Origin of the sequence: Rhizobium tropici CIAT 899 (assembly GCF_000330885.1) — a bacterium.
Lineage (GTDB): Bacteria > Pseudomonadota > Alphaproteobacteria > Rhizobiales > Rhizobiaceae > Rhizobium > Rhizobium tropici.
The window spans coordinates 1,087,317-1,144,987 of the sequence record NC_020062.1; the positions used below are offsets into that span (position 1 = coordinate 1,087,317).

General features: G+C 58.9%; 52 protein-coding genes (2 of these 52 cut by a window edge). 23 read left to right on the forward strand and 29 right to left on the reverse strand.

The annotated features are described in order from the left end of the window. From RTCIAT899_RS27140 to RTCIAT899_RS27165, 6 genes are all read left to right on the forward strand, one after another. A protein-coding gene (locus RTCIAT899_RS27140; protein WP_015343041.1) for an ABC transporter ATP-binding protein crosses the window boundary here: on the forward strand, positions 1-130 show its final stretch. Its footprint begins 959 nt before the window's first position; the window shows 130 of its 1,089 coding nt (coding positions 960-1,089); its start codon lies beyond the left edge, outside the window; it ends in the stop codon at positions 128-130. Positions 131-159: 29 nt separating this feature from the next. Further along, entirely contained in the window at positions 160-1,458 is a 1,299-nt protein-coding gene (locus tag RTCIAT899_RS27145; RefSeq protein WP_015343042.1) for an ABC transporter substrate-binding protein, read from the forward strand. 68 nt (positions 1,459-1,526) lie between these two features. Then, complete coding sequence (locus RTCIAT899_RS27150) at positions 1,527-2,438, forward strand: ABC transporter permease (RefSeq protein ID WP_015343043.1); 912 nt, start codon at positions 1,527-1,529, stop codon at positions 2,436-2,438. 1 nt (position 2,439) lies between these two features. Continuing rightward, positions 2,440-3,261 carry an ABC transporter permease gene (locus RTCIAT899_RS27155; RefSeq protein ID WP_015343044.1) on the forward strand — a complete coding sequence of 274 codons (822 nt, stop codon included), beginning with the start codon at positions 2,440-2,442 and terminating at the stop codon, positions 3,259-3,261. Positions 3,262-3,265: 4 nt separating this feature from the next. After that, complete coding sequence (locus RTCIAT899_RS27160; protein WP_015343045.1) at positions 3,266-4,009, forward strand: aspartate/glutamate racemase family protein; 744 nt, start codon at positions 3,266-3,268, stop codon at positions 4,007-4,009. A 108-nt stretch (positions 4,010-4,117) separates the two neighbouring features. Beyond that, on the forward strand, positions 4,118-5,404 hold the full coding sequence (locus tag RTCIAT899_RS27165; RefSeq protein WP_041678198.1) for a DUF763 domain-containing protein: 1,287 nt from the start codon (positions 4,118-4,120) through the stop codon (positions 5,402-5,404). Positions 5,405-5,455: 51 nt separating this feature from the next. Here RTCIAT899_RS27165 and RTCIAT899_RS27170 read toward each other — a convergent pair whose 3' ends face one another. Further along, the gene (locus RTCIAT899_RS27170) at positions 5,456-7,792 is read right to left on the reverse strand and encodes a glucose/quinate/shikimate family membrane-bound PQQ-dependent dehydrogenase (protein ID WP_015343047.1); all 2,337 of its coding nucleotides are present in this window, start codon (positions 7,790-7,792) and stop codon (positions 5,456-5,458) included. Positions 7,793-8,148: 356 nt separating this feature from the next. On the opposite strand from RTCIAT899_RS27170, the gene RTCIAT899_RS27175 reads away from it, so the two are divergent. Continuing rightward, a complete protein-coding gene (locus RTCIAT899_RS27175; RefSeq protein ID WP_015343048.1) occupies positions 8,149-8,337 on the forward strand; it encodes a hypothetical protein in 189 nt (62 codons plus the stop codon). A gap of 114 nt (positions 8,338-8,451) precedes the next feature. On the opposite strand, the gene RTCIAT899_RS27180 is transcribed toward RTCIAT899_RS27175, so the two are convergent. The 6 genes from RTCIAT899_RS27180 to RTCIAT899_RS27205 all read right to left on the reverse strand — a co-directional run bounded on the left by RTCIAT899_RS27180 (position 8,452) and on the right by RTCIAT899_RS27205 (position 14,812). Next, positions 8,452-9,411, reverse strand: coding sequence for an acetylxylan esterase (locus RTCIAT899_RS27180; RefSeq protein WP_015343049.1), 960 nt, complete (start codon positions 9,409-9,411; stop codon positions 8,452-8,454). Between the two features lie 83 nt (positions 9,412-9,494). Continuing rightward, positions 9,495-10,052, reverse strand: a complete 558-nt coding sequence (locus tag RTCIAT899_RS27185; protein WP_041678199.1) for a GNAT family N-acetyltransferase — start codon at positions 10,050-10,052, stop codon at positions 9,495-9,497. A gap of 160 nt (positions 10,053-10,212) precedes the next feature. Further along, positions 10,213-11,172: a Csu type fimbrial protein gene (locus RTCIAT899_RS27190; protein ID WP_041678200.1), complete on the reverse strand. Its 960-nt coding sequence runs from the start codon at positions 11,170-11,172 to the stop codon at positions 10,213-10,215. Positions 11,173-11,186: 14 nt separating this feature from the next. Next, positions 11,187-13,547: a fimbria/pilus outer membrane usher protein gene (locus RTCIAT899_RS27195; RefSeq protein WP_015343052.1), complete on the reverse strand. Its 2,361-nt coding sequence runs from the start codon at positions 13,545-13,547 to the stop codon at positions 11,187-11,189. Between the two features lie 22 nt (positions 13,548-13,569). Further along, a complete protein-coding gene (locus RTCIAT899_RS27200) occupies positions 13,570-14,289 on the reverse strand; it encodes a fimbrial biogenesis chaperone (RefSeq protein ID WP_015343053.1) in 720 nt (239 codons plus the stop codon). Between the two features lie 25 nt (positions 14,290-14,314). Then, entirely contained in the window at positions 14,315-14,812 is a 498-nt protein-coding gene (locus RTCIAT899_RS27205) for a Csu type fimbrial protein (protein WP_015343054.1), read from the reverse strand. A gap of 460 nt (positions 14,813-15,272) precedes the next feature. On the opposite strand from RTCIAT899_RS27205, the gene RTCIAT899_RS27210 reads away from it, so the two are divergent. Continuing rightward, positions 15,273-15,887, forward strand: a complete 615-nt coding sequence (locus RTCIAT899_RS27210; RefSeq protein WP_015343056.1) for a hypothetical protein — start codon at positions 15,273-15,275, stop codon at positions 15,885-15,887. Positions 15,888-15,987: 100 nt separating this feature from the next. On the opposite strand, the gene RTCIAT899_RS27215 is transcribed toward RTCIAT899_RS27210, so the two are convergent. The 4 genes from RTCIAT899_RS27215 to RTCIAT899_RS27230 all read right to left on the reverse strand — a co-directional run bounded on the left by RTCIAT899_RS27215 (position 15,988) and on the right by RTCIAT899_RS27230 (position 20,582). Then, positions 15,988-16,869 (reverse strand): hypothetical protein, encoded by an 882-nt coding sequence (locus tag RTCIAT899_RS27215; RefSeq protein WP_041678201.1) that lies wholly within the window; start codon positions 16,867-16,869, stop codon positions 15,988-15,990. A gap of 273 nt (positions 16,870-17,142) precedes the next feature. After that, positions 17,143-18,375 carry a peptidase T gene (gene pepT / locus RTCIAT899_RS27220; RefSeq protein WP_015343058.1) on the reverse strand — a complete coding sequence of 411 codons (1,233 nt, stop codon included), beginning with the start codon at positions 18,373-18,375 and terminating at the stop codon, positions 17,143-17,145. A 184-nt stretch (positions 18,376-18,559) separates the two neighbouring features. Continuing rightward, positions 18,560-19,081 (reverse strand): DUF992 domain-containing protein, encoded by a 522-nt coding sequence (locus tag RTCIAT899_RS27225; RefSeq protein ID WP_015343059.1) that lies wholly within the window; start codon positions 19,079-19,081, stop codon positions 18,560-18,562. 238 nt (positions 19,082-19,319) lie between these two features. Further along, positions 19,320-20,582 carry an adenylate/guanylate cyclase domain-containing protein gene (locus tag RTCIAT899_RS27230; protein ID WP_015343060.1) on the reverse strand — a complete coding sequence of 421 codons (1,263 nt, stop codon included), beginning with the start codon at positions 20,580-20,582 and terminating at the stop codon, positions 19,320-19,322. A gap of 222 nt (positions 20,583-20,804) precedes the next feature. Here RTCIAT899_RS27230 and RTCIAT899_RS27235 point away from each other — a divergent pair, with 222 nt between their 5' ends. Further along, on the forward strand, positions 20,805-21,389 hold the full coding sequence (locus RTCIAT899_RS27235) for a nucleoside 2-deoxyribosyltransferase (protein ID WP_041678202.1): 585 nt from the start codon (positions 20,805-20,807) through the stop codon (positions 21,387-21,389). A 26-nt stretch (positions 21,390-21,415) separates the two neighbouring features. Here the strand turns inward: RTCIAT899_RS27235 and RTCIAT899_RS27240 are convergent, their stop codons facing one another. The 8 genes from RTCIAT899_RS27240 to RTCIAT899_RS27275 form a co-directional block, all read right to left on the reverse strand. Next, a complete protein-coding gene (locus RTCIAT899_RS27240; RefSeq protein WP_041678203.1) occupies positions 21,416-22,225 on the reverse strand; it encodes a phosphate/phosphite/phosphonate ABC transporter substrate-binding protein in 810 nt (269 codons plus the stop codon). Positions 22,226-22,231: 6 nt separating this feature from the next. After that, a complete protein-coding gene (locus RTCIAT899_RS27245) occupies positions 22,232-23,236 on the reverse strand; it encodes an ornithine cyclodeaminase family protein (protein WP_015343063.1) in 1,005 nt (334 codons plus the stop codon). Then, the gene (locus RTCIAT899_RS27250; protein WP_015343064.1) at positions 23,236-24,765 is read right to left on the reverse strand and encodes an HAL/PAL/TAL family ammonia-lyase; all 1,530 of its coding nucleotides are present in this window, start codon (positions 24,763-24,765) and stop codon (positions 23,236-23,238) included. The genes RTCIAT899_RS27245 and RTCIAT899_RS27250 overlap by 1 nt, the downstream gene beginning before the upstream one ends. 294 nt (positions 24,766-25,059) lie before the next feature. After that, entirely contained in the window at positions 25,060-25,806 is a 747-nt protein-coding gene (locus tag RTCIAT899_RS27255; protein ID WP_015343065.1) for an ATP-binding cassette domain-containing protein, read from the reverse strand. Next, positions 25,799-26,863 carry an ABC transporter permease subunit gene (locus RTCIAT899_RS27260; RefSeq protein WP_015343066.1) on the reverse strand — a complete coding sequence of 355 codons (1,065 nt, stop codon included), beginning with the start codon at positions 26,861-26,863 and terminating at the stop codon, positions 25,799-25,801. Before RTCIAT899_RS27260 ends, RTCIAT899_RS27255 begins: the two co-directional genes overlap by 8 nt. A 109-nt stretch (positions 26,864-26,972) precedes the next feature. After that, the gene (locus tag RTCIAT899_RS27265; RefSeq protein ID WP_015343067.1) at positions 26,973-27,962 is read right to left on the reverse strand and encodes a substrate-binding domain-containing protein; all 990 of its coding nucleotides are present in this window, start codon (positions 27,960-27,962) and stop codon (positions 26,973-26,975) included. A 227-nt stretch (positions 27,963-28,189) separates the two neighbouring features. Continuing rightward, the gene (locus RTCIAT899_RS27270; RefSeq protein WP_015343068.1) at positions 28,190-29,632 is read right to left on the reverse strand and encodes an ROK family protein; all 1,443 of its coding nucleotides are present in this window, start codon (positions 29,630-29,632) and stop codon (positions 28,190-28,192) included. Beyond that, positions 29,625-30,566: a tagatose-1,6-bisphosphate aldolase gene (locus RTCIAT899_RS27275; RefSeq protein ID WP_015343069.1), complete on the reverse strand. Its 942-nt coding sequence runs from the start codon at positions 30,564-30,566 to the stop codon at positions 29,625-29,627. Before RTCIAT899_RS27275 ends, RTCIAT899_RS27270 begins: the two co-directional genes overlap by 8 nt. A gap of 228 nt (positions 30,567-30,794) precedes the next feature. Between RTCIAT899_RS27275 and RTCIAT899_RS27280 the strand changes: the two genes are divergently transcribed. Next, the gene (locus RTCIAT899_RS27280) at positions 30,795-31,715 is read left to right on the forward strand and encodes a sugar-binding transcriptional regulator (RefSeq protein WP_015343070.1); all 921 of its coding nucleotides are present in this window, start codon (positions 30,795-30,797) and stop codon (positions 31,713-31,715) included. 80 nt (positions 31,716-31,795) lie between these two features. Here the strand turns inward: RTCIAT899_RS27280 and RTCIAT899_RS27285 are convergent, their stop codons facing one another. From RTCIAT899_RS27285 to RTCIAT899_RS33365, 4 genes are all read right to left on the reverse strand, one after another. Beyond that, complete coding sequence (locus RTCIAT899_RS27285) at positions 31,796-33,037, reverse strand: NAD(P)/FAD-dependent oxidoreductase (RefSeq protein ID WP_015343071.1); 1,242 nt, start codon at positions 33,035-33,037, stop codon at positions 31,796-31,798. Then, on the reverse strand, positions 33,034-33,351 hold the full coding sequence (locus tag RTCIAT899_RS27290) for a MocE family 2Fe-2S type ferredoxin (RefSeq protein WP_015343072.1): 318 nt from the start codon (positions 33,349-33,351) through the stop codon (positions 33,034-33,036). Before RTCIAT899_RS27290 ends, RTCIAT899_RS27285 begins: the two co-directional genes overlap by 4 nt. A gap of 355 nt (positions 33,352-33,706) precedes the next feature. Further along, a complete protein-coding gene (locus tag RTCIAT899_RS27295) occupies positions 33,707-34,741 on the reverse strand; it encodes a sterol desaturase family protein (protein WP_015343073.1) in 1,035 nt (344 codons plus the stop codon). A gap of 36 nt (positions 34,742-34,777) precedes the next feature. After that, on the reverse strand, positions 34,778-35,059 hold the full coding sequence (locus RTCIAT899_RS33365) for a hypothetical protein (RefSeq protein ID WP_135488190.1): 282 nt from the start codon (positions 35,057-35,059) through the stop codon (positions 34,778-34,780). On the opposite strand from RTCIAT899_RS33365, the gene RTCIAT899_RS27300 reads away from it, so the two are divergent. The 9 genes from RTCIAT899_RS27300 to RTCIAT899_RS27340 all read left to right on the forward strand — a co-directional run bounded on the left by RTCIAT899_RS27300 (position 35,043) and on the right by RTCIAT899_RS27340 (position 45,350). Beyond that, positions 35,043-35,876: a sugar phosphate isomerase/epimerase family protein gene (locus tag RTCIAT899_RS27300; protein ID WP_015343074.1), complete on the forward strand. Its 834-nt coding sequence runs from the start codon at positions 35,043-35,045 to the stop codon at positions 35,874-35,876. The genes RTCIAT899_RS33365 and RTCIAT899_RS27300 overlap by 17 nt on opposite strands. A gap of 51 nt (positions 35,877-35,927) precedes the next feature. Beyond that, the gene (locus RTCIAT899_RS27305) at positions 35,928-37,055 is read left to right on the forward strand and encodes an S-(hydroxymethyl)glutathione dehydrogenase/class III alcohol dehydrogenase (protein WP_015343075.1); all 1,128 of its coding nucleotides are present in this window, start codon (positions 35,928-35,930) and stop codon (positions 37,053-37,055) included. A 139-nt stretch (positions 37,056-37,194) separates the two neighbouring features. Continuing rightward, positions 37,195-37,557 carry a PsiF family protein gene (locus RTCIAT899_RS27310; protein WP_015343076.1) on the forward strand — a complete coding sequence of 121 codons (363 nt, stop codon included), beginning with the start codon at positions 37,195-37,197 and terminating at the stop codon, positions 37,555-37,557. 166 nt (positions 37,558-37,723) lie between these two features. Further along, positions 37,724-38,632: a TIGR03571 family LLM class oxidoreductase gene (locus tag RTCIAT899_RS27315; protein ID WP_015343077.1), complete on the forward strand. Its 909-nt coding sequence runs from the start codon at positions 37,724-37,726 to the stop codon at positions 38,630-38,632. Positions 38,633-38,740: 108 nt separating this feature from the next. Next, positions 38,741-40,045, forward strand: a complete 1,305-nt coding sequence (locus RTCIAT899_RS27320; RefSeq protein ID WP_015343078.1) for a hemolysin family protein — start codon at positions 38,741-38,743, stop codon at positions 40,043-40,045. A gap of 228 nt (positions 40,046-40,273) precedes the next feature. Continuing rightward, the gene (locus RTCIAT899_RS27325; RefSeq protein WP_015343079.1) at positions 40,274-41,614 is read left to right on the forward strand and encodes an MFS transporter; all 1,341 of its coding nucleotides are present in this window, start codon (positions 40,274-40,276) and stop codon (positions 41,612-41,614) included. 82 nt (positions 41,615-41,696) lie between these two features. Then, entirely contained in the window at positions 41,697-43,583 is a 1,887-nt protein-coding gene (locus RTCIAT899_RS27330; RefSeq protein WP_015343080.1) for a bifunctional sugar phosphate isomerase/epimerase/4-hydroxyphenylpyruvate dioxygenase family protein, read from the forward strand. Between the two features lie 83 nt (positions 43,584-43,666). After that, positions 43,667-44,338, forward strand: coding sequence for a TetR/AcrR family transcriptional regulator (locus RTCIAT899_RS27335; protein WP_015343081.1), 672 nt, complete (start codon positions 43,667-43,669; stop codon positions 44,336-44,338). Positions 44,339-44,480: 142 nt separating this feature from the next. Further along, on the forward strand, positions 44,481-45,350 hold the full coding sequence (locus RTCIAT899_RS27340; protein ID WP_015343082.1) for a shikimate dehydrogenase: 870 nt from the start codon (positions 44,481-44,483) through the stop codon (positions 45,348-45,350). Between the two features lie 188 nt (positions 45,351-45,538). Here RTCIAT899_RS27340 and RTCIAT899_RS27345 read toward each other — a convergent pair whose 3' ends face one another. Further along, complete coding sequence (locus RTCIAT899_RS27345) at positions 45,539-46,453, reverse strand: DMT family transporter (protein ID WP_015343083.1); 915 nt, start codon at positions 46,451-46,453, stop codon at positions 45,539-45,541. Between the two features lie 321 nt (positions 46,454-46,774). Between RTCIAT899_RS27345 and RTCIAT899_RS27350 the strand changes: the two genes are divergently transcribed. Further along, positions 46,775-48,871 (forward strand): putative bifunctional diguanylate cyclase/phosphodiesterase, encoded by a 2,097-nt coding sequence (locus RTCIAT899_RS27350; RefSeq protein ID WP_015343084.1) that lies wholly within the window; start codon positions 46,775-46,777, stop codon positions 48,869-48,871. A gap of 37 nt (positions 48,872-48,908) precedes the next feature. Here RTCIAT899_RS27350 and RTCIAT899_RS27355 read toward each other — a convergent pair whose 3' ends face one another. From RTCIAT899_RS27355 to RTCIAT899_RS27370, 4 genes are all read right to left on the reverse strand, one after another. Next, positions 48,909-49,994 carry a lactonase family protein gene (locus RTCIAT899_RS27355; protein WP_015343085.1) on the reverse strand — a complete coding sequence of 362 codons (1,086 nt, stop codon included), beginning with the start codon at positions 49,992-49,994 and terminating at the stop codon, positions 48,909-48,911. Between the two features lie 205 nt (positions 49,995-50,199). Then, positions 50,200-50,916, reverse strand: coding sequence for a FadR/GntR family transcriptional regulator (locus RTCIAT899_RS27360; protein WP_015343086.1), 717 nt, complete (start codon positions 50,914-50,916; stop codon positions 50,200-50,202). A 118-nt stretch (positions 50,917-51,034) separates the two neighbouring features. Then, entirely contained in the window at positions 51,035-51,619 is a 585-nt protein-coding gene (locus RTCIAT899_RS27365; RefSeq protein ID WP_015343087.1) for an NADPH-dependent FMN reductase, read from the reverse strand. Positions 51,620-52,038: 419 nt separating this feature from the next. Then, the gene (locus tag RTCIAT899_RS27370; RefSeq protein WP_041678204.1) at positions 52,039-53,013 is read right to left on the reverse strand and encodes an AraC family transcriptional regulator; all 975 of its coding nucleotides are present in this window, start codon (positions 53,011-53,013) and stop codon (positions 52,039-52,041) included. Positions 53,014-53,397: 384 nt separating this feature from the next. Between RTCIAT899_RS27370 and RTCIAT899_RS27375 the strand changes: the two genes are divergently transcribed. Genes RTCIAT899_RS27375 through RTCIAT899_RS27385 form a run of 3 tightly spaced genes read left to right on the forward strand, consistent with a single transcriptional unit; the run spans position 53,398 to position 57,116 of the window. Next, positions 53,398-54,894, forward strand: a complete 1,497-nt coding sequence (locus RTCIAT899_RS27375; protein ID WP_015343089.1) for a sugar ABC transporter ATP-binding protein — start codon at positions 53,398-53,400, stop codon at positions 54,892-54,894. Between the two features lie 16 nt (positions 54,895-54,910). Then, positions 54,911-55,981 (forward strand): ABC transporter permease, encoded by a 1,071-nt coding sequence (locus RTCIAT899_RS27380; RefSeq protein ID WP_015343090.1) that lies wholly within the window; start codon positions 54,911-54,913, stop codon positions 55,979-55,981. A gap of 40 nt (positions 55,982-56,021) precedes the next feature. Continuing rightward, complete coding sequence (locus RTCIAT899_RS27385) at positions 56,022-57,116, forward strand: ABC transporter substrate-binding protein (RefSeq protein WP_015343091.1); 1,095 nt, start codon at positions 56,022-56,024, stop codon at positions 57,114-57,116. A 57-nt stretch (positions 57,117-57,173) separates the two neighbouring features. Here RTCIAT899_RS27385 and RTCIAT899_RS27390 read toward each other — a convergent pair whose 3' ends face one another. Continuing rightward, positions 57,174-57,671, reverse strand: the final stretch of a protein-coding gene (locus RTCIAT899_RS27390; protein ID WP_015343092.1) for a LacI family DNA-binding transcriptional regulator. 522 nt of this gene lie beyond the right edge of the window; only the last 498 of its 1,020 coding nucleotides appear in the window; its start codon lies beyond the right edge, outside the window — the gene reads right to left on this strand; its stop codon occupies positions 57,174-57,176.

Below are 57,671 nucleotides of genomic sequence, written 5' to 3' on the forward strand. Positions count from 1 at the left end.
CGGCAGCGACGATTTCACCGTCATCGCAAGCAACGACGATGCTGCCGCCAGATCGATCGCTGTCGGCGATGCCGTCTCACTGAGTTGGGCTCAGGAGGATGCAATCCTTCTCGGCCATGTGTCCGCATGAATCCAAACTATCAAAAAAGGGGAACTGACATGACGACTGAAACCAAGACTACCAAGACGACGAAAGGCATTTCCCGCCGCTCGCTGCTGAAGACCGGCGCTGCCGCTCTCGGCGCCATGGCCGGCTCCGGCGCCATCACCGGCTTTCCGACCATCTGGGCGCAATCGAACATCACGCTGCGCCAGTTCGGTACCGGCGTTTCGAACATCAATGCCATTGCGGAGAAGTGCAAGGCCGATCTCGGCATTACGCTCGAGATGACGGCGACCGATTCGGATGCCGCCGCACAGCGAGCCGTGACGCAGCCGAACAGCTACGATATCGCCGACATCGAATACTGGATCGCCAAGAAGGTCTTTCCGACCGGCGTCATGCAGCCGATGGACGTCAAAAAGCTCAAATATTACGACAAGATCGTTCCGCTCTTCATCAACGGCAAGCTGAAGTCCGACAGCGTCATCGCGCAGGGCACGGCACCCCACACGGTGGGCTTTGTCGAAGGGCAGGGCTCGAAGAAATTCGCCAAGGAGCCGACGCAGTGGATGACGATGGTTCCGACCATCTACAATGCCGATACGCTCGGCATTCGTCCCGATCTCACCGGTCGTCCGATCACCAGCTGGGCCGACATTCTCGATCCGGCCTTCAAGGGCAAGACCGCGATCCTCAATATCCCGTCCATCGGCATCATGGATGCTGCGATGATCATGGAAGCTGCCGGCAAGATCAAATATGCCGACAAGGGCAACATGACGAAGGCGGAAATCGACAAGACCATCGACTTCTTGATCAAGACCAAGGGCGATGGCCAATTCCGCGCCTTCTGGAAGTCCTTCGACGAAAGCGTCAACCTGATGGCATCAGGTGAAGTGGTTATTCAGTCCATGTGGTCGCCGGCGGTCGCTGCAGTCCGCTCCAAGGGTATTGCCTGCACCTTCCAGCCACTCAAGGAAGGCTATCGTGCCTGGGGCGGTGGTCTCGGCCTCGCATCGCATCTCAAGGGCGCACAGCTCGACGCGGCTTATGAATATATCAATTGGTACACCTCCGGCTGGGTCGGTGGTTACCTTAACCGCCAGGGCTACTATTCCGCCTGCATGGAAACGGCCAAGAACTTCATGTCGGCCGATGAATGGGGCTACTGGATCGAGGGCAAGCCGGCGCAGGGCGATATCCTCTCTCCGGAAGGCAAAGTCATGGAGAAGGCCGGCGCCGTTCGCGATGGCGGTTCCTTCGAAACCCGCATGGGTGCCGTCGCCTGCTGGAACTCGGTCATGGATGAGGACCGCTACATGGTTCGTCGCTGGAACGAATTCATTGCTGCCTAAGCTGCGATCGATCATTTCCTCTCCCCTTCAAAACGGGGAGAGGATCCTACCAATGGAGAGGCCGGACTATGGCGACAATCGCTTCCTCGGATGCGGAGCAGGAAACTCAGAAGCCCGGGCGTGGATTTGCCGTACCCGGCTGGGCCGTCGCCTATCTGCAGGCAACGCCGCTGTTTCTCATTCTCGGCTTCTTCTTCCTGTTGCCGATCGCCATGATCGGCATCGTCAGTTTCTGGGATTATGATTTCGCCGGCCTCTATCCGGCGTTCCTGACCACGAATTATACCGATACGCTCGGTTCGTGGGTTACATGGAAAACCTACCTCAACACATTGAAATTTACGGCAATTGTCTGGGCGCTGACGCTCTTCATCGGCTTCTGGGTCGCCTATTTTCTGGCTTTCCATATTCGCCGCACCTCGACGCAGATGATCCTTTTCCTCGTCTGCACCGTGCCCTTCATGACCTCTAACATCATTCGCATGATCTCGTGGATACCCGTTCTCGGGCGCAACGGACTTGTCAATTCGACGCTGATCGAGATGGGCCTTATCCCACAGCCGATCGAATGGCTGCTCTATTCCGATTTCGCCGTCGTGCTTGCCATGGTGCATCTCTACACACTGTTCATGGTGACGCCGATCTTCAACACGCTGATGCGTATCGACCGTTCTCTGTTCGAAGCCGCGCGGGATGCCGGCGCCAGCGGATGGCAGGTGCTGTGGAATGTCATCATCCCGCTTGCCAAGCCGGGCATGGCGATCGGCAGCATCTTCGTCGTCACGCTCGTCATGGCGGATTTCTCCACCGTGCAGGTGATGTCGGGTGGCCAGAGCGCATCCATTGCGCTGATGATGAAGAACCAGATGTCGCTGCTGCAATATCCCGCCGCTGCCGCCAATGCGGTCGTGCTTCTGATCGTCGTATTGCTGATGGTTGCTGCCATCCTGCGCATCGTCGATATCCGCAAGGAGCTCTAAGATGAACAGTGAAAAGCGCGGCCTGGAATTCTATCTTCTGGCAATCTTCTTCACGATTTTCGTCCTGTTTCTCTACGGTCCGCTCTCGGCGGTCATCATCCTGTCTTTCCAGGGACCGGACGGCGGCCTGACCTTCCCGTTGAATGGCGTCTCGCTGCATTGGTTCGCCAATCTCTTCGAGAAACAGGCGGTGGGGGATTTCGGCGCATCGTTCCAGCGTTCCTTGATCCTCGGCGTGATGGTCATGATCGTGACCGTCGTCGTCTCGCTGCTCGCGGGCCTTGCCTTTCGCCGCCGGTTCCGCGGATCGACGTTCCTGTTCTACGCGACGGTTGCGAGCCTCGTCGTCCCATCCATCATCATTTCGCTGGGGATCGGCGTCGTCTTTCAGCAGGGCGGCATCGCGCCGGCGTGGTATTCCTCCGCCTTCGGCGCGCATCTGACCTGGACCTTGCCCTTCGGCGTGCTGATCATGTTTGCCGTCTTCAACCGGTTTTCGCCGGCCTATGAGGAGGCAGCCCGCGATCTTGGCGCCAGCTCTTGGCAAACCTTCCGCCATGTAGTGCTGCCGATGATAGTGCCGAGCCTTATCGGCGTCGGCCTGTTCGGCTTCACGCTGTCCTATGACGAGTTCGCCCGCACCCTGATGACGTCGGGCACCTACAATACCCTGCCGCTCGAAATCTACGGCATGACGACGAATGTCACGACGCCGGTGCTCTATGCGCTCGGAACGGTGACTACGCTCTTTTCCTTTACCATCATCCTATTGGCGCTTGCGGTCATGACCATGCTCGGCCGCCGCCAAGCCAAGAAAAGTTGAGATCATGCGCCTGCTGCTTATCAATCCGAATACCACCGTTTCCATGACGGAGAAGGCGGCAATCGCTGCGCGTGCCGTTGCAGGCCCCGGCACGGAGATCATCGCTGCCACCTCACAGATGGGGCCGGCTTCGATCGAGGGCTATTATGACGGCGCTATCGCCGTGCCCGGCATGCTGCGCGAATTGAAGGAGAGACAGGCCGAAGGCTATGACGCCGCGATCATCTGCTGTTTCGACGACACCGGTCTGGAAGCCGCACGCATGTTCTGTGACGTACCTGTCGTCGGTCTGTGTGAAGCAGCCGTAGCCACGGCCGGCTTCCTGGCACAGCGCTTCAGCGTGGTGACGACGCTCGAACGCTCGCGCATCCTCATCGACAATCTTGTCCATCGCTATGGCATGGGCGCGCGGGCAAAGGTTCGCGCCTCCGATATCCCCGTGCTCGAGCTTGAAGATTCGTCTTCGAGTGCAATTGGAAAGCTGCGGGCGGAAATCGAGCGAGCGCTCGCTGAAGACGGGGCGGAGGCCATTGTCCTCGGCTGCGCCGGCATGACGGATCTCGCAAGGCAGCTCCAATCGATCTACGGCATCCCGGTCGTGGATGGTGTCGCCGCAGCGGTCAAGCAGGCCGAAGCTTTGGTGTCGCTGGGCCTATCCACCAGCAAGCGCAGTTCCTACGCCTCCCCATTGCCTAAGCCTTTTTCAGGAGCGATGCAGGATTTTGCGCCGACATCGGCGTTGGCTTAACCTCATCACAATTCATATTTGGTGCCTCGGCTGATCGCCGCACCTTGCGAATGGCATATCACGGCTCCCCGGACTACAATGCCACGGTAAAGAACGAGAGTCGTGGATTTGGCACAGAGAGCCGGCAAAGCTGATCTTCCCCTGCATGGCGGCCGCGTACCGCGCTGGCTTGGGGATCGCATGACGCGCCTGGGTGCCGTCATCACCGAGGCAATCGTGCAGCATTACGGTCGCGACGAGCTCTTTCGCCGCCTCGCCAATCCCTTCTGGTTCCAGTCTTTCGGCGCCGTCATGGGCATGGATTGGCATTCCTCGGGGATCACGACGAGCGTCCTTGGCGCCCTGAAGCGCGGCCTGACGCCGCTATCCGGCGAACTTGGAATCCATGTCTGCGGCGGCCGCGGCGCGCAATCGCGCAAGACGCCGGGCGAACTTCTTGATATCGGCGATCGCGTCGGTATCGACGGTGCGTCCCTTGCCATGAAGAGCCGGCTGATCGCGAAGGTGGACAGCGCAGCCGTGCAGGATGGCTTCGACCTCTACCTGCATGGCTTCATCGTCGCCGACGACGGCAAGTGGGTCGTCATCCAGCAGGGCATGAGCGACGAACGCCGGCAAGCACGCCGATATCACTGGCTATCGGAGGGTTTGACGAGCTTCCTGGATTCGCCGCACGCGGCTATCGAAGGGCGCGAGCAGGGCGAGATCGTCAATCTTGCCGATCGGCGCGCCGAGCGTTCCCGCGACGGTCAGCTGGATCTGCTTGCTTCCTTGGGGCCGGATAAAATCATTCAAGAATTCAGTGCACTGGAAGGGAAAGTTCCAGTAGTTGGCAAACAAGAAGCACAGCCGATGCTGCCATACCTCGTCATGCCGGCGCATCACGATGTGCGTCAAGAAGACGTGAACATGCGGCGCCTGCACGGAAATCTCGCTGCGGCTGCCGATCGTGGTCCGGTGGATTTCGAGGGTCTGCTTCTGACGCCTGGGGTTGGCGCGCGCACGGTGAAGGCTTTGGCGATGGTCGCCGAAGTGGTTCATGGCGCACCCTGCCGCTTCTCCGACCCCGCGCGCTTCTCGCTCGCCCATGGTGGCAAGGACCGACATCCCTTTCCCGTGCCGCTGAAGGTCTATGACGAGACGATCAATGTGATGAAATCCGCCGTCAGGAAGGGCCGCCTCGGTCGTGACGAGGAATTATCGGCGCTGAAGCGGCTGGATGACCAATCGCGGATGCTGGAGCGCTACGTCACCGGCCCCGATCTCAAAGAAATCGTAGCCGGTGAATTCGACAGATCCTTTTCCTACGGTGGCCGTAGCGTTTTCGGCTGGGAGCCTCCTGCGGACTCCGAGAATGACGGCGCTGAGGGCAACTTCGGCTCTTCCAAGAGTTAAGCCGGGGCCTTGACAGAAGGGAGAGGCTTGCCTGGCCGCTCCGTCATCGATTCAAGGCAGTGTATAGCCGATCACATAGTCGCCTGGTTTCGTTCCCACGGAACCGTGACCACCGGCCACCATGACGACATATTGCTTGTTGTCGCCGGCGGTATACGTCATCGGCGTCGACTGGCCACCCGCCGGCAGGCGTGCCTGCCAAAGCTGCCTGCCTGTCGTGACATCATAGGCCCTGAGATAATTGTCCACCGCTGCCCCCAGGAACGCCACTCCGCCCTTGGTCATCATCGGGCCGCCAATGCCGGGAACGCCGACTTTGAAGGGCAGGGGCAGCGGGGTCATGTCATGGACGGTACCGTTCTTGTGCTTGTAGGCGATCTTGCCGGTCTTCAGATCGACACCGGCGACATAGCCCCAAGGCGGTGCCTGGCAGGGAATGCCGAGCGGGCTGACGAACGGACCCATGTAGACGCCATAGGGTGAGCCTTCGTTTCGGTTGAGCCCTTGTTCGCTGCCTTTATCGCCAGCGCCCTTCGGCGGAATCTCCGCGCGCGGCACCAGTCGGGAGGTAAAGGCGAGATAGGTCGGCATGCCGAACATGATCTGCCGCTCAGGATCGACGGCGACGCTGCCCCAGTTGAAAGTGCCGAAATTGCCGGGAAAGATGATAGAACCGCGCAGCGATGGTGGCGTGTAGCGGCCTTCATATTGATGCTGGTGGAAAGAGATACGGCAGGCGAGCTGATCGAACAGCGAGATGCCCCACATGTCCTTTTCCTGCAAGGGCGGCGGCGAGAAGGTCAGATCGGAGATCGGCTGGGTCGGCGAGGCATGATCCTCCGGAATGGTGCCGCCCGGCGCCGGTATTTCCTTGAAGGGAATGATCGGTGCTCCGGTGCGGCGATCGAGCACATATATGTCGCCCTGCTTGGTCGACGCGACTAGGGCAGGGACGGTGGTGCCGTCGGCCTTGGTCAGATCGACGAGCACGGGTTGGGCCGGCACGTCCATATCCCAAAGATCGTGATGGACGAATTGCTGCACCCATTTGAGCTGGCCGGTATTGATGTCGAGCGCGACTACAGAGGAGGAGAAGCGTTCCACATTGGCGCTGCGGCCCATGCCAAGCTGGTCTGGCGTTTGGTTGCCAAGCGGAACGTAAACCATGCCGAGCTTCTCGTCGGCGCTGGAAACCGACCAGCTGTTCGGTGAGTTGGTCGTATAGGTCTGGCCAGCGGGCAGCGGCGCTGTCTGATCCGGGTTGCCCGAATCCCAGTTCCAGAGCAGCGCGCCGGTCCGGGCGTCGAAGGCGCGGATGACGCCGGACTGTTCCTGGGTGGAATAATTGTCGTTCACCGCGCCGCCGATGATGATTTTGTCGGCGACGATGACGGGCGGCGACGTCGAATAATAGTAGCCAGCCGGATTGTATTTCATGCCGTTTTCAAGATGCAGGGTGCCCTGATCGGCAAAGCTCGGACAAACCTTGCCGTTGGCAGCATCGAGCGCGATCAGCCGGCCATCCGAGGTCGGCAGATAGACGCGATCGGCACACGGTGCGCCGGCAGCAGCGGTCGTGTCGTGATAATAGGAGACACCGCGGCAGGTCTGATGCTGTCGGTTGGGGTTCATGCCGGCATTGGCATCGTAACGCCATTTTTCCTTGCCGTCCGTCGCACCGATGGCGATCGCCAGGCTATGGGGCGTGCAGATATAAAGCGTGTCGCCGATCTTGAGCGGCGTAACCTGATAAGTCGTCTCGCCGATGTCATCGGGGCGCTTCACATCACCTGTCTGATATCGCCAGGCCTCCTTCAGATTTCCGACGTTCTGAGCATTGATCTGGTCGAGAGGCGAGTAACGCTGACCAAACGAGGTTCGACCATATTGATGCCACTCACCATCGGGCACATCGCCGCCCATCGGGGCATTCGCAGCCATTGTCGTCGGCAAATCGCCGGAGAGATCGTGCGGATCGGTCGTCATCGAATAGACCGCGACCAGGATGGCAATAATCAAGGGTATGGCGAGCGGCCATGGATTGGCTCCATAGTAAACGCCGTCGAGGCTGCGAAAGCCCAGCGGCCGCCGGATCCAGGGTGTCAGAAGCCATAGACCGATCAGAATGATCACGCCGCCACGCGGGCCGAGCTGCCACCAGTCAAAACCGACCTCCCATATCGCCCATCCAAGCGCTGCCAGCACGAAGATCGCATAGAGCCAGAGTGCGGCTGCCTTGCGCATATAAAGCAGGATCGCCGTTAGGAGGAAGGCGATGCCGGCCAGAAGATAAAAGGGGCTTCCGCCGAGCAGTGTAAGCCAAAGCCCGCCGCCGCCGAGTGCCAGACCGATTAGGGCGAGGATGATCGATGTGATTACGAGGGCCATGATCTGCTCCAGTCTAACCGCCGATGGGACGGTGATTGCTTGAAAGCATGCGAACTCCCGCGAAGTCCTTTCGGACTTCAACGTCTGGCTATATCGAAAATCGATGTCTGTTGTTTCGCGGGCAACGAGAAGAGGCACACGCAGGGCGGTTCGGGTCGGTACATCAATCCCCCTAATCAGATCAGAGACTGAACGTCACGATTGCAAGAATGTTCCAATCCGGTCAGCCATTCAAATGCGATGCCGTGGCGCCCGATTTGATTAACGGGCGTAGTTAATTTTTTAACAATTTTCAGAGATACTAATGGAACAGATATTGAAATCAAGGGTTTCCGTGCAAAGCCGGAGGACTGTAAATGAATATGAAGATCGTGACTGCCCAATCGGAAGTAGAAACCGAGGACACCGGCACCTATCCGGATGGCATGATGGAGCGTATTCTGGTCGAGTTTTCCGCAAGCTTCGAGCGACAGCACCGCAAATCCCACGAGCGTGACTACGGCACGCACAAGGTGCTCCGACCGATACCAGCCGGACTCGCCTGAGCAGCCAGAAGCTTACGGCCTTCGTCAGATGTACAGTGGCGCCATACACCTGCCTGATGGCGGCCTCCGCCCCACACATGCAGCCGAGGGCTGTACCAGTATAAGTTTCGCGGTTCATAGCACCTCGAAGAATTGCCCGATCTTGTCTCGCAGAATTGCGTTCTGCTGGCCGCTGCCAGCATAATCGAAATGGCCGGCATCCAGAATGAAGATTTCGTTGAATTCCTGCAGCGCATTTGCGACGGAAAACTGACAGGGCGGCGCAACGGCGGGATCGAAAAGGGCGGGCGCAACAAGCATCGGAATGCGGATACGACTTGCCGCGATCGCAGCATCGAAGAAGCGCAGCGTCTCCAAAACGCTGCCGTGTCTTTCCTGATAGGCCTGTACCGATTGCGCGCTGCCGACGGTTGGCAGTGTCAGCCATAGCTCCCGGTGGCCGAAAGTCGGAACGACGAGGTGGCCCCGCCTGATCCTGGCGTCAAAGGGAATGGCGAGAGCGCCGACACCGCCACCGAAACTGATGCCGCTATAGCCGATATGGCCGGCAAGCCATGGATAGAGGGTCTCCAATGTCGAGACTGCGAGCCAGATGTCTTCCACGCAGCCGCCGATGACATAGGTGTCGCGGTTTTCGATACCGCAAAGAACATGGCCGGATGCATCCGAGGGGATTTTCGGGCTCGCGCTGAGGGAGAGCCCGCGGCAACAGGGAAAAAGGATAGCCGTCTCTTCTACTGGCCACTCGAATTCCGGCTGGTCTCTTCCGCCATATCCGTGTCCGACGACCAGGCCGCGCCGCACCCGTCCGCTGCGGGGAATGAGCAGCCAGCCATTGATCTGAAACGACCCTGTCGACATGTAGCTGATATCGAAGACGTGCCAGTTGTCGTGACGCTGCTTGCTATGGCGAAGCTTGGGTTGCGGATCGATGGCCAGGGCCGCCCTGTAGCGCTGCTGCCAGAACTCGTCAAAGCCCGCCGGAGCTTCCGGTGCTGCTATCGCCTGCAACTGCGCGAGCTGCATGCCATAAGTCGGATCGAAATCGAAGGGGTGGGATGTCGGTATGCTCATGGTAAATTTTCGCGTGAGAGCACGGCTGAGGCAAGAAGCAAGATTGCCGATCCGCGGGGCTGTCGTCGCGGCTTACTCCCTGTTCATTCATGAATTTCTTGTTTGGGACGATCGATGCGATAGAGCACGTGCGGCCGCAGAATATTGCCTGGCGGCACGGTGATATCATCGAAATCGCCATCGTCGACTCGGATCATACCGATTTTCTCCATCGCGCGGCGGGAAGGAGTGTTAATCGCTGAGGTGTAACCGATCACGCAATCAGCCCGCAGCTCTTGCCACGCGAAATACAGGCAACGTTGGCTGATTTCCGTCGCATAGCCCTGCCGCCAATAGGCATGCCCCAGAATCCAACCGATCTCCAATGGAAAATTACCCGGAACTTCCGGCCCAGGACGTGAAAGACCTGCGCCGCCAATCAGCGCGCCATCAACTTTCCGCTCCACGGCCAGAAAGCTGAAACCTTCCTTGGCGAACTGCTCGTTGGCTTCGTCGATCAGTTCGTTCGTCTCAGCCGCCGTGAGCAGGCTCGGATAGTAATATTTGCGAACCCGCGCGTCTGCATTTACGGCGGCAAACGGAACACGGTCGCTATCCTGCCAAGGCCTGAGAACGAGCCGGGAGGTTTCCAGAATAAGCATCCTACTCCTTGGGGCAAACGGATTGATCTCGATGGCGTGAGGACACATACAATCATCAACCAGCGGCATCGTCATCGCAGTCGGCGCCATCCTTGTCTATGCACTGGTAATATTCGATGTCGTCAGTCAGCCGCGTTATTCGACCCGCGCCAATCCGAGATCAATAGGTAAGCGTCACTACGACCGTATCCACGTAATTGCCTGGAGAGGGCGTCGTCTGGGGCGGGACTCGGCCATAGACCGTCAAAAGCTGCGCCGTGCCCGTTCCAGTTCCAGCAACCGTGCTGCCCGGTGTGTTGACATCGCCCCAGGGCTGCGACCGGTTGATATCCTTGTAGAGACCGTAGGTCACCGTCTCCGCTCCCTTCGTCATCTTTCGCGCCGTCGGTGCCGCGTTCGTTGTGCCGCCATTCAACGAGATCGTGTAGGGCGTACCCGGCGTACAGGTTGCCGTCACCGATCCGGCGGCATCGGTATTCGCACTCAGAACACCCTGCGTTCCGAAATTGATGTTTTGGACGCTCACCAGGCAATTGGCGGCAACGCTCGCGTTGACGGTAAACGGCGCGGTTCCTGTCGTTCCGGTGGGTCCATTACAGTTCGTCGCGCTGCTGTAGCTGTAATAGAATGAGGTGCCGGATGCGAAGCTGGAGGTATACGACCCGGGCAGCGCCGTCGATGGCGTTCCAAGCGCCGTGCCATAGACCGTCAGGCTACCGGTTGCGCCCACCAGCGAGCCATTCAACAGGGACATTGTCAGCGCATAGACCGGTGCCCGCGATGGATAGGGCCAGCTGCTCGATCCCCACACCACGCTCCGGCCATTATCGGAATACAGCTGATAGTTCAAAGAACTGGCTCCGTTCAGCATCTGACGTGCCGCAGCCGAAGATGCGCCGCCGCTGCCGGCGCCGATATCCGGGCAAATGAGAAGCCGCTTGCCCAAATCCAGGAGTCCTCCGGAACAACTTACACTTATAGTCGATGTCGAACTGACCGGGGTAGCCGACAAGATATCAACTGCCCCGAAGTTCATATTGGTGGCACTGAAGCTGCAGCTTTGCGCCAGGCAAAGCGAAGGCAGCAACAATGCGAGCAATATAGTGATCGAACGCAGCATCCTTTCACCTCTCTTCAAAAGCACCTGACGTCATCGATGACAACCTGCTCACCCCGCTGCGGCCTATAGGCGAATTCGGCGTGGCATTTCGTTCCATCCTCCAGCGAGACATCGATCGCATTCCTCGCATGCAACCCGCGAATATAAGTCTGACCGTCATAGCCGACCACGAAGTCTTCGTTCGCCCCCTGCAAGGTGCCGTTGAGCCCGGCACGCAGTGGCACCCCGTTCTTGTCCTTGATCGTAACCAGAGCTGCTTGCGGTGCTTCGGATACGCCGAACTTGACGACCACGCCGCTGCGGTCTGCCGGCACGACGATTTCCTTCGTCGCGGGCACGTCGGCATCGACGGGCAGGTTCTTGGGATCGATGGAGACGGTGTTCGGTTCATAGGAGTTGAGATTGGGCACCAGAATGCGGCCGCTCGAATTGGTCTTGCCGGCCGGCCGGTTCTGCTGCTGAACCTCGACACCGGGAGCGCCGACATCGACGACGGCAAACGCGTCGTCGATCCGGTTGGTGGCAAAGACACCGCCGCCTGCAACGGCAATGGCACCATCGACCCGAGCCGTAGCGCTGGTCTGATGATCCTGCTGCTGAAGGCCCGCCTCGACCTGTGCGAATGGAGCCCGATAGCTGATTGCCGCCTCGCGATAGGTGTCTTCGCCTTCAGAGGTGCGCAGGCGCCAGCCGAAGCTACCGTCCTCCTGCTGCATCGACTTGGAAACATCGGCAACGACACCAAGGCCGTTAGGCCCGCCTTGTACGCCCGTATTGGCCGTAACGTTGCCGCCGAAGGGAATGGAGAGGCCGGCAAAGAAACCGAAATTGCTTCGGTCGTCGAGATCGGTGAAGGCGCTCGCATAGACTGTGGCACGCTTGAAGGTCTGACTGTAGGAAAGACCGGCTATCTTGCTCCTAGTGCCGTCGGCACTTTCAAGGTTGGTATAAGAGAGGTTAAGGCTGGACAGATCGAGTGGCGTTGGCACGCTCAGCGTGACCTGATCGATGGCGCGCGGCACACCGGCGCTGAGAATGCTCACATCTCCGGCAACGCTCGTTGTCGGCCGCGCGGAGACCGAGGCTATGTCGTCATAATCGCCAAAGGTCCGCTGTACGCGGGCGTAAAGAGCCCATCTGTCGTAGCTGAGCTCGAATGCGGCATTCATCAGCGCACCGGAACGCGAGCCGCTTTTGCTTGCCGCACCTGCTATTGACGCTACACCGAACGAGCTGACTGGAAAGGCGGCTCCCGCGCCGCCATTCAGAAGATCGGCGCCGCCCTCGAAGTGGCCCTCCAGTGTCAGCCAATCGGTCAGGCCGTACCTTGCGGTGGCGGCGCCCATGATACGACCGTCATAGTCACTGGAATCGGTTCCGAAATTCAGACGCGGAGTGCCGAGTTCGGCGGAAAAGTCCAAAAGGCCCTGACGCAGAAGCCAATTGGAGGAATAGAACGGCAGGGTCTGCGTGGTTTCGCGCCCGAGGCTGTCGCGCAGCACGACGGTTGCTTGCCCACCTCCGGAAAAGACAGGAAGGTTGGTCACCTGGAAAGGCCCGGCGGGAACGTCGCTGGAATAGGTGCGCACGTTCTGCGTATAGATATCGAGCGTCGAAGGAACGGCGGCCGTCCCGGCAAATGAGGGCAGCGGTTCGGTCACGAGGTCCGAGCGCAGCGCAAAATTGCGCTGAAACTGAATACCGCCGAAATAGACTGGCCGAGTCCATGACAGGCCGCCGGTGGTCAGGTCACCGGCACGATAGGTAACAAGGTTCTTCGGATCGGAGTAGCTCCAGGTCGTGTTGAGGCGGGTTATGCCGTCAAGACTGCCTTCGGAATATCCGGCGAGGAAGGACTGGCTGAGCGTGCCATAGGGGCTGAAGAGACGTGCATCGAAAGATCCGGATATTCCCTGGAACATGTTCGAATTGCCTTGAAAGAGACCGTTGGAACTTGCGTAGAGGGAATAGTTGAGGACGGCGCCATAGCCGGACTGGGGTGCAGGGACCGCATTGTCCTGCTGCTGCCTGACATTGATGACGCGAGCCGCGCGCCCTTCGTCGGTCGTCTGCACGTAAAGACGCTGCGTCTCTATGTCGACCTGATATGACAGGCCGGGCAAAGTGCTGAGTTCGATCAGCTTATCGTCAGCGCCGGCCGGTGGCTTGATGCCCACCTCGCGCAACTCTTGCGCGGTTGCAGCGAGCGAGCCATTCGGACGCTGTTTGAAATTGCCGATCATCTTCATCGACACGTTGTTGATGAATACTTCGAGATAGACGTCCATCGCGGCGGCCGGTTGCTCGGCCGTGGTCGCATTCGCCGGCAGATCGGGCACTTCCTGAGCACGCAGTACCGGCACTGAGAAAAGCATGCATATGAAAACGGCGCCGGCACTACCGTTGATTAACGGCGACTTTGGCATCGAACGGCCCAAGATCACTCTGGCCATGCAGTGTCACGACGCCACCCGAGAGGGGTTTTGCTGTTCCGACAGGCCATTGCATCGTCGCCCCGGCAAGCACGTATCCGACCAGTCCGTTCCGGCTGCCGACCTTCGCCGCACCCTGCGCGAGGGTCACGTTCGACAGACGGAAGCGGCTGCCGCCATTGTTCTTGCCTATAAGAGCAAGGCTGTTGCCCTGCTGCTTGAGGCTCCAGACAATATCGGCGGGCTTTATGTCCGGCCGCTTGAAAAAGACAGGAATGGACTGACGCATGATGAGCGTGACCGTGCCGGCGCGCGCACGGGCAGGGTCGGGGAGTTCATCAACGATGACACGATAGGTCTCCTCCGCCTTGACGGGCGCCTTGCTCGTACGAACCACTCTGACCACATACTGTGCGTTCGGATTCATCCGCGTCGCGGGAGGACTGGCAACGACATCCCTGGTCGGTTCCAAGGTCTCTATCCCGCCCGCCTGGCTCCACTTGAAGACACGTATCTGGACGTTGATTGGATGGTCTCCGTCATTGGCCAGATTCAAGACCGTGGCAGCAGCCGGTGCTACAAGCTCCAGACTTGTGGGCGCTACCCGCAGAGATGCTGCGTTTATTTCATAAGCACTGAACAGCAAAAGCATAGTCGCGGCAATGCATGGCAACATGCGTTGCATGACGGCCTCCCGGATCTGTGAGTTTTCAGTAGGTGACGGTAACCGCTACGGTATCGGTGTAGACACCCGCAGCCGGTGTGGTTTGCGGAGGTACCCGGCCATAGACATTTATGTTCTGGACCGCGCCGTTTCCTGTCCCCGAGACGGTGTCCGTGCCTATGGTCGTGCCCCAGGTCTGCGTTCGATTGGAGTCGGTATAGATCGCATAATTGATCGTCGCACTTGCTGGTCCTGTCATGACTCGGACGGCCGTTGTCGCACCTGCTCCAGCGCCGGCGCTCAGGCCGACATTATAGGTCTGCCCGGACGTGCATTGCACACCGATGGTGGTTGCTTGATCGATATTGCTGGTGATGACGCCGTTGGTGCCGAAGTTGAGATTATTGGCACTCTGGATCGTGCATTGCGCCTGGATAGTGATGGTAACCGTCATGTTGGCGCTTGTGGTGGCGGCCATTGCGGGTGGCGCTGCTATGGTCATTGCGATACCGATAAGGCTGGCGCCGCGGAGCATTCTCAGCATTCACATTCCCCTTCGCATAAGCCCCAAAAAATATCAGAATATAATAAAATAAGCACATATATGATTCGCTGGCAATGCAGGTCGGAACCGCGGCGGCGGCAGCGATAGTCTCGACAGAATACCTCCAAAGTAGAGTTTCAATTTATTTAGTGAATACTTATGGATGAGCGGGACTTTTGAAAAACATGGTTAATATTATCTTTCAGGATTGATTTACTCATCGGGACACCTGATCGGATCAGGGGCGAGGCGTATATGAAAGACGCGGAAACGCGCTTCATCAAGACGGGAAGCGAGTGCAGCTCCATGGCAACGCTCCGATCCTAGCCACGACCCGATGTGCGAAACGCATTCATCAACATTTCTTTGCGAAAAGCCTGCAATTGGCCACGTTTCGGTAAAAGCCGCGCCACAGTTTTCATGAGAATGGCTGTTCGAGATTTTCCCAAAGGAGCGGTCGATGGATACGCAGCCCGTGAGATGGTGGAATGGTCAAAGCGAAACGACTCGCAGGCTGGGGTGCGGGCTCGCGGTTTGCGGCACTGTTGTCGGCGCCCTCTATCTGATCGTCCAAACCGGCCCTGCCGACCGGTCGATCCGGCTCATCGACGAGGGCGGCCGCATCGCGATCAATGGCATGGCATCCGCACACCAATTCGCGATGAACAGATTGCAGTTGGCAGTCGATGCGAGCCCCGCAAGACCGCTGGTGTCGGTGCCAGTTCCGCAGCCTTCGCCGCTTGCAGCCATGATCAAGAGCAGCGAGCCGGCAAAGCGCGTTGTTCGCGCCGATGCGGGGAGGACGAAAGTCGCGTCATCTGCGGAGGTGGAGCATTTCGACCGCTGCCTGCCGCAATGTGAAACGCGGGACCCGCTGATAACAAGCAATCCGGACTATGCAGAGGCTGTTCTACCTGTCGCAGACGATGCTCCGTCTCCCGCCTTGGACGAAAGGGCCGGATTTCATCCCCTTGCGGACGCGCGAAACCTTTTGAGCAAAGCTGTGGACGCGCCAGGCATGGTGCTGCGCCGCAGCCAGCAGGTGATCGACAATGTGGCCCGCGCGGATTGGTAGGCTGGACAGGCGTCCGCGCCCGTTGGCGATATAGCGGCCAGGGCGCGGAACTTTGCAGCGAAGCGAAAGAGGGACATCAAGCCCCCTTGACGCCGGCCACCTACAGGCCACCGGCGCTAGCTGTGCTGCGCAGCAGCCGGCAAAGGCTGACAAGGCCTGCATCGAAATTGCCGGATGCAGTTACCTGACGACAGGCAATCAGCATACGTTTCTGCTCGGCACTCGACATGGTACGGAAGGCGGCAAGTGTGCGGGTGCTCGATCCTGTGCCCGAACGTCCCGACCCAAGTCCTGTACCGCCCGTACCGCCTAGGCCGCCGATTGTCGTGCCAATGCCGCCCGTGCCCTTGCCTCCGGACCCGCTGCCGGTGCCAATGCCGCCGGAACCTGTGCCTCCAGATCCGCCGCCACTGCTTCCGCCAGAGCCGCCAATGCCGACGCCAACGCCGACACCCGCTCCGGATCCTCCGAGGGAAACGCCCGCCCCGGCATTAATGCCGCCCGAGCCGCCAACCGAAGCGCCAAGGCCAGCATTGACCCCGGAACCGTTAACCGACGCTCCCAAGCCGGCATTGACGCCATTCGAGCCGCCAACGGAGGCGCCAGCACCGGCATTAATGCCGCTCGTGCCGGATACGGAAGCACCCGCTCCGGCATTGATGCCATTGGAACCGCCAACGGAAGCCCCGACACCTGCGTTAACGCCACTTGTTCCGGATACGGAAGTACCCGCCCCGGCATTGACGCCGTTCTTTCCGCCTATGGAAGCGCCGAGGCCGGCACTAAGCCCTTTGGAGCCGAGCCCGGCGCCCAGGCCGGCATTGATGCCGCCGACCGATACACCGACGCCCGCGCCCAGTCCGCCGCTTCCGGACTGGCTGCCGCCATGATCCGTCCCGCCACCGGGTTCCGCATAGCTCGTCGAGGCCAATAAAAGAAGTGCGGATGCAGCAATTGCCATCCGTGAAGATTGTATTCTCATGACTAAACTCCGTTTCAGCTTAGACTTTGTGACAGTCTGTTTCTGATTGCCGGAGCGCGCGCACCGTAGAGTTGGAATGAAGGGGCTTACCTATTCTCCTTTCCTCCCAAGACTACATTATAGAATAATCTAATTTAGTAATGCTTCAATATAAAAATTCACGGATGACTTGCATAATGACAACGCGATTAATTTCGTGCAGGAGAAAATGCGCTATTTCCCGACGGAGTTGCTGGTTTCCATGGAGGAAGCGAGGCCTATTCTCGCAAGAGTTCAGGAACGTTCTTCCCAGACCTTCGCCAACTCCACGAGCGTCTTGACGGCTTTTTCCATGTCCTGTCGGCTCACCCATTCCAGTGGTGAATGAAAGGCATGGCCGCCGGCAAAGATATTGGCGCAAGGCAGGCCCATGAAAGAGAGCCTGGAACCATCCGTCCCGCCGCGAATACTGCCTCGCACCGGCGCCATGCCGGCACGACGGATGGCCTCGACAGCGTTTTCGACAATCTCCGGATGACGATCGAGAATCACTTTCATGTTGCGGTACTGATGTCTGACGGTGAACTTATGCGATGAGCCGGGATAGGCGGCCATGACGTCCTTGACGATCGCTTCCAGCATAGCCTCCTTGTCAGCAAGGCCGGCTTCCTCGAAATCGCGGACGATGAAACCGAGCGAAGCCTTTTCCATCAAGCCGCTGATCCCGGTGGGATGGATAAAGCCGTCGCGTCCGTCCGTCGTTTCCGGCGCCATGTCCTTCGGCAGCCTGTTGATGATCGCACCGGCTATCTTGATGGCATTTTCCATTTTGCCTTTGGCGAAGCCCGGATGAATGGCGACGCCCTGGATGATGATCTCGACGCTGTCGGCGGAGAAAGTCTCGTCTTCGATATGACCCGCCGTTTCGCCATCGACCGTATAGGCGAATTGTGCTCCCAACTTCTTCAGATCGACCTTGTCGACGCCACGCCCGATCTCTTCGTCCGTTGTGAACAGCAGCTTGATGGTGCCATGGCGGATATCGGGATTGTCGACGAGATATTGGGCGGCTGCGACAATTTCGGCGAGACCGGCCTTGTCGTCGGCGCCAAGGAGTGTCGTGCCATCCGACGTGATGATGTCGTTGCCGATCTGGTCTCGCAGGGCAGGGTGTTCGTCAACCCGAATGACCTGCTGCGGATCGGCGCTGAGGCGGATATCACCGCCGGCGTAGTTCCGCAGGATTTGCGGCTTGACGTTCGTTCCGGTGAAATCCGGCGCTGTGTCCATATGCGAGCAGAAGCAGATGACGGGGACCGGCTTGTCGACATTCGATGGAATGGTGGCATAGACATAGCCGTGCTCGTCCAGATGGGCATCGGCAAGCCCGATCGCCAGCAATTCCTCAACCAGAATGCGCCCGAGATTCTTCTGCTTCGCGGTGGAAGGCTGCGTAACCGAAGACGGGTCCGATTGCGTATCGACGACAACATAACGAAGAAAACGATCGGTGACGGTATCGGTCATGATTCTGGCTCCGAAGAATCGCTAGGGTTTACATAGCTATAGCGCTGCGAGGGTGCATGGTTAAACCGATTTCGCGCTGAAGACGCTGACGTGCAAAGCTGGCTGTCGCCGCCCCGACGGAAAAGGCCGCTCCAGCGCCGGGCGGGAGCGGCCATATCATATGGTCAGGACTTTAATCGAATACTCAATCGGCCGACGTCAGCGTCACCGATGTACCGGTAGCCGCAACGTTCAAGCCGAGCTGACCCGTAACGCTCACGGTCTGCAGCTGGATGGAGCCGGAGGTGCCGCCAACGAGGATGTTCGTGCCGACGCCGGCACCGACAGTGGCTTCAACAGTAGCGCCCTGATAAAGCCCGCCCAGCGAACCACGATGATAGCCGGCTGTCGGCGCGAAAACCAGCCAGACAAGCCGGCTGCGGGTCGTAAACCCGAGGTCGACACCCATCTTTCTGATCGCGCCGGTATAGTGATCGACGCGAGCGCGACCGACCGTCGAATGGAAAGTGCAATCCATTTCCTTGGCCGAACCGAGCACATAACCAACGCCGCCGCCGATATCGCACTCGAGATAGCCGATCTTTACGCCATTGCGCTCATCGGGCTCCTCGCTATAGGTCGCCGGCATGTCGGCTGCACGTGCCGCAGCGGTGCCCGCAACGATCAACGATGCCGCTGAAAACGCCAGGGTCAGGATTTTTCTCATCTGTTTTCTCCTTGCCAGAGTATTATGGGTGACTGGCACCCTCGTGGTCGAGCCGATAGAATCAACCCTTACTTAACGTTCGTACGCGCAGAACGATCCCAAAATTAAGGCAGCTACCGTCATGATCCACTTCACAATATAGGGAGATCTATATACCGAGACACCCCTTTGCCATTTCACGTTTTACTACCGACTGAATCGCGCCGTACCGAATTTACGCCCCCGTCGGAGCTAATCTTCACCCGACCGTCGGCTCCGCTTTCTGCGGCAGTTTGTCTTTTGCGGCGAAAGCAAAGACGTCGACGGGTTCGCCAAGACCTTTCAGAGGAAAGGAGCCCAGGCTTTCCATATCGCGTCGGCAACCAGCCATGTCGACAAAAGCCTTGGAAAGAAGCACAGGCCGCTTTACCTCTTTTGTCAGCGATTCAAGCCGTGAGGCGATATTGACGGCGGGGCCGATGACCGTGAAGTCTAGGCGCGTCCGCGAACCGATGTTACCATACATCACGTCGCCGACATGCACCCCGACGCCATAGCGCAGCACTTCGCGTCCCTGCGCGCGGTTTTCCTCATTGAGCGTTGCAACGGCCGCCTGCGCCTCGGTGATGGCAACGAGAAGATTGTGGCAGGCATTCGGATCACTCAACGGGAAAATGGCCAAAAGTCCGTCGCCCATGAATTTGAGGATCTCACCGCCATGTTTTTCGATGGGTTCGACCATCGCGTCGAAATAACTGTTCAGCAATTCGATGACATCGTCGCGCGGCCACATGTCCGAGATGGTGGTGAAGTCGCGCAGGTCGCAGATGAGAATTGCGGCCCCGACGGTGGTGCCGCTGCCGCGCGTCGTGGCGCCGGCCAGGATCTTCTCGCTGGCATGCGGCCCGACATAGGTCCGCAGCAGCGTGCGGGCCATGATGTTCTTCAAACGGATTTCGGTCACCATCGTCAAAGCGGGCAGCAGGTCTTTCAGGAAGGTGATATGCTCATCGGTGAAGCCACCGGGCGCGTCCGAGGCAAAGGTCACGATGTGGCGCTTGCCGAGCGTGTGATAGATCGGCCAGGCGATATAGTCGGTCAGCCCTTCCGCATACATTTCCTTATAAAGCGGATAGTTCAGTTCCGCCTTCTCGCAGACCTCGAGATTTTTCCGGACTTCGGTCGCGCCGTTGAATATCTCGTTGATCGGGCTTGCCAGAAATTGCGGCGTATTCTCGACCCCATAGCTGAAGGTCGCTATATCGGCCTCCTTCATGCCGGTGCGCCAAAGAATTCTCGCCCCTAGCCATTGCGGATGCAGCGTTCGGAAGTGCATCGTCGCTCTTGCGACGGGAACTCCGATTGCCTGCATTTTCTCACAAAGTTCCACGAGGATGTTGTCGATGAACCGCTGGTCGCGGACATCATTCATAAGCCAATCGAGGATCTTGCTTTGTTTTGTCGGCCAGTTGCCCTGGTCGTCCTGGGTCGAGGCGGCAACGGCCTCAATGGAAGATTGCATTTTCTATACCCCACAGGTTCCGTCATCCGTCCTGGATCGTGAGCGCTATTCGATCCGAATAGAACTATACGCGTCTCGCCAGTGACCTGGAACGGCAATCACTTTTAATTCGCGACTTCGTAAATTATGTGCCGGGTATGGCAGAAGAGCCCTGAATCGGCCATAGGCTTCATATGGTTTCGCGACTCCCGCGTTGCAATATTCGGTCAAAGAGGCAAAGCATTGAGAGCATATCTGGCAGGGCCGGAAGTTTTCCTTCCGAACGCAAGGGAAATCCTCGATCGCAAGATCGCAATGGCACGCAGCTACGGCTTCACGCCCGTTTCACCGGGTGATCTGGTGGTGCCGGAAACCGAGACACGTCGCCAGCGTGGCCTTGCCATCAGCGCCATTAATGAAAAGCTGATGACGAGCGCCGATCTCATCATCGCCAATCTCACGCCGTTTCGTGGCATAGCGGCCGATATCGGCACAGCCTTCGAACTCGGATTCATGTGTGCCCGCGGCTGCCCGGCATTCGCTTTTTCCAACTGCCTCGATAATCACTTCGAGCGTGTGAGCAGGCTCTATGGCGGCGAGGTGCATCTCGGTGAAGACGGACGCCACCGTGGTCCCGACGGAATGGCGCTGGAAAACTTCGACATGGCCGACAATCTGATGCTCGACGGCGGCATTGCGGCACGCGGCGGTGTCATCGTCACGCGCCAGGTCGCGCCGGGGCAGCTCTTTCTCGATCTGACGGCCTTCGAAGAATGCCTGAGCTTCGCGGCGGAGCAATTGTTGAAACAGACCGCCAGCGCACAATAGGCTCGGCTATTGTGCGCGTTCGAGCGTCACCACGCTCCGAGAGCCGCATCGATCGCCCGCGCTCGTATGGGAAGCTGGTCATAGACGGCAACATCCGGTTTGGCAAAGGCGCTAAGGCCAAGCGATGCGAGGATATCGCTCCCTTCCGGATCTCGGTGTGCGCCGAGAAGAGCGGCGCGTAACGCATCGACGATATCCGCCGACTGCTGCCGCGCGGCCACCAGCAAAGGGAAGGGGGCCGGTTTTGTGGTAGCAACAATGCGCAGTGGCGCGATCATGTCCGGCTCGTGCATTGCCATCAGCTGAAACGCGTAGGCGTCGATGGCGCCGACATCTATGGTGTCTGAACGAATGGCGTCGACTACGCCACGCGGATTGAGGAGCGAGCCGACGGTTCGAGCTGCTGAAGGCCTATTCGCAAGCATGGCGAAGAGTTCACGCGGGGCATTATAGCCGGACTGCGAGTCCCGCACCGTCCAGCCCCAGCGCGCGCCTGCAAGATCAGCTTCCGTAAGCTGTTTATCGCGCGCGGCGACGATGTGGCTCGCATAGACAGGCTGCCCGTTTGCCCAGTCGGCCAGCGAAACGGGCGCTGCCAGCGGCTGCGGGCGCTCCGCCGGCGATAGCTGGGAGAAGGGGAAGCCGCACATGAAAACGGCGCCCATATCCGGACGTACCCAAAGCTCGGACAAAGGTGCCGGAGCGGCATGGGCAATGACTTCGAGTTCGACGCCCGATCGGTCGGCAAGCCAATGAAAGAGCCGATCCCAGAGAGCATATATTCTGGGGCTGAGATTATACATTCGCGAGCAGGCGATAGCACTCGAAGTCGTCATCGCGCGTCACGCAAACCGAAGTCGTTGGCCGATATTCATGCGTTTTGCCTTTTCGACCATTGCTGCGCCGAGCGCGACGTCGGTGGTGCTCAGGCCGCGATGCCAGAAGAGGATAGTTTCGTCATCGCTTTCGCGGCCCGGCTTGGCGCCGCACACGATCTGGCCAATTTCGGCATGCAGCGTCTCGGCCGTCACCTTGCCCTCATCGACATGGCGGCGAAGGGCACCAAAGGGACGCCCCGGTCCGCATTGCCCCCAGTCATCGACGACCACCTTGTCCATGATGTCGGTCAGGTCGAATTCGAGCGCGCTCATAGTGCCGTAGGGCACAACGAAAGCGCCCTTCTTGACCCAGGCGGTCTTGAAGAGCGGCGTTGGCTCCGGCAGGCGGCTTGCCTCGATCATGATATCGGCGCCCTTCAGGCAATCCTCCCAATTGTCCGTCACGATAATCTTCTTGCCGAGATCCTTTTCCAGCCGCGCCGCAAAGGCGTCGCGGCTTTCCGGACGGCGTGAATGCACTCGGATTTCATCGAAATCGAAGATGTGATCGAGCAGGCGCACGTTCCAGTAGGAGGTGCCGCGCGCGCCGATATGGCCGAGGATCTTACTATCCTTGCGGGCGAGATGCCGCGCGCCGATAGCGGTGACGGCACCGGTGCGCATGTCCGTTATCGCCGTCGCATCGATGATGGCCTTCGGTACACCGGTGCGCGGATCGAAGAGATTGAGGACCGCCAGTTCCGAAGGCAGGCCCTGCTTGTAGTTGTCAACGAAATCGCCGACGACCTTGACGCCGGCATAGTCGAGAGGCTTCACATAACCGCGCAGCACGTTGAAATGACCCTTGTCGGAACTCTCGGGCACGAGATGAACGCGAGGTTCGATGACGGTTTCGCCGCGCCCCTGTGCATCGAGCGCCTTGGTCACGGCGTCGAGGATTTCGTCGTTGGAAAGGGCCAGCGCCTTGGCGTCGATGGCATTGAGATAGTCGATCCAGATTTCCTGCATTACCGTTCTCCAGGCATGTCACCGGCTTTCGCCGCGGTCGCTGCGATAAATTCCGACACTCTTTGAAAATCAGGACCTTGAGCGCGATCTTTGTCGAGTGGTGCCACCAGCTGGCGCACCTGTCGATAGGCGTCCAGCGTCCCGCTGCCGAGCTTGCCTGCCACGCCGCGCAACTCGACTGCCTGGGCGGACGCGACAAGCTCGATCGCGACGAGATAACGCATTCGCTCGATCATCGCTTCGATCTTGCTCAGGACGCTCGGCGCCATCGACGCCTGATCTTCGACACCATCGGCGACCGGGATCGGCGTGAGCGACACGGGATTGGCCAGATGGCGTATCTCGGCTTCAAGCGCCGAGACCGTTTTCTGCGCGGTGGCAAAACCCGTTCTGCTCTGCCCGAGCGGAGTCAGGAAGCGTGGTAGCTCCGACATGCCCGGAGACATGATTTTAATCGTTCTATAGGCGGTCGCCGCCGCACAATGGGCGATTGCCTGGCCGAGCCGCTCCCATGCGAGAACGAAGGCCGTCATGTCGAAATTGCCATGCGACAAGATAAGCCCTTCGTCGGCCAGTACGACGGGATTGTCGCCGGAACTCGCAAGTTCGATCTCGGTTACCGCGCGGGCTTCGCCGATCGCGTGGAGCAGGGCGCCCCACACCTGCGGGACGCAGCGATAGCTCAAAGGATCTTGCAAGCGCCGTGCGGCACAATCAATAAAAAGAGAACTTCCGGAAAGCAGCTCGCGAAGCCTTGCCGCGGTTTCACGCTGGCCGAAGGCCGGTCTTGCCGCTAGTGCCCGGTCATCGAAAGCCGAGACGTTGGCCCGGAATGCCTCGAAGTTCAGCGCGACGGCCGCAAGCGACCAATCGAACAGCCGTTCGATATCCTCGATGCAGAGACAGGCCTTGCCAACCGACAGGCTATTGGCGACCACGAGGACATGACCATCCTTCGGCGCAATCGGCAAAGCTCTCAGACCGGCTTTCGAGAGCGCATCGAGCGCCGGCATGACCTTGCCATCGAGTTCCGCCTCGCCGTCTCCCAGCAGGGCCCGTCCCATGTGTGCCAAAGGCGCAAGATCGGCAGCACCGATCGAGCCGAGCGACGGCACCACCGGGTGAAAGCCGGCATTCAGTGCGGCAACGAGGCCGGCAAAAACCGGGAGCGATATGCCGGAGCCGCCGGCCGCCATGCCGGCGATGCGAGCCGCCATCATCGCCCTGACGGCTTCGCGGGGAAGGGCAGGTCCAACTCCGACTGCGCGGGCTTGCGGTACACGTAACTGAAAGGCGATCAGGTCGTCCGTGGCAAGGCGAGTATCGACGCCCGCGCCCAGCGCTGTCGTCAAACCATAAACTGGCTGGTCGGCCGCCAGGTAGCGTTCGACCACGACGCGCGCAGCGTTGATTCTGTCTCTGACGTCTGGCGAAATCACTATCGTGGCGTTGCGCCGTGCGATTGCAGCGATATCGCTCACTGTCGGAGGCGCATCGGTAAAGGACACAATATTGTCCGCTTTGCTCATTCCTGCTTGCCTCAAAGACGTGCGCTCGGCTTTCCGCGATCTCCGGATAAATGCTCTTCCAGGCGACACTGGAGTCGCTGGAATGGATCGATATCCCCCATAGCACGGCACCTGACCAGCCACGGTCATATCGATTGAAGAACACCGCTATCTCATTGTGCGGCAATAAGCGATGCTCAGGAAAGCTCAATCAGCACCGGATGGTCATCCGAGATCTTGAAGCAAACCAACAATGCGATCGCGATGACATCTATCGCGATCGCCCTTGTTAAAAAGTTGTAGCGGGGTGAGGGATCAGCCGCCGATCATGAGCCTCACGACTTCCTCGTGATTGGTGTCGGCGATGTTGCGCTCGCCGGCAACAATCCCTCGACGCAGGACGACGATGCGGTCGGAAACCGCGAAAATATCCTGCAGATTGTGCGAGATGAAGATAACACCGCGTCCCTGCGCCTTCAGCGATTTGATGAGGGCTACGACCTTGCGCTGTTCGGGCACGCCGAGCGCAGCGGTCGGCTCGTCCATGACCAGAATGCGGGCATTCCAGTAAACCGCACGCCCGATCGCGACCGCCTGACGCTGGCCGCCGGAGAAGTTGCTGACCGGCGCATCGAGCCGCTTCACATGGAAATCCAGCTCCGCCATCGTCTTGCGCGCTGCTTCGGCCATTGCCTTCCGGTCGAGCACCGGCAGGAAGCCGAAAAGCTTCTTCATCGGTTCGCGCCCGAGGAAGATGTTGGAGCCGATCGTCAGATTGTCGGCAAGCGCTAGGTCCTGGTAGATCGTCTCTATGCCCTTTTCGCGTGCATCCTGCGGCGAGGAGAAGGTGACAGGCTTGCCTTCGATCAGGATTTCGCCCGCAGTCGGCGGATAGACGCCGGAGATCGCCTTGATCATCGTCGTCTTGCCCGCACCGTTATCGCCGGCAAGTGCCACGACTTCACCAGGCCGGACGACCATGGAGCAATTGTCGAGGGCACGCACCGCACCGAAATAACGCGAGAGATTGCGGACCTCGAGGAGGGGAGTTGCACTATTCATCCTGTTTTGCTCCGCTGAACCGGCGCTGCGCCTGGTCGATGAGCACCGAAATGATGATGACTATGCCGACCGCGATGAACTGCCAGAACGGCTCCACGTTCATGAAAACGAGACCGTATTGGATGACGGCGATAACGAGAGCGCCGGCAACGGTGCCGATGATCGTGCCGGAGCCGCCGAACAGACTGGCGCCGCCGATGACGACGGCAGCCACGCTATCGAGCAACAGGGGCTCGCCCGCCTGGGCCGCGCCTGCTGTGAAGCGTGCTGCATAAAGTGCGCCGCCCAAGCCTGCGCAGACGGCCGAGAGAATATAGAGCCGCAGCAGGTGGGACTTGATGTCGATGCCGGCGCGGCGCGCGGCCTGGGCATTGGCGCCTATGGCGTAGTTGTGCTGGCCGAAGCGTGTCTGGCTCAGCAGATAATGCATGATGATCACGAAGACGAGCGTGACGATGACCAGATAGGGGACACCGTAGAACCGGCCGTTGCCGAGCTCGGCGAAATAGGAATTCTTGACCGGCACAGTGGTGCCGCCGGCAATCAGGAAGGCCGTGCCGCGGGCGACGCCGAACATGCCAAGCGTACCGATGAATGGCGGAACCTTGAGACGCGAGATCAGGAGGCCGTTGATGAAGCCGGGCGCCGCGGCGGCCAGCATGGCAACGAGAATGCCGAATACCATCGCGACCGGCAGCGGCATGTAGAGCCCGGCAATATTGGCAATATGTGCGGCGACGACGGCGGCAAGGCCCATGATGAAGCCGGTCGATAGATCGATGCCCCCGGAGATGATGACGAAGGTCTGTCCGATCGCCAAGAGCAGCGGCGCCACGGCGAAGATCGCGACGGACTGCCAGTTGAAGCTCGAGCCGACGAAGGTACCGCCGAAATCGATCCGTGCCCAGATCTCGAAAGTCACGATAAGTGCGGCAAGAAAAAGCCATGCGCGCAATTGCGCGATGCGGTTTAGGATGGTTTTTGCCTGGTCGCCATGGTCCGCCTGCGGCGCCACGTGCTGATCCGCCTTGCGGACCTCTGCATTGTTGATTGTCATGGACTGGTCCAAACTGAAGCGTTGAGGGCGCGAAGATCACGACGCCGTTCGCTCTATCATCGTTGGATGATGTGCCTCGCCGATCGGCGAGGCACAGACTATCTCCGCATCAATCGGAATAGATGAACTTCGCGACGTTCTTGTCCGTCACGTTCGATTTATCGATGACCGTGAAGCCGGTGCCGATCGCCGTCGGGATCGAATTGCCGGTCAGATGCGCATAGGCTGCCATCACGCCGAAATAGCCGATTTCCGCCGGGTGCTGTGCGATCGCCAGATCGACGAGGCCGGAGTTGATATTGTCGACGATCGATGTCGGCGCATCGAAGGCGACCACGCGGATCTTGCCCGTCTGGCCGGCCTGCTGCACGCCGTTGGCGGCACCGAGAGCGGAGAACAGATTGGCCCCGAAAACGCCGTCTAGATCGGAGTTGCGGGCAAAAACCGCCTGCAGCTGCGATGCCGCCTTGTTGGCGTCGTCGTCGTTATATTGCGTCTCCAGAACGGTGATGTTCGGATATTTTTTCATCTCCTCCTTGAAGCCCTGCTCGCGCTGATCGGTGGTCGAAATGCCGGGCTTGACGTTGGAAACGTAGACCTTGCCCTTTTCGCCGACAGCCTTTGCCAGTGCGCGCGCGGCAATCGCACCGCCGAGCAGGTTGTCGGAAGCGATGTAGGCCAGCGGAAAATCGGCATCGCCCTTGCCGGTCTGGTAGACACCAGTGCCGATGAAGGTATCGACGGTGATAACCGGGATGCCTGCATCATTGGCCTTTTTCAGCGGCTGGACCAACTGATCCTTGTCCGTCGGGGCGATGAGGATTGCATCGGGTTTCTTGGCGATGACCGCATCAAGAACCGGAACTTGCGTTACCGGGTTGAAATCGGGGCCGCCCTGGAACACCAGCGTCGCGCCGATGGCCTTGGCCGCGGCCTCGGCGCCCTTGCGCATGGTGATGTAGAAGGCATCCGTGGTCAGGCCCGGAATAAGGGCAATCGTAAACTTCTTGTCTGCAGCCTGTGTGGTACCGGCAATAGCGGCAACACCGGTCGCGAGCGATGCCACGGCCGAAGCCTTGAGAAATGAGCGGCGCTCCATGATTTTCCTCCTCTTGAAACCGAACCTCCCCTGTCCGGCAACGCGATAATCAGTGGGTTACTGCAGCACGTCAAGTAATTTTTTTCTGCAAGGAATTTCTTTTAACCAATTGATATACTTCAGCAATTCTATGATGCCGCAACATCATTATCCGCCGGGGGACATAGCGTCGCACGACGTTCAGCATTATTCTGCAGCTGAGCTGTCCATTCGGACGGCGACCGATATTATTGGCGGTCGAATACCTGCCAAACCCAGGCCAGAATTACCTCCATGTCCGGCTCTTTGGTCTGCTCGACAGTCATAACTGCACCGCAGCCCATAGGCTCGGCCCGATCCGCCAGCGTTATCAGTTCCGGCACATATTCGGCGCCCGGATGCCCAGGCAACCGCTCCTTCAGTCGGCTGGCATAACGCTCGCCCGCGACCGTTCCAGGCACCTTGCACCACAGCTCCGCGACATCCCCGACTTTCGCAGCATCGATATAGTTTTCGAGCTGCGCCTTCGGCTGGAAGCCGAACCAGGCGTCGATGATGAAGGTCGAGCCGGCCGGAGCGTCCGCAATAATGGACCAGATCGCCTGGTAGCTCGCTTTTCCCAAAGTCCGGTTGAAGTCGCGATCGACTGGTCCGATATGCTGCAGGAACGGATTCTTGATGCCATCGAGGGACAGGATCGGCCAACCGGTTCGATCGGACAAAGCCTTGGCAAGGCGGCTTTTACCGGAAGCCGGCACGCCGTTGACCAGGACGGCCCGCTTTCCCCGTGCCCGCTTTCCCCGTGCCCGCTTTTCCTGTGACGGCGCATCGGCAGTGAAAATCGACAGGCCCGCGCCGATCACGCCAGCGTCATCGGCGAGTTTGGCCGGCAATATTGCGGGGCAGAACCATGGCGCTACCGCCGGCAGGTCTGCAAGCGCACGCGCCGCGTCGCAGCCGAGCCCGCCGCCAAGCAGGATGACTTCGGGATCCATCGTCGCCGCGATATTATCGAGTGCTGCTCGTAAAGGGACTGCCCATTGGCGCAAGACGCGCACGGCCGCATCATCTCCCTCGGCAGCCATGTCGAACACCTCCTTGATTGTCACGACCGACAATCCCGCTTCGGCGATGTGTCGGCGCAAAGCGGTTCCCGAACTGAAGGTCTCGACACAGCCGCGCCTGCCGCAAGGGCAGGGCGGGCCATCCTGCGATACACAAATATGGCCGAGTTGTCCCGCCGCCTTGTGTCCGTGGTAAATGCGCCCGGCATGGGCGACAGCGCCGCCAATGCCCGTTCCGATCGTCAGCATCGCAACATTTTGATAGCCTTTGGCGCCGCCGATCCGCATTTCGGCGATCAGTGCCATGCTGCAATCATTCTCGATGACGACAGGCTTTCCAAGTGCCGCCTCAATTCGCCGCACGAAATCGAGGCCAGAGAGGTTAAGAATGCCGCCAGACAGGATCTCGCGACTATCGACATCGACACGCCCGGGTATGCCGACACCGATCCCCAGAACTTCAGGAGTGTCGAGCGCGCGCGCCATCGCGATCACGCGCTCCAATGCCAACAGGGGATCGGTCGGGGTTCTTTCCGACACCTTGGCAAGGATCTCGCCCTGAACGGAGACGAGGGCCGCACGAATATTCGTGCCGCCAATATCGACGCCTATGGCGATATCAGCCATGGGCGCGCTGCCTTTGATCAGCGCCGTGCGAGCCAGTGCCCTTGAAGTGCATTGCGATGACAGCCTGGATTTCGCGAAGCCTAGGCACCGCGACCGTTTCCAGCCGATCCTTCGTTACCGAACGATCGAGCGAGATGCAATCCTTCCACAGGGAGCGGCCGGCGATGACGCCGGAAGCACCGTTGCGCATGGCATCTTCGACTTGCGTCAGGAAGGTCGTGTGGTCGACGCCAGCCGAGAGCACCGCCCACGGTACGTCGCCCGCAAGACGAGTGACTTCGGCACAGGCTTCCGACGAGCCCGGATAAGGGATTTTCAAGACTTTCGCGCCGAGATCGAGGCAGATCTTGCTGCCGCCGACGATCAGAGAGGGCAGCTTCGCCTTGTAGTCGGCCTCGTCCTCATCATCGAACTTGTAGGTCAGGAATTCAACGACGAGCAGAAGATCCTCATGTGCGAAGTCTTCGATGCACTGCTTCAAGATCTGAATATTGTAGGCATTCGCCGCATCCCGATCCGAGCGCAGATAGACCATGATCTTGCCGCCGGTCGCTCCCAGCTGGCGCACGCGGCGCGCGGAAATGCCGGGAACCAGCTTCGACAGACGATAGCCTTCTGGCGATGTATCCCAGCCGGAAGCATCGAGGCCGATCAGCAGTGCGGTATCACGCTGAAGGACACGATCATCGACCAGCGCCGGCACCGCACAGATGGGATCGACGAGAACGCAGGACGCCTTGCTTGCCAGGAAGCGAGCGATATCGGCCTTCGTGTCCCCCAGCACCCGGTCGGAGATCGCTGCCTGCTCGGCCGGGTCCCTGGCCAGAAGGCTGCGCATGCCACCGCGCTGGTCGCAGGCAATCACCATCATGGCGCCGTCGCTACCGCAAATCTGCTGGTAGCCACGCATCTCCGCTGTCGTCAATTTCGTCATGTGATCCTTCCTCCGGCCGTTGCGAAACGGCACCCATGCGGGCACGCCTTCCCCACTCCTCGAAGAGGGCAATGCTCCTGAAATTGAGGACTCTCATGCGCGGTATAGACGTTGCGAAACCGGGCTTTTTAAGCGATAACTCCTCAAGTGCCGTATGTGTAACACATTGCAGAAAGGAATTTCAACCTGAATTCATCTCAATCGCAGGAGGCTGCGGCAAATCGCGCGTTGCTACACACGGTCGCCAAACTGCACTACCAATCCGATATGGCGCAGGTGGATATTGCCAGGAAACTCGGCCTGTCGACGGCGACGGTTTCGCGCTTGCTGCAGCGAGCCCGGGCTGTCGGGATCGTCCGGATCGAAGTGATCGATCTTTCCCCCGCCGAGGATCTGAGTGCTGCACTGATCGACGGCCTGAAGCTGCGCACCGCTGCGGTGATCGATACGCCGTCATCAAACGTGCTGAGCGCGCTTGCCGCGCCTGTCGGCTCGCTTCTGCAACAGGCGGGCCTGCGGTCCGGATCCACGCTCGGCATCGGCTGGGGGCGAGCAGTGCGCGAGGTAACGATGGCCGGTCTGCCGCAATTGCCCGGCATCGTCACGGTCGCGCTGAACGGCGGCATGCAGCATGCGGCGCCTCACTTTCAGATCAATGAATTCGTGCGCCAGGCGGCGATCCAGATGGGTGGCGTACCGCATTTTCTGCATGCGCCTTATATTTCTTCGACCGAGCTCCGGGATGCGTTTCTCGGAGACCCCACGGTCCAGCAGGTGACGTCTCTTTGGGAAAGGCTGGACGCGGCAATCGTCGGTGTCGGACTGACACATGCAGCAAACCCCTCGGAAACGGCGTTGCCCGGCGAAAAGGCGCTGAGCCACGCAGCCGGCGATGTGCTGCGCCACTACGTCACCGAGCAGGGCGAGATCCTGCACTGGGATGGAGAGGAGGGGATGATTGCAGCCTCTCCCCAACAATTGCGCAAGGTGCCGCTCTGTATCGCCGTTGCCGCTACGCCCGGCAAGGCAAGCGGCATTATCGGCGCGGCACGATCGGGAATGATCAATGCGCTGGTCACGGACGCCAATACCGCGCAGGCTATCCTTGATCGTCTGTCCGCCCACCACAAAGCCGAGGATCGATCCTGATGCCCTTTGTTTGCGCGATTGGCGCTTAGAGACGGCAAGCACTTATGCGTCTGCTCATGAGTCGACTAGGCAGCAATCTCTTACGCTGCCTTTGGCAAGAGCGATTTTAGGTTCACGCCATCCGTCAAAGCTTCGATCGGCGGCATGATGCGCTTGGCAATCAGCATCTCGCTCAGTTTGATATCCTTGGCGATCCTGTTGCCAGGCCCCACACCGCTCGCAGCGACCAGCCTTTGTTCTGCGTCGAGATGGAACAGGATGAAGGCGCCGTCATCCAGATCGCGTCTGACGACCGTGCGCCCCTCGTCGACAAGGCCGGCGATTTGCAGCGTATGATCAAACTGGTCGGACCAGAAATAGGGGACGGCCTGATAGCAGCGAGCCGCACCCATCAAATTGGCCGCCGCGAGAATGCCCTGATCCTGCGCATTGCGCCAGGCTTCAAGACGCAGCCGACGTCCGCCGTAGAGCGGATGCGGAAACGAACAGCAATCGCCGGCGGCAAAGATGTCGGCAATCGAGGTTTCCAGGTGTTCGTTGACGGCAATGCCGTTATCGACCGCAATGCCCGTTTTAACGGCAAGTTCGGTGCGTGGCTGCGCGCCGATCCCGACAACAAGCACATCGGCAGCAATCACCTTTCCGTCGGAAAGGGAAATGCCGACATGTCGTTCATCCGCTTCGATCCCGAGAACCGCCACGCCGCATTTTACGGCGACGCCGTTGCGCTGGTGCAGGGCTGTGATCGTTTCCGCGATCAACTCGGGTACGCCGCGCTTGAGAATACGTTCCTGAGACTCGATGACAGTTACCTTCGCGCCGTAGCTGCGCGCCGATGCGGCAACCTCCAGCCCGATGAAGCCACCGCCAAGCACGGCTACATGCATATTTGCCCGGATATGGGAGCGAAGCGCGATCGCATCGTCCATCGTCCGCAGATAGAGGATCCGGGAACTGGCGGGCGTGTTCGCTAGCCGCCGGGGTGCAGCGCCCGTCGTCAATAGTAACTTGTCGTAAGACAAGGCCCGACCATCCGAGAGGATGAGCCGTTTTCCAGCTGCGTCGATGGCGTCAGCCGATGCGCCCCCGATATGCCGGATAGCCTTTTCAGCCAGCGCGAGATCATTGAGAACGGCGGGCAGCCGAGGCTCCGCGTGATCGAGCAGGACCTTTTTGGAAAGAGGCGGCCGCTCGTAGGGAAGATGAACCTCATCGCCGATAAGGGTGATCTTCCGCCGATAGCCATTCTCCCGCAGGCCCAATGCGGCGCGTGCGCCACATTCGCCGGCACCGACGATGATGATGCCCGCATCGCCGTTCATGCGCCGAGCCCGATCATGACGCGATCGCCTTCCACTTTGACCGGATAGGTCTTCAGATTGACGCAGACGGGCGCGCCCCGTGCTTCTCCGGTCTTGTAGCTGAAGCGGCCATTGTGCTTTGGACATTCGATGGTGTCGTCTATCACGAGCCCGTCGGCCAGATGAATTTTCTCATGGGTGCAAAGTCCATCCGTGACGAAATACTCGTCGTCGGGACTGCGATAGATCGCAAAGGTTCGCCCGGCGTGATCGAAACGAACAACATCTTCCTGATCGATTTCATCGGCAGCGCAGGCATCAACCCAGTTCGTCATTTCTTCCTCCTCATTGCATTCGCCAGGCGTGAAAGGCGTTATCGGGTCTTGGGAGCAGGTCGACATTACACTTTGAGCGCGCATCGTTTTTCCTCCCGAGTGGTTCCCAGCATGCGCGAAATCACCCCTCGCATTCCACGTCGATTGTGATCATTTTTCATCATGGAAGAGCTGCATGGAGAAGACACGTCGCTGGGCGGCTAGGCTATAGGGCCGAAAACGTCGGCTTCACATCCACATATCGATAGACAATTAAGCCGGAGCCTGCGGAAGGAGCCCGCAGGCTCCGGCATTTGCCGCCATCGCCGGGCGTGAGATTACGGTCCCGGCAGCCCAGCTGGGCCTTCGATCCGCTTTAGCTCGGTGTGCCGGAGCGGCGCGCCTGCTTTTCGGCGTATTTCTTGGCGCGCTCCATAAAGCGCTTGTTCATGCGGTCCTCGGCCTCTTTCGAGCCGTCATGGAAAGTGCCGAACCACTGGTCGAGCGGGATGACGCCATCGGCATAATTGCATTCGAAGAACTTGTGGTGGAGATAATGGTCATAGGCGTGGGTGTCGATCCCAGCTTCCTCGCCGATCACAATCTTGTCGAAGCCGGCATGACCTGGCGCCGGCGCAAGGGCGGCATGCGTCAGATGGAACAGGGCGTGGATGGGATTGGAGGGCACGATCCAATGGATGAGAACGCTCGAGAAATACAAAAGATGTTCGACCGGATGCATGGCGAGGCCTGACCAGGGGCCGGGATTGACATTGTTGTGATGCAGCTTGTGGACCGCATGGTAGAGCGGCGGCCAGTGGATCAGGCGATGCACGAGATAGAAGTGCAGATCACGGAATGCCGGGATCAACAGCATGATGATGATGCAATAGATGGGGTGCTCGGCAAAGTCGACATAGGGAATGATGCCGTTCGCAAAGGCCCATAGCGTCAGAACTTCGAATGCCGTCCAGAGGGGTACGGCGCTCGCAAAGGTCCAGATCACGTTGTCGACGGTCTGGTTTTTGAAAAGGAAGGCTGAGTTATCCTTCGACGGCCACTTGCTATTATATTTGAAGCGCGTGCCCTGCTTCTTCTGCATGTAGAGGCGCAGATGAAAGGCGCCGAAGAACAGGAAAACCAGCGCGGCATTGCGCAGGAGAAGATAGGCGATCCAGCCCGGCGCCAGCGTCTTCATCGTTTCCATGGAAGGTGTCGCGTAGAGCCACAGCAACGTTGCCAGGGCGGCATAGACGGCATTCCAGGGCATCAGATAGCCGGGATATCCAAAGAACCATTTCAGGAAAGCGATCGGTTTGGCCGGCCAGATGAACACGGGCGGATATTGCAGAAGCTTGTTGGGTTTCCAGTCGCCGCGTTTGTCGCGGGTGCCGTACAGCGTGTCGTCCATAATGTGCCTCCCGATGGATGAACTATGCGGTCAGTGTCAGCGACGTCGGCTGGAAACGACAGCATTGATTTGATGAAATTTGCTCACGGAGACGGGAACTTTTCTGAGCCGCAATCGAGGAGGGGAAGGTGGCAATTTGGCATCCAAAACATCTTGATGAAAAACCCTCACGCCACCGGCACCCGGCTCGCGAATACATCCGCTTTGCAATGAAACGCGCCGATGATCAAAAGCCATCATCGCGCCGGCTGGCGAAAACATCGGATTCATGATCTGAGCAGCGCACTGGCGGGGAGGAACAATGCAGAACTTGCTCATATTCCAGTCGCTCTGGTCCATGGAGCGACGCAGCGCGAGATATCCGGAGCTTTCTCTGGAAGAAAACATCGAAAAGATCGCGTCCGCGGGCTTCGATGGCATCAGTACCCATTGGTACGACCGCAAGGTCGTTTCTCGCGTCGCGGGTCTGCTCAAGCAGTATGGACTGCAGGCCGAGGGCCAATGTTTCCCAAAGACCGTCGACGATCTGAAGCCGGTGCTGGAAATCGCGGCCGAATACAATGTTCATCATATCTGCCTGCAACCTGATGTGCGGCTACGTCGTCTGGAGGACTGTATTCCACTGCTGGAGGGCTGGCAGCGGCTGGCGGAAGACGCCGGCATCGACGTTTGGATCGAGACGCATCGTGACCGTATGACGACGGATCTATTCTTCACGCTCGATCTCCTCGATCGGATGCCGGATCTGCGGCTGTTGGGGGATATCTCCCATTTCCTTGTCGGGCGCGAATTTGCCTGGCCGGTATCCGACGAGAACCATGCGCTCATCCATCGGATACTGGACAGTTCCTGGGCTTTTCATGGCCGCGTTGCTTCGCGCGAACAGGTCCAGATCGAGATTTCTTTCCCGCATCATAGGCCCTGGGTCGACCTTTTCCTCGGCTGGTGGGAATATGGCTTCAAAAGCTGGAAGAAGCGCGCCAACAAGGACGCAACGCTCGCCTTCACCTGTGAGCTCGGACCCAAGCCCTATGCAATCACCGGCAGGGACGGTGAAGATACCACCGACCGCTGGGAAGAATCGCTGCTTATGCGGCAAGAAATACTCGATTTATGGGCAAAGGTAGCCGGCTGATAAGTCAGTTTAGATACCGATCGTAGACTATTGATTTTGGAGGAATTTTCGATGGACGTAAGAGCAGCGGTCGCGGTTGCGGCTGGCAAGCCGCTTGAGGTGATGACGGTTCAGCTGGAGGGGCCAAGAGCCGGCGAAGTGCTGATCGAGGTCAAGGCGACCGGCATCTGCCATACCGATGATTTCACACTCTCGGGCGCCGACCCGGAAGGTCTGTTCCCAGCCATCCTCGGCCATGAGGGCGCCGGCATCGTCGTCGATGTCGGTCCGGGTGTGACCTCGGTCAGGAAGGGCGATCACGTCATTCCGCTCTACACCCCCGAATGCCGCGAATGCCCCTCCTGCCTCTCGCGCAAGACCAATCTGTGCACCGCGATCCGCTCGACCCAGGGCCAGGGCCTGATGCCGGACGGCACCTCGCGCTTCTCGATCGGCAAGGACAAGATCCATCACTATATGGGCTGCTCGACCTTCGCCAATTATACCGTGCTGCCGGAGATTGCCGTTGCCAAGGTCAATCCTGACGCCCCCTTCGACAAGATCTGCTACATCGGCTGCGGCGTGACGACGGGCATCGGTGCGGTCATCAACACCGCCAAGGTGGAGATGGGGGCAACCGCCATCGTCTTCGGCCTCGGCGGCATCGGTTTGAACGTCATCCAGGGCCTGAAGCTTGCCGGCGCCGACATGATCATCGGTGTCGATCTCAACAATGACAAGAAGGCCTGGGGTGAGCGCTTCGGCATGACGCATTTCGTCAATCCGAAGGAGGTCGGCGACGACATCGTGCCCTATCTCGTCAACATGACGAAGCGCGGGGCCGACCAGATCGGCGGCGCCGACTATACCTTCGACTGCACCGGCAACACCAAGGTGATGCGCCAGGCGCTGGAAGCCTCGCATCGCGGCTGGGGCAAGTCGGTGGTCATCGGCGTTGCCGGCGCTGGCCAGGAGATCTCGACGCGTCCGTTCCAGCTGGTGACGGGCCGCTCGTGGATGGGAACGGCCTTCGGCGGCGCGCGGGGCCGCACCGATGTGCCGAAGATCGTCGACTGGTACATGCAGGGCAAGATCGAGATCGATCCGATGATCACCCACACCATGCCGCTCGAAGACATCAACAAGGGTTTTGAACTCATGCATTCGGGAAAGAGTGTTCGCGGCGTCGTCATCTACTGACGGTACGGGCGTCTTCGCCGGAAGTTTTTGGCGGTCAGAGCGACGGATAAGCCGATCGCCATCGTTCAAGAAGAACGCCGGCCTCCTGATGGGGTCGGCGGCTTGAACATGAATGACCTTCAGGCAAAAGGATATGCCCATGACCAGCAAGTTGCTAGGTGCGACCGCCGCCGCTCTCTTCGCTCTATCTTCTGCAACCGTCGTCCTCGCCCAAACGACGGCACCTGCGACGCCAGCTCCCGCCACGACGTCTTCCACATCGGCGCCATCGTCCACCATGCCCTCGAAGGATGAGATCAAGACAGCGCGGCAAGCCTGCCAGCAGGATGCGACAGGGCAGGGCCTCAAGGGTCAGGCACGCAAGGACGCAGTCAAAGGCTGCCTGCAGCAAAAGTATCCAGTCCTGGCCAAACGCAAGACCTGCCATGACGAAGGTACGGCCAAAGGCTTGCAGAAGAAGGCGCTGCACGATTACGTCAAGCAGTGCATTACTGCGAGCTGAACAGCGACCTGCAATCGCGGCCCCTCGACGGAGCTGCTCATCGTAACAGTCCGCTTCACGGGGCGGACGACTACCCCGCAATCACCGCACATGTCACGTCGCCCCTTTTTCCGCTAGGCAAGCCTCCTTATCTCGTTAAGCAAGGACATAAACTTCAGGGCGTGGCGTGCTTTTCCATCCAGACCGACTTTCATTCGGCCTAGTACTGCCGGAGCAGGCGCGCACTGCGGCCGACATTCAGTTCGATACTCAGCTCGGCATTGCAACCCAAGCCGACAAATTGGGTTTCGATGCGCTGTGGGTGAGGGATGTTCCCCTCAATAGCGAAAGCTACCCCGACCCGATCGGACATGCCGATCCCTGGGTTTTCCTGGGAGCTTTGGCGGCTGTCACCTCCAATATCCATCTGGCGACCGGCGCAATCGTTCTGCCTTTGCGGCATCCGCTCCATATCGCCAAGGCCGCGCTGTCCGTCGCCTCCCTTTCGAAAGACCGGCTCGTCCTCGGTCTCGGTTCGGGAGACCGACCGAGCGAATATGATGTTTTCGGAGAGGATATTGAGAACCGTAAAGCACTCTTTCAATTGCATTGGGAGCGGCTCGCCGTTGCACTTGGCCCGGATCAGAAGGTCGTCGATGAAGGCGGTCGCGTGCGAAACGAGTTCGCCATCAGGCCCGCGCTGCAACAATCGCCCATTCCCATGGTGGCGGTGGGTTCATCGTCGCAATCGCTCGAATGGATCGCCCGCCACGCAACAGCCTGGATGACTTATTACCGGCCGCTACCCGTTCAGAAAGACCGGTTGGCGCTTTGGCACAATGCCCGGGCTAAAGTCACCGCTGATTTTCGCGGCTTCGGCCAGTCCATGGTGCTGGAATTGCTCGACCACCCGCAAGCCTCCTATGAGGAAATCAATCTTGGCGGCAGAACGGGGAGGCGAGGGCTGATCGACACCTTGTCGGCAATGCGTGAAGCCGGCATCCATCACGTCGCCTTCAATCTCGTTACCCAGAGCAGATCGGCCGGCGACGTCTTGGAAGAGATCGCAGCGGATATTTTGCCGGCTTTGCCGTAGCTTCGCCAATAGCCCTCGATGGTGGCGTCGTGGAAATCATATCCCCGTGACCCTGGCTTTTGCAGCCCTTGCCACCTATCTTTCCGTTGCAACCAAAAAGGGCCGATTTTGCTTCTCGAAATTTCTATCGTCATCGTCCTCACCCTCCTGAACGGCGTGCTTGCCATGTCGGAGTTGGCGATCGTCTCCTCCCGTCCTGCCCGTCTGAAAGTGCTATCGGATCAAGGCAGCAGAGGCGCGACCATGGCGATAAGGTTGGCCGAGGAACCGGGCCGCTTCCTCTCAACGGTACAGATCGGCATCACGCTCGTCGGCGTCCTGTCCGGCGCCTTCTCGGGCGCCACACTCGGCGCTCGGTTGTCGGGCTGGCTTGCCGCGCAAGGTCTTTCGGTCGCAGCCGCTGATGCCATCGGCGTTGGTTCCGTTGTAATGGCCATCACCTATCTATCACTGATCATTGGCGAACTCGTACCGAAGCAGGTCGCTCTCCGGGCACCGGAAATGGTCGCCAGCAAAGTCGCGCCGGCCATGGTGTTCCTTTCCCGGGCCGCAGCCCCGCTCGTCTGGTTGGTCGACCTCTCGGGACGGCTGGTTCTGAGGGCGCTTGGTCAATCCGGCAAAGCCGCTGATGGGGTCAGCGACGAGGAAATCAAAACCGTCCTGGCGGAGGCACAGAGTGCCGGCGTCATCGCGACGGAAGAGCAGGCAATGATCTCGGGCGTCATGCGGTTGGCCGACCGAACCGCAAGGGCATTGATGACGCCGCGTCGCGACGTGGAGGTTATCGATATCGAAGATAGCTTCGGCGAAGTTCGCGAACAGATTCGCCGCACCGAAAAAGCGCGTCTACCGCTACGCAAGGATAGCTCCGACGAAATCATCGGCGTCCTGGTAACCAGGGATTTCTTCGACGCACTGGCTTCCGGCGGTCAGCCCGATATCCTGAAGCTTGCCAAGCAAGTGCCGATCGTTTCAGATCTTTCAAGCGCCCTTGACGTCGTCAAGGCTCTGCGTCGTTCCTCTTCGCACATGGTGCTCGTCTATGACGAATACGGGCACTTCGAAGGCGTCATCACTTCGGGTGACATCCTCGAAGCCATCTTGGGAGCCGTTCAGGAAGAAGAAGATGCCGGCGGCGAACAGGCGATCGTCCGTCGCCACGACGGCAGCTATCTCGTGTCCGGCTGGATGCCCATCGACGAGTTCGTCGATTTCATGAACCTCCAGATCGAAGACGATCGTGACTACCAGACGGTTGCAGGCTTCGTGCTGCAGGAGCTGCGCCATCTTCCGGATGTGGGCGAAAGTTTCACGAAAAACGGCTGGCGCTTCGAGGTCGTGGATCTCGACGGCCGCCGGATCGACAAGCTGCTGGTGAGCGCGGAAAACAGCGACAGCGATAGTAACCTTTGACAGCTGGATTGAGGTGCATGGCACGCCCATGATCAGCTAAGTACGTCTCTTTACAAAACGAACTAGTTCGTACATTATTTCCTCAGAGGAGGAGTACCTGCTGCCCGAAGCAGCACGGTGACTGCCAAGGTCGGCTTGAATGCCATGCGAAGGGGGCGCGGAAGGTAGATTCGGCGTTGCCGCTCGCTGCATTTCCTTGAAATTGGAATTGTCTGGGGAGGAACAACGATGACGATATCAACTGATCATAAGACGCCTAGGCGCGCCGCTTTTGCCAGCTGGCTGGGAAGTGCCGTCGAATATTACGATTTCTTTGTCTATGGAACGGCCGCGGCGCTGATCTTTCCGAAAATATTCTTTTCAGCGGAAGATCCGCAGACGGCGGCAATCGCTTCTTTTGCGACTTTCGGCGTTGCCTACATCATGCGGCCATTGGGTGCGGTGATCCTGGGTCACGTCGGCGACAAGTTCGGTCGCAAAAAAGTGCTGACCTTCACGCTGCTTCTCATGGGATTCTCGACCTTCATTATCGGTTGCCTGCCGACCTATGGCCAGGCTGGCATCCTGGCTCCGATCCTACTGGTTTTCGCGCGATTGCTGCAGGGCATTTCGGCTGCGGGAGAGCAGGCCGGAGCAAGCTCGATGACCCTCGAGCATGCTCCCGAGAACCGCCGAGCCTTCTTTACAAGCTTTACGCTGAGCGGAACACAGGCGGGCTTGATCCTTGCGACCCTCGTCTTCATTCCGTTGGGAACGCTGGACGAAGCTGCCTTGCTCTCATGGGGCTGGCGCATCCCATTTTTCCTGAGTTTCGCTGTCGTTATCGTCGGCTTCTGGGTTCGTCGAACGCTCGCGGAAACGCCCGCTTTCCTTGAGGAGACGAAAAAGGGCGAGGCTGTCAGGCTACCGCTGGTCTCGCTGTTTGCCAACTATTGGACCGATGTTCTGCGCATCATCTTCGCCGCCTTGATTTCCGTCGTCAGCACGATCTTCAGCGTCTTCACGCTCTCCTATGCTGTCAACACCATGCATATCGATCGCTCGACGATGCTGACCGTTCTGGTGCTCGCCAACATCGTGGCGCTTGGCGCCATTCCGGCTTGGGCCATTCTGGCGGATCGAATCGGCCGCAAACCGGTCTTCATCTTCGGCGCCATCGGCTGCGCAGTTCTGATATGGCCCTATATCTGGGCAATCAGCCAGAATAACCTCATGCTCGTCTTCATCCTCGGCATTCTGCTTTCGGGCGTTGTTTACAGTGCATCCAATGGCATCTGGCCGGCGCTCTATGCGGAAATGTTCGACACCCGCGTGCGTCTGTCCGGCATGGCCGTCGGCACCCAGATCGGCTTTGCGCTCGGCGGCTTTGCTCCGACGATCAGCGCCGCCCTTATGGGCAGCGGTCCCATGGGATGGGTGCCGGTTGCCTTGTTTACCTCGATCACAGCCTTGATTGCCGCCGTTTCCGCCGCAACCGCGACGGAGACCTACAAGACGCCGATCGATCAACTCGGCAAGGATGCGCGGCGCTTCGCAGGCTCGATGAACCACGCCGATCGGACGGTCTAGACGTCAGAAGCCGATCTGGACGATGACGTGTCGCGATCGCGGACAAGCTTGTTGAAAACCACCACGTGAATGGGATGAAACAATGAAAACCTCGATTGCGACCGTTTCGATCAGCGGAGACCTGAAGGAAAAGCTTCACGCCATCGCCAAAGCTGGTTTCGATGGCGTCGAGATCTTCGAGAACGATTTCCTCGCTTTCGATGAATCGCCACGCCAGGTCGGTCAAATGGTCCGCGACCATGGGCTGGAGATCACGCTCTTTCAGCCCTTCAGAGATTTCGAAGGCATGCCGGAGCCCTTGCGCAGCCGAACCTTCGACCGTGCCGAACGCAAGTTCGATCTGATGCAGGAGATGGGCACGGATCTCGTACTTGTCTGCTCGAATGTTTCGTCGGTCGCGATGGGGGGTATCGACCGCGCAGCGGCCGACTTCTACGAACTCGGGGAAAGGGCGGCCAAACGCGGCTTGCGCGTTGGCTATGAAGCACTTGCCTGGGGCCGGCACATTCACGACCATCGCGACGCCTGGGAAATCGTCCGCCGGGCCGATCATCCGAATATCGGTCTCATTCTCGACAGCTTCCATACGCTCTCGCGCAAGATCGATGTCAATTCGATCCGGTCGATCCCAAAAGAGAAGATCTTCATCATCCAGCTTGCCGATGCGCCATTGATCGACATGGATCTTCTCTATTGGAGCCGTCATTTCCGCAACATGCCGGGCGAGGGCGACCTTCCCGTGCTTGACTTCATGAAAGCCGTCGCGGCGACAGGCTATGACGGCTATCTCTCTCTCGAAATTTTCAACGACCAGTTTCGTGGCGGCTCGCCGACCGCCATTGCCGTCGATGGCCGGCGTTCGCTTATTTATCTCGGCGACCAAGTGCGCCGCGCGGAAAGCAGCGGCCTTACCCTGCCGCCGATGCCGGCGCGTGCCGAGGTGGAGGGCGTTGCCTTTATCGAATTTACCGTTGATGAAGCGGAGACATCCGCCCTCTCGAATCGGTTGCGTGCCCTGGGCTTTCGCCATGTCGGGCACCACAAGAGCAAGCGCGTCGACGTCTTCCGGCAAGGCAATATCAATCTCGTCGTCAATACCGATCCGGATGGGTTTGCCGGCGTTTCCTATGCCCTGCATGGGCAGTCGGCCTATGCGATGGGATTGTGGGTGGATGATGCCGAGGCTGCGGTCGCGCGGGCTGTCGCCCTCGGCGCCGAACGCTTTGAGCAGCCCATGAAGCCTGGTGAAATAAAAATGCCGGCCATAAGGGGCGTCGGCGGCGGCATCCTTTATTTCCTGGATCGGGGGAGCGCGCTCGCTCGCATATGGGAGACCGAATTCGATCCGGTCGACGACGATACCGATCTGCGTCCCGTCGGATTGACTGGAATCGATCACGTCGCGCAAACGATGAAATACGAGGAATTGCTGACCTGGCTGCTCTTTTACACCGCGATCTTGAAGGCGCATAAGACACCGATGGTCGACATTATCGATCCCGCCGGCGTCGTCCGCAGCCAGGTGGTCGAAAACGAGCCGGGAACTCTGCGTGTTACTTTGAACGGTGCGGAAAATCGCAATACCTTGGCGGGACATTTCATTGCCGAGACTTTCGGCTCCGGGATTCAACACCTGGCCTTTTCTACCGACGATATTTTCTCGACGGCGGCCGCTTTGTCGAAAAATGGTTTTGCGACGTTGATAATCTCGCCCAATTATTACGACGATCTCGAGGCGAGATTCGGCCTGGAGCCGACCTTCACCGATCGTCTGAAGGCACATAATATTCTCTATGATCGAGACGAGTACGGCGAATATTTCCAGCTCTATAGCCCGACCTATGGCGAAGGCTTCTTCTTCGAAATCGTTCAGCGCGGCGGCTATCGCGGCTATGGTGCGGCAAACGCCATCTTTCGCATTGCGGCGCTCCGACGGCATCTGCGGCCAATTGGTGTACCGAAACTTTAGGCTCTCCCCATCAGCGCGAAGCCTATGTTAAAGCTTTGATCTTCAATGATGGGCCGGAGCGCCCAGGAAGACGGGCAGAGGGCATGACTAAATCGCAAGCGGCGAAGATAGAGCGCATTGCGCGAAAGAACGATCCAGACGCGACCAAAGAAAATATCCTCAAGATCGCAACCGAGGAATTCGTCGCGGCCGGCTTTTCCGGGGCGCGCGTCGACGAGATTGCCGAGCGCACCAAGACGTCCAAGCGCATGATTTACTACTATTTCGGTAGCAAGGAAGGGCTCTATCTCGCTGTCCTGGAGCAGGCTTATACGAAGATCCGCACGCTCGAGAGCGAACTCGATCTCGAAAACATGCCGCCCGTTCGGGCCATGGCGCAATTGATTGCAAGCACCTTCGATCACGATGATCAAAATCCGGATTTCGTCCGCTTGGTCAGCATCGAGAACATTCATCGCGCGGAGCATATGAAACGTTCGGTCGTCCTGTCGCAAATGAATATTGCGGTCATCGACATCATCTCACAAATTCTCGAAAGGGGTTACGCCGATGGCAGCTTCGTGCGCCGCGTCGATCCCGTCGATTTACACATGATGATCAGCGCGCAGTGCTTTTTTCGCGTTTCCAATCGGCATACTTTCGGAGCAATCTTCGAGCGCGACCTTTCATCAGAAGAATTGAAGAAAAGGCACAAGTCTTTGATAATAGAAGCCATTCTTGCCTTTCTGAAGAATTCGTCCCCCGACTTGATCTGAATTCACGTCAAACTGCTTGAGTTCCGTCGGCGGCTCCAGCCGGCATGCAAAACCGCACCTCACGTTGACTTTACGTACTAGTTCGTACATTTTGTCGCCAAGCCATGTGGCATGGCCTTATTTCGCTGCTCGGGAGGAAAAATTGAACACCCAAACCGCAATCGTTCCGCGTCAGCTTCGCGTCGGGCTAATCGGCGCCGGCATTGGCCGGTCGCTCACGCCGGCCATGCATATGCGCGAAGGCGAGCATTGCGGACTGTCCTATCGCTACGACCTCATCGACCTGGATGCCCGCGGTCTATCGGTCTCGGATTTGCCTGCACTTATCGATGAAGCCGAAGCGCAGGGTTTTGCCGGTCTTAACATCACGCACCCTTGCAAGCAGGCGGCAGTTGCACTCGTGGATGAGCTATCGCCTGATGCCCAGGCGCTGAGATCCATCAATACGATCACCTTTCATGGAAAAAGCAGGATCGGCCATAACACCGATTGGTGGGGCTTTGCTGAAAGCTTCCGCCGCGGGCTGGCCGGCGTCCCCCTTGATCATGTCGTACAGCTGGGAGCAGGTGGCGCAGGTGTTGCCGTCGCGCATGCAACGGCCGAGATGGGCGCGCGCTCCATAGAGATATTCGATCTGGATCCCAAGCGTGCGCAGGCTCTCGTGGAGCAGCTTCAGCCGGCACACGATGCCTGTCGTTTCTCGATCGGTCATGATCTCGTCGCCGCGCTTGATGCCGCGGACGGCCTGGTCCACGCAACCCCAACCGGCATGGATGCGCATCCGGGCCTGCCGCTCGACGGACGGCTTTTAACGGAGCGCCTTTGGGTTGCCGAAATCGTTTACTTCCCGATAGAAACCGAATTGGTGAAGCGTGCCAAGCAGGCAGGATGCCGCGTACTCGACGGCGGTGGAATGGCGGTATTTCAGGCCGTGAAAGCTTTCGAACTGTTTACAGGCATGCGTCCGGATGTGGACCGTATGATGCAGCACTTCAATTCGCTACGTTCCTGACGAAAAGCCCGTTTATCCGCATCAAGCTGCCTTTCTCACCGATGGATCATCATTTGCATTTCAGAGCATGGAGATCATGCAAATGACCGCGGCTTTAAGTTCCATAAGATAGATTATCTGATTTTTGGTTGTAGCCGCAAAGTTGAAGTGTCCTGTTTCCGCCAAGCAGGAATGCCACTCTCCCCGCATCAATGCCCGTCCCGGGCAACGTCGTCTTTCGGGACCGTATCCACCAGGCTCTTCCGATGGAAAATGAAGAGTCCGGCAAGGACGATGATGGCGGAGCCGATGATAATCTGGGTGTCCGGAATATCGCCGAAGAAAACGAAGCCCAGGACGATTGCCCAGACAAGCAGGCTATATTGGAGCGGAGCCAACAGCGAAGCTGGCGCGAGCTTCAAGGATCTGGTTATCAGCATATGAGCGCTACCGGCGACAATGCCGAGGGCGAGCATCGCGCCGAGATCGAGTGCTGATGCGGAACGCCAGTTGCCGATGCTGAGTGCCAAGCCGGCGATGAGCGCACCGACCGTCTGCCACGCAACGAGGGTGGCATCGCGCGTCTGCCGCAACCGCCGCCCGAGCACCAGGGTCAATGCGAATGCGAAGCTCCCGCCGAGGCCGAAAAGTGATGGCCAGGAAAACATTGCGGCCGAAGGTCTGAGCGCGATCAATACGCCGATAAAGCCGACGAAAACCGCAAGCCAGCGCCGCCAGCCGATCCTCTCGTCTAGGAAGAAATGCGAGATCGCCGCCACATAGATCGGGCCGGCCATGTAGAAGGTCATGACATCGGCAAGCGGCAGATAGGCGACCGCGGCGTAAAAGAGAGCGACGTCGAGCGTCGCCATGACGACACGCAGAAGCTGCAGCGGCGGCCGTTCGGGGCGAAAAAGCGCGTCACGGCCATGTCGCGCAATCATAGGCGCCAGAATAATGAACGAACCGAATGAGCGGATCACCAGAATCTGACCGACGGAGAAACTCGCAACCAGCCACTTGCCCATGGCATCGTTCAGTGAAAACAGGAAGTCGCCGAGAAGCATCAGCAGCATGCCGGCAAGTACAAGATTGCCGCTTGTTACGGCTTTGCCCATGCGCATGCTGACTATCCTTGCGAATCCTGCGTTTTACCACCTGCGCTTTAGCCGGTTTTGCCCCCTACCCGCAATGGATTTCCTCGTGGGCAGTTATTCCCAAAATCTATCGGTTTCCAGCCACAGAAGCATCGGAGCGCTCGCCGTCGGCAGACGCGATCTTCCTCTAAAACTTGAGCAGATGTTTATAAATTCAGTTATATGATAACGTTTATGGAAGCGACGAGCCGAACCTCGCCAAAGGGAGACGCTCGATATGCCTACATGCCTTTCATTGTTGCATGACAGCCTGCCGATATTGTCCGCTTGCCGGGTGAGAGAAGATACATGATGCAGCCGCCGGATGGAGCGCCAGATCCTACGCACCGGGACCAAGACGTCGAAGACGAGCAGGTCCTTAAGCCATTTGAATTGCTCCAGGCCCGGTACCTGTCTCTCGCCGAGCGCTACGAATGGCTCGAAGCCATGATCAACTACGTACCGGACTATATCTATGCCAAGGACAGGGATGGCCGCTTCCTTTTCGCCAACTTGGCGATCGTCCTCAATAACGGCTTCACGGATGTCGACGAGCTGATCGGCCTTACCGACGCCGAAATTCACCCGATGGCGGATGCCTACAAGATCGAGGAAGTCGAACGGCAGGTAATGGAGAGCGGCAAGGCCGATCTCGGCGTCGAAGAACGGCGACTGAAGGGTGAAGGCTGGCTCATGATGTCGCGGGTGCCGCTTCGCGACAGAAACGGCAACATCATCGGCGTCGTCGGCGCATCGCGCGACATTTCCGCTCGAAAGCGGGCAGAAAAACTGATGAGTGCCCAGACGAAGCTTCTACAGGATGTGGCGCGCGGCGTTGATCTCGACGTATTTCTCAGAGAGTCCCAAGTCCTTCTTGAGGAATTGCTCAACGGCAGATGCGTGAGCTTCGTCCTCAATGGCGAGCAAGCCGAACCGCTTGCTGGCGATATCCTGGAATTTCCCATTTTTTCGCGGGACGGCGGCCGGCATGGCGCCCTGGTGACGGTGCAAACCGATGGTGACGAGGCCGGGCTTATGGAGTTCTTCGCCGGCATAGCGCAGACCGTCGGCATTGCCATCGACCGCCATCGTGACATCGCTCATATTGCATACCTGGCCGAACATGACGCGCTCACCGGTCTGCCGAACCGCATGCTGCTCGACCGCAAGCTTAGCGCCCTCTTGGAAAAAGCATCCAAACAACAGAGGTCACTGGCCGTAGCCTTCGTCGACCTCGACAATTTCAAGCTGGTGAACGACACCCTCGGCCACGCGGCCGGCGATGAATTGCTGATGGTAGTCGCGCGGCGCATATCGACCCATGTCGGCAATGGCGGCATCGTGGCGAGGATCGGCGGTGACGAATTCATCATCGTTCTGGAAGATCCGGTTGAGCCAATATATGAGAGGCTCGCGGCCGTCCTGACAGACATTTCCAAGCCAATGGTCGTACACGGCGTCGAAATCCGGGTAGGCTGCAGCATCGGTGTAGCCTGCGCCATGGAGCATGGCACGACGGCTTCGGAACTCTTCGCGAATGCCGATATGGCGCTCTATCGTGCCAAGGAAGCAGGGCGCAATGCCATTCGCCTGTTCACGCCGGCCATGGCGGAGGACGCCCGCAACAAGCTGATCCGTATCGAAGAATTGCGACGCGCTGTGGAGCGGGACGAATTTGTCCTTCATTATCAGCCGCAAAAGGAAGTTCGCAGCGGCAAGATCATTGGCGTCGAGGCCCTCGTGCGGTGGCAGCATCCTGTCGAGGGCTTGTTGTTGCCCGGTGTCTTCATTCCGCTCGCGGAAGAAACGGGGCTCATTGTCCCGCTCGGCGAAATCGTTCTGCGAAAGGCCTGCCAGCAAGCCCGTCTGTGGCAGGATCGCGGCCTGCCGTCACTGCGCATGGGCGTCAACGTATCGGCGCGGCAATTCCTCGAGAGTTCACTGACAAGCCATGTGGCATCCGCATTGCAATCGGCTGATCTCGATCCGCAATGGCTTGAGCTCGAACTGACGGAAAGCTTGATCATGCGTGACGTCGAGGGCGCCATTGAGCGGATGCATGAGCTGAAAGAGCTGGGTGTCAGCCTTGCGATGGATGATTTCGGCACAGGGTATTCAAGCCTGAGCACCCTCAGGCGCTTTCCGCTTTCCCGGCTGAAGATCGACAGATCCTTCATTGCCGATATTCCCGAAAAGCCGGGCGATATGGCAATTACGTCCGCCATCGTATCGCTCGGCAGAACACTCGATCTGGAAGTCGTGGCGGAAGGCGTCGAGACGGAGGAGCAGGCCCGTTTTCTCGAGGGCGCCGGATGCGAATTGCTTCAGGGCTATCTGTTTGCCCGGCCTCTTCCCTCCTCTGAGATCGAAAGCTTGATTGCCGGGACCGTTGCGAAAGCGGGGTAGATATTCGCACGGGGCAGCTCGCCGCACGCGGTGCGTCTCAAGGAAATGTCACCATCTCGATCCAGTTCGCACCTGCATTGACCGGGTATCGCCCCACCAATGCGAGACTGCCATCGGATTGGTCGATGGCGTAGACGGACAACCGGTCGGATTTCTCTCCCGATGCGACGAGGAACCGGCCTGACGGGTCGATGCGGATGCCGCGCGGCTGCTGCTCGGTCGAATAATTCGTGACGTAAGTCAGCCTTCCGTTATCCGCGTCGATTTTCAATAGCGCGATCCGGCTGGTGGTTCTTTCCGTCGTATAAAGAAATTTGCCGTCCGGTGTGATGCCGATATCTGCGGCCCAGATTTTCGGCTCGCCGTTGTCTGGTGAAACTGCCGCCGGTGCTAGGCCTGGCGACAGGCCCGCATCCTCGGGAACGGAAGCGACGCTCTCGACCTCTCTCAATATGCCCTTATCGGCATCGAGCGCATAGTGGATGACATGGCCGGTCAGCTCCGTCAGAACGTAGACGGCCTTATTATCCGGCGACACGACGATATGCCGCGGACCAAAGCCGGCGCCCGTCATGACCTCAGGAGGATCGTTCGGCTTCAGTATCCCGGTCTCCGGGTGGAGGATGAATTGCTGCACGACATCGGAGCCGAGATTGGTGACAAAGACATATTTGCCTGTCCGGTCAGTGACGATCGAATGGGCGTTGCGGCCGGTTGCGATCACCTGCTGGGCTCGCGCTGTGACGAGCCCATTCTTGTCGATGAGCAGCACGGCGATCTTGTTGCCGCCATAAGAGGCAGCCAATAAAAGCCCGCCCGTTGGGTCGAGGGCAACATAGGCCATGCTGTCGGGCAGAGCTGCTGCCGCCTCCTGCCTTAATCTGCCGCTTTCGGGGTCGATCGCCAGCGTCAGCACCCGGTAAGGCTGCGCACGGATAACGGCGTAAAGATGCCGCCTGTCGGGGCTGACGGCCATCGGCATGACCATCGCGCCGACATCCATGCTGGATATCGCCGTGAGCGCACCTGTCGCCCCATCCATTCGATAGGCATCGATCGCTCCGGCAATTGCCGCAGAGACATAGACGAACGTGCGATGCACACTGGAGGAAGGCTTAATCACGGATCACCTCGTCCGAGCATCGGGGCCGGTTCCATCGGCAGCGATGCGGATCATCTGGAAAATAGATACTGCTATCCATGGAATGCGCGAAAACCGGATGGTCGCCATCACCCCTCGATCCGGCTGGCCAAACAGACGGAACATCTCTTTCGAAGAATCGACCGCTATCATATGACATAATATGACAGCAGCACCCTGTTGACCATTATTGCTCCTGCAGCTCGGCGAGACGGCGATAGCGACGCTGACTCGCCATCATATGCGCCCGCATCGCTTGTCGCGCGCGTTCTGGATCTTGATCGGCGATCGCCGCTAAAATCTCCGCATGTTCTGCATGAACCTTCTCTAGATAGGCGCGGTCATTCGCCTCGGGCAATGTCGGAAACTGCCGGCGCGGAATGGTTCGTGTACCGAAATGCCGAAGCACGTCGACGTAGAACCGATTATTCGTCGCAGCCGCGATCGCCATATGAAACTCATAGTCCGCTTCGACGGTCGACAGCCCCTGCTCTATCAGCTGCGCCATCTTACGGTTGGCCGTTGCAATCGCGGCCTCCTGTTCGGCAGTCCTGCGATAGGCAGCGATGGCCGCCGCCTCGCCTTCCGCCGCCATTCGGAATTCCAGCAGTTCCAGCGTTTCGGGAATGCTCTTGACCTCGACCGGCGTCAGCAGCAGACCAGACCGCGTCGGTGTGTCGGAAACGAATACGCCCTTGCCTTGAACCGGCGTGACGAGGCCTGCCGCACGAAGATCTGCAATTGCCTCGCGCACGACGGTCCGGCTGACATCGAATGCAGCCTCGAGCTGCGGCTCGGTCGGAAGCTGGTCGCCGGCCCGAAGCTTGCCGCTCTCGATCTGCAAGCGCAATTCGTCGATGACCCTTTGTGCCAGCCTTTGCCGTGTCCGGGCATTTGTCGTCATTCCCAATCCCGACCCATTTGTTGGCCTTCAACCGCAGTCGCTTCTCATCGTCAGCAAGTCATCATATGAATAGTCTTAACATCAGGCGCGCCGAATGCAATTGGGCCAAGCGGGCCTATCAGATTTCCCAGTCAGAACTATATGCCCTGGATCTCAATCTCGACGACAATTCCAGCTGTACCTCGATCGTCTTTTGCAACCGTGTCGCAAGGGTGTCGGACGGGATGGTACCGTCTATCCAATCCCTCTCCGTCGCGTAAACGACATAGGGATTGATCACGCATTTGAAATCGAGCATCAGCGACGTGGCCAGACTTCCATAGGCCATATAGCTGTGCGGAAGCCCACCGGAGCAGATGAAAGTGACGATCTGATCGAACCAGGCCGATTTTCGTCCGCTGGCGCCTGTCGCACCGGTAAGTTCGATCAGGCTCTTGGCAGCGCTGCCCACCGACCAATTGTAAATGGGTACAGCAAGCAAGACACCATCCGCACCGCGAATTGCACGATACAACCGGTCGTATGAAGGATGTTCGTAGCATTTAAAATTGTCGAAAGCGGGCAACTCCAGATATTGAAGGTCGATAAACTCGACTTCGCATCGCCTCTCGCGCAACAAGTTTTCAGCCTCGCGAGCCATGCGGCGGCTCCTGCTTTTCGGATCAAGGCTGCATGAAAGGATGGTGATCTTCAGAGGATCCATTGCCTATTCACTCCAGCATCATCGTTTACGAGAAGAGGTTTTAAGTATGCGCCACGACGGCGAGACGGCCACCCCTCACCAAAATCCTACCGGCCAGAGCAATTCCAGGAAAAGTGCGGCTTTCCGTCCGGAATTGCGTAAGAACAAAGAGATAGAGCATTTTCGCAATTCGAAGAAAAGCGAAACGGCTCTAGGCAGTCTATGAATATGATCCTGAAAATAGCAATGCGCCGCCCGGTCATTGCGGTAACACGGCCAGAGAGCCTCAGATGTCCTTGGGGCGCCGTGAACGGGCTACTTCCCTTTAGCCGAACCTGCGCAAGGTTGTACGCATGACAGGAACAGCCGCATCGTAACGGAAGTTGGCGAATGGATCTGAGGTCTGGCAAGGTATTGATCGCGCGGGCAGCACAGCCACCCTATCGAGCTTGCCTGACAGTCTCGGAGGGCATTTCTCCGAAGGATTGATAATATAGCGCTGCGAACCGCCCCATATGGGAAAATCCCCAATCGCGCGCTATGTCGGCCACAACTCGCGAACGGTTCGATTCCGTCAAGGCCTTACGCGCGCCTTGCAGGCGTATCTCGCGCAGATAGCTCAAAGGCGTCGTGTTCTTGAACTGCTGAAATGCGACCTGTAGCGATCGCACGCTTGTTCCGGTCTCGCGCGCAATATCGACGATCTTGATATCCGCACCTGCATTTACGTGCATATATTCCATTGCGCGCTTCAACTGCCTCGGGATTGCCGGCGATGCCGGCCCTTGCAACTGCGGCGTATAATTGTGCGGCACGGTCTCAAGCAGAGCAATCATCATTGCCTGCAAAAGGCATTCGCTGAATGAAGCGGAGGATTTTTGTTGGCCGGCCGCTGTGAGGTCCTGCCAGATCAAGTTTCCAAGCGCGGCAATCTGCATGCCTCGCCCCGATGTCAGATCGACCGGGCCGGCGAATTCCAGATCAGAGCGCACCGGTGCGTCCAACAGCGTGCTGAGCTGCCGTATCATGGCCGCCTTTTCGAATGCGATGCCCATATGGCTCCGCTGCTCGAAAAACGTGAGCCGGCGGAAAGAAGACATATCGGCCACAAGTCCCCTGCCCGGCTCCGATTCCAATTGCCGCCCAGCGGCGTCGACGAGCATCTTGCCGGCGGTCGGCAGATAAAGGCCGTAGGCTTCGGGGCCACCGGGCAGCATAACGCTCATGCCAGAATGACATTTGCCGCGCCAGACGCTGCAGGAGCCGATCGTATAGTGGCGGTCTTCCACCGAAATCGCACCGCGGCGATGGAGAGGTTCGACAATCGCGGGAAACAGGGTTCTCGCGTAATGCGCGGTCATCTCCTCGGCATCGGCTTTCTCGATTTGGGACACCGAGCACGTCGCGTAAGTCAAATGTTACCCTCATTGCGCTGCGTCTGCAGATTACCTTTTTAGCCTTCGGTCATCTGCCTTGAAAATACATCCTCGCTTACGCCCCGGGAGAAAATAACGCCATAAAACTAGAAAAATCAATGGCTCATCGAATAAGTATGATAATTACAACCATGCGGATGCATCGCAACGTGAGTATATATTTTCTTCCTGCTTATATTATTTCATAATATGATCGGACGCATTGAGATATATTTCATATTTAAAGAATGCCTCTCGTTAATACGTTATTTTTTCAGCCGGGGCCGCACATGATGCCTGAATATACAGGCAAGCATTCCAGCCTCTTGACGGAATGTTATCGATAACATAGCCTCCTCCTATCGAAGCTTTGGGAGGAGCAGGATGGACGACGAAAAGCTGCTCGCATTTTCCGACATCACCAAGGAATTTGGCGGAACACGAGCCCTGTCGAACGTGTCGCTAGACTTGCAGCGCGGCGAAATCCTCGCGCTTCTCGGGGAAAACGGCGCGGGTAAATCGACGCTCATCAAGACATTGGCTGGCATCTACAAGCCGGATGGCGGGCAGATCCTATTTCGCGGCAAACCCTATCATCACCGCCCACCACAACCCAATCAACGCCAGCCGGTCGCCTTCATCCATCAGGATCTCGGACTGATCGAATGGATGACGGTGGGCGAGAATGTCGGGCTTGCGCAGGGCTATTCCCTGCGCGGTAAATTGATAGACTGGCGCGCCACGGAGCGGCGTACCGCCGAGGCACTGAAGCTCGTCGGCTGCGATTTCGATCCATCGACCCGCGTACAGGAGCTGACCCGTACCGAGAAGTCGCTGGTCGCAATCGCTCGGGCGCTCGCAGTCGAAGCCGACGTGCTGGTGCTTGACGAACCTACGGCCAGCCTGCCCGCCGACGAGGTCGAGAAACTCTTCGCCGCCATCCGCCCGCTGAAAGAGCGCGGCGTGGCCATGATCTATGTCTCGCATCGCCTCGACGAAATCTTCCGTATCGCCGACCGTGTTGCCGTCTTGCGTGATGGTCAGCTGGTCGGCCAGAAGCCAGTCTCCGAGACGACACCGGATGAACTCATCCGCATGATCGTCGGGCGCAAGGCGGACCAGCTTTTCGTCAAGGCAGAAAGAAGCGCTGGCCCCGCGATCGTTTCGGTGAAAGAGCTTTCCTGCCGCGGCGCAGGGCCTGTGTCCTTCGATATCCGCCAGGGCGAATTGCTCGGTCTCGTCGGCCTGCGCGGTGCCGGCCAGGAACTGATCGGACGCGCCCTCTTCGGCTGCGAGCCGTCGCAGGGCAGCGTTCGCTTGAATGGCGCAATACCCGATCTTTCCAACACTGTCGCCGCGATGGCTTCGGGTATCGGGCTGATCGCCCGCGATCGGACCGAAGAGTCCGTCGCCATGTCGCTCAGCCTGCGCGAAAACACCTTTCTCAATCCAGGCGCTTCGGGACGAAGCCTGTTTTCATTCCTGTCTCCGCGCCGGGAAGCCGAAGCTGCCTATTCGCTTGGGAGTCGTGTCGGCCTCCGGCCCAACGACCAGAGCCTCACTATCGAGGCACTGTCCGGCGGCAATCAGCAGAAGGTCGTTGTCGGACGATGGCTGGCGACCGGGCGCAAATTGCTGATCGCCGAAGATCCGACCGCCGGCGTCGATGTCGGCGCCAAGGCCGATATTTATCGCCTGATCGCCGAGGCGGTCGAGGCCGGCCTTGCCGTGCTCGTCGTCTCCACCGATTTCGAGGAAATCGCTCACATCTGCCATCGTGCCCTGGTGTTTTCGCGCGGGAGGATCGTGCGCGAACTCAGCGGTGCCGACCTCACAACACCGGCGGTCATCGCCGCCGCATCAGCATCCGAAGCGGCCTGAACCGGAGGAGAACACCATGCAATCGATCGAATCCAACGCGCTCGAGCCAACCCGCGCCGAGCTTTCGGCCATGAGCTTCGGCCAGAAGATCCAGCGCTTGCTGCCTGTCTATGGCCTCGTCATCCTGACTGCGCTGCTGATCCTGCTTTTCTCCATTCTGCTGCCACAGACGTTCCCGACGATGCTCAACCTGCGTTCGATCGTTTCCGACAAGACGATCATCGCCATCCTGTCACTGGCTGCGATGATCCCGATGGCGGCAGGCCGCATCGATCTGACGATCGGCTATGGCATCGTGCTCTGGCATGTGCTGGCGATCAGCCTTCAGACCATGTTCGGACTGCCGTGGCCGGTCGCCGTGCTGATTGTCATCGCGCTTGGTGCTCTGACCGGCTTTCTAAACGGCCTGCTGGTGGAAATCGCCAGGATCGACAGCTTCATAGCAACGCTCGGCACGGGCACGGTCCTCTATGCCATCGCGCTCTGGCATACAGGCGGACGGCAGGTGGTGGGCATGCTGCCGCAGGGGTTTTATGCGCTGAACGGTACCATGGTTTTCGGCCTGCCGATTACGGGCATCTATGTCCTTGCCCTTGCCTTCGTCATGTGGATCGTCCTCGAATACCTGCCGATCGGCCGATACATCTATGCGATCGGCGCCAACCCGAAAGCGGCTGCGCTCAACGGTATTCCCGTCCGCCGCTTCGTCATCGGCGCCTTCGTCACCTCGGGAACGCTTGCCGCCATCGCCGGCGTGCTGCTCGCCTCCAAGCTGCGCATCGGTCAGGCAAGCGTCGGGCTTGAATATCTGCTGCCCGCGCTGGTTGGTGCATTCCTTGGCTCGACAACGATCAAACCCGGCCGCGTCAATGTCTGGGGCACGATGATCGGCGTCATCATCCTGGCGGTCGGTATCGCCGGCATCCAACAGTTCGGCGGCTCCTTCTATGTCGAGCCCCTGTTCAACGGCGTCACATTGCTGGTTGCCATCGGCATTGCCGGCTACGCGCAGCGCCGCCGCAGCCATGCCGGACGCATGGCGCCGGCCCAGACACCACAACTTTCCGCCAAGCCGGCGGAAAAGTGAAAATTATCAGAAGTTCGAATGTCCAAAGGGAGGAGAAGACATGAACCGTAGACAATTCCTGCAGGCCACGACAGCGGTCCTGGTACTATGCGCCGGGCAGGCCTATGCCGATCCGTTGGCGGATGCGAAGGCCGTCGTCGACAAATATGCGACGCCCGTCACCAAATGGGACGGCCCGACCACCGGTCCCAAGGCGCAGGCAGGCAAGACCATCGTCGTTCTGGCGGGCGATCTCAAGAACGGCGGCATTCTCGGCGTCAGCAACGGTGTCGAGGAAGCGGCAAAGGCGATTGGTTGGGAGGTAAAAGTTCTCGATGGCGCTGGCTCCATCGGCGGCCGCACGGCGGCCTTCGGCCAGGCGATAGCGCTGCAGCCTGCCGGTATCATCATTGACGGCTTCGACGCCGTCGAACAGGCTCCGGCGCTGGAACAGGCGAAGGCTGCCAAGATCCCGCTGGTCGCCTGGCACGCGGGCCCGACCATCGGCCCGGACGACAAGAACGGTCTTTTTGCCAATGTCAGCACCGACGCCATGGAAGTCTCGAAAGCCGCTGCCGATTGGGCCTTCGTCGATGCCAAGGGCAAGCCGGGCGTCATTATCTTCACCGATTCCACCTACGCGATCGCCATCGCCAAGGCGGACAGGATGAAGCAGGAGATCGAAAGGCTCGGCGGCAAGGTGCTCGAATATGTCGATACCCCGATCGCCGAGACGTCTCAGCGCATGCCGCAGCTGACCACCTCGCTGCTGCAGAAATACGGTGACAGCTGGACGCATTCGCTTGCTATCAACGACCTCTATTTCGACTTCATGGGTCCTTCGCTTGCGTCGGCCGGCAAGGCCGGCACCGATGCGCCCATCAATGTCGCCGCCGGCGATGGCTCGCAATCGGCCTATGAACGCATCCGTGCCGGCCAGTTTCAGAAGGTTACGGTGGCTGAACCCCTCAATCTCCAGGGCTGGCAGCTGGTCGACGAACTCAACCGCGCTTTCGCCGGCGAAAAATGGTCTGGGTACCTGTCGCCGCTGCATGTCGTGACGGCAGATAATATCCAATCCGATGGCGGCCCGAAGAATACCTTCGATCCGGATAACGGTTACAGGGACGAGTATAAGAAGATCTGGGGCAAGTGATCCCGCCGAAAAGATGCGGCGCGGCCGACAAGCCGCGCTGCATATTCGGCAAAAGAGTTAAACACGGCGGCTGCTATCGCGCGCAATCAGTTGCGGCGCAATCCCGACGTCGCCCACCGGCTGCGTGCCATCGAGAATATCCAGGATCAATTGTGCTGTCCGCTCGCCGATTTCACGCGCAAAGGCGTTGATGGTGGTCAAAGTCGGCACGCAGACCTCGCCGATCTCATAATTGCCAAAACCACCGATGGAAAAACGCTCGGGCACGGGAATTCCTAGCCGACGACATTCGGTGAGAGCGCCATAGGCGGCAAGATCCGAGACGCAGACGACAGCTTCCGTATCGGGATAAAGTTCGATCAGCTTCGCCATGGCATTGGCGCCTTCCCGCATCGAGATCGGCGGTGATCCAGCGGCGATCAGCCTGGTGGCATCAAGGCCATGCGCCTGCATGGCAGCAATGAAGCCGAGCCTGCGTTCGCTGCCGCGCGAATCTCGCTGGACATCACCACCGATGAAGGCGATGCGGCGACAGCCGAGCGCGACGAAATGATC

Bases quoted from the DNA above. Each gene is read 5' to 3' on its own strand.
- RTCIAT899_RS27160 (WP_015343045.1), top strand. From the start codon at position 3,266: ATGCGCCTGCTGCTTATCAATCCGAATACCACCGTTTCCATGACGGAG.
- RTCIAT899_RS27180 (WP_015343049.1), bottom strand. From the start codon at position 9,411: ATGAGCATACCGACATCCCACCCCTTCGATTTCGATCCGACTTATGGC.
- RTCIAT899_RS27270 (WP_015343068.1), bottom strand. From the start codon at position 29,632: ATGGCTGATATCGCCATAGGCGTCGATATTGGCGGCACGAATATTCGT.
- RTCIAT899_RS27360 (WP_015343086.1), bottom strand. From the start codon at position 50,916: ATGACGACAAATGCCCGGACACGGCAAAGGCTGGCACAAAGGGTCATC.
- RTCIAT899_RS27385 (WP_015343091.1), top strand. From the start codon at position 56,022: ATGAACCGTAGACAATTCCTGCAGGCCACGACAGCGGTCCTGGTACTA.
- RTCIAT899_RS27380 (WP_015343090.1), top strand. From the start codon at position 54,911: ATGCAATCGATCGAATCCAACGCGCTCGAGCCAACCCGCGCCGAGCTT.
- RTCIAT899_RS27250 (WP_015343064.1), bottom strand. From the start codon at position 24,765: ATGAGCAAAGCGGACAATATTGTGTCCTTTACCGATGCGCCTCCGACA.
- RTCIAT899_RS27205 (WP_015343054.1), bottom strand. From the start codon at position 14,812: ATGCTGAGAATGCTCCGCGGCGCCAGCCTTATCGGTATCGCAATGACC.
- RTCIAT899_RS27345 (WP_015343083.1), bottom strand. From the start codon at position 46,453: ATGCGCATGGGCAAAGCCGTAACAAGCGGCAATCTTGTACTTGCCGGC.
- RTCIAT899_RS27335 (WP_015343081.1), top strand. From the start codon at position 43,667: ATGACTAAATCGCAAGCGGCGAAGATAGAGCGCATTGCGCGAAAGAAC.
- RTCIAT899_RS27170 (WP_015343047.1), bottom strand. From the start codon at position 7,792: ATGGCCCTCGTAATCACATCGATCATCCTCGCCCTAATCGGTCTGGCA.
- RTCIAT899_RS27145 (WP_015343042.1), top strand. From the start codon at position 160: ATGACGACTGAAACCAAGACTACCAAGACGACGAAAGGCATTTCCCGC.
- RTCIAT899_RS27310 (WP_015343076.1), top strand. From the start codon at position 37,195: ATGACCAGCAAGTTGCTAGGTGCGACCGCCGCCGCTCTCTTCGCTCTA.
- RTCIAT899_RS27350 (WP_015343084.1), top strand. From the start codon at position 46,775: ATGATGCAGCCGCCGGATGGAGCGCCAGATCCTACGCACCGGGACCAA.
- RTCIAT899_RS27265 (WP_015343067.1), bottom strand. From the start codon at position 27,962: ATGGAGCGCCGCTCATTTCTCAAGGCTTCGGCCGTGGCATCGCTCGCG.
- RTCIAT899_RS27190 (WP_041678200.1), bottom strand. From the start codon at position 11,172: ATGCTGCGTTCGATCACTATATTGCTCGCATTGTTGCTGCCTTCGCTT.
- RTCIAT899_RS27275 (WP_015343069.1), bottom strand. From the start codon at position 30,566: ATGACGAAATTGACGACAGCGGAGATGCGTGGCTACCAGCAGATTTGC.
- RTCIAT899_RS27365 (WP_015343087.1), bottom strand. From the start codon at position 51,619: ATGGATCCTCTGAAGATCACCATCCTTTCATGCAGCCTTGATCCGAAA.
- RTCIAT899_RS27200 (WP_015343053.1), bottom strand. From the start codon at position 14,289: ATGCAACGCATGTTGCCATGCATTGCCGCGACTATGCTTTTGCTGTTC.
- RTCIAT899_RS27305 (WP_015343075.1), top strand. From the start codon at position 35,928: ATGGACGTAAGAGCAGCGGTCGCGGTTGCGGCTGGCAAGCCGCTTGAG.
- RTCIAT899_RS27260 (WP_015343066.1), bottom strand. From the start codon at position 26,863: ATGACAATCAACAATGCAGAGGTCCGCAAGGCGGATCAGCACGTGGCG.
- RTCIAT899_RS27300 (WP_015343074.1), top strand. From the start codon at position 35,043: ATGCAGAACTTGCTCATATTCCAGTCGCTCTGGTCCATGGAGCGACGC.
- RTCIAT899_RS27150 (WP_015343043.1), top strand. From the start codon at position 1,527: ATGGCGACAATCGCTTCCTCGGATGCGGAGCAGGAAACTCAGAAGCCC.
- RTCIAT899_RS27325 (WP_015343079.1), top strand. From the start codon at position 40,274: ATGACGATATCAACTGATCATAAGACGCCTAGGCGCGCCGCTTTTGCC.
- RTCIAT899_RS27375 (WP_015343089.1), top strand. From the start codon at position 53,398: ATGGACGACGAAAAGCTGCTCGCATTTTCCGACATCACCAAGGAATTT.
- RTCIAT899_RS27290 (WP_015343072.1), bottom strand. From the start codon at position 33,351: ATGACGAACTGGGTTGATGCCTGCGCTGCCGATGAAATCGATCAGGAA.
- pepT (WP_015343058.1), bottom strand. From the start codon at position 18,375: ATGACCGATACCGTCACCGATCGTTTTCTTCGTTATGTTGTCGTCGAT.
- RTCIAT899_RS27285 (WP_015343071.1), bottom strand. From the start codon at position 33,037: ATGAACGGCGATGCGGGCATCATCATCGTCGGTGCCGGCGAATGTGGC.
- RTCIAT899_RS27185 (WP_041678199.1), bottom strand. From the start codon at position 10,052: ATGCTTATTCTGGAAACCTCCCGGCTCGTTCTCAGGCCTTGGCAGGAT.
- RTCIAT899_RS27210 (WP_015343056.1), top strand. From the start codon at position 15,273: ATGGATACGCAGCCCGTGAGATGGTGGAATGGTCAAAGCGAAACGACT.
- RTCIAT899_RS27330 (WP_015343080.1), top strand. From the start codon at position 41,697: ATGAAAACCTCGATTGCGACCGTTTCGATCAGCGGAGACCTGAAGGAA.
- RTCIAT899_RS27175 (WP_015343048.1), top strand. From the start codon at position 8,149: ATGAATATGAAGATCGTGACTGCCCAATCGGAAGTAGAAACCGAGGAC.
- RTCIAT899_RS27240 (WP_041678203.1), bottom strand. From the start codon at position 22,225: ATGACGACTTCGAGTGCTATCGCCTGCTCGCGAATGTATAATCTCAGC.
- RTCIAT899_RS27245 (WP_015343063.1), bottom strand. From the start codon at position 23,236: ATGCAGGAAATCTGGATCGACTATCTCAATGCCATCGACGCCAAGGCG.
- RTCIAT899_RS27230 (WP_015343060.1), bottom strand. From the start codon at position 20,582: ATGCAATCTTCCATTGAGGCCGTTGCCGCCTCGACCCAGGACGACCAG.
- RTCIAT899_RS27225 (WP_015343059.1), bottom strand. From the start codon at position 19,081: ATGAGAAAAATCCTGACCCTGGCGTTTTCAGCGGCATCGTTGATCGTT.
- RTCIAT899_RS27255 (WP_015343065.1), bottom strand. From the start codon at position 25,806: ATGAATAGTGCAACTCCCCTCCTCGAGGTCCGCAATCTCTCGCGTTAT.
- RTCIAT899_RS33365 (WP_135488190.1), bottom strand. From the start codon at position 35,059: ATGAGCAAGTTCTGCATTGTTCCTCCCCGCCAGTGCGCTGCTCAGATC.
- RTCIAT899_RS27295 (WP_015343073.1), bottom strand. From the start codon at position 34,741: ATGGACGACACGCTGTACGGCACCCGCGACAAACGCGGCGACTGGAAA.
- RTCIAT899_RS27195 (WP_015343052.1), bottom strand. From the start codon at position 13,547: ATGCTTTTCTCAGTGCCGGTACTGCGTGCTCAGGAAGTGCCCGATCTG.
- RTCIAT899_RS27215 (WP_041678201.1), bottom strand. From the start codon at position 16,869: ATGAGAATACAATCTTCACGGATGGCAATTGCTGCATCCGCACTTCTT.
- RTCIAT899_RS27155 (WP_015343044.1), top strand. From the start codon at position 2,440: ATGAACAGTGAAAAGCGCGGCCTGGAATTCTATCTTCTGGCAATCTTC.